This window comes from Candidatus Caldatribacterium saccharofermentans (genome assembly GCF_050267035.1).
Lineage (GTDB): Bacteria > Atribacterota > Atribacteria > Atribacterales > Caldatribacteriaceae > Caldatribacterium > Caldatribacterium saccharofermentans.
This window is the reverse complement of sequence record NZ_CP187957.1, coordinates 225,362-283,032: the sequence shown is the minus strand read 5'-3', so window position 1 is coordinate 283,032 and position 57,671 is coordinate 225,362. Positions and strand designations below refer to the sequence as shown.

Sequence of the window (57,671 nt, the reverse complement as noted above, 5' to 3'; positions counted from 1 at the left end):
TCCGTTCCATAATATCCTGGGCAAGCACCGTTGCCCAGAGCGTATAATCCACGCTTGTCCGAACCTGGAGGAAACGCGAGAACAGCGGAGCTGCTGCTATAACGAAAAACCCAACGGCCACAAAAAGAACAACAACCTCAATGAGGCTCATCCCCGCTTCGGAGTAGGCCCTTGGCAATTTTCCTCTCTTTTTACCCCAGAACCACAACAATCTTCTCCCCACCTCTGCACCCCATCCTTGCCCTCGCACTCCCCTGGTTCACTGCAATCTCAAGAAATCCAGAGCTATCGGTGTGGATGAGGAGTTCTCCTTCGGCAACATCCCCATAGGTGCGGCAATAGATGGCAACGAATTCCCCTCCACCTTTTTTTATCGTCACCGTACTGAAAAACTTTAGGTCCTTGAGGAGTATTCCCGGAATATTGGTCTCCACGTTCCCGAAGCGGTCGAAGAACGCAACCTCTCCGATAATTTCTCCGTTCTCCTTCCGGGCTTTTTCGTAAGGAAGAAAGACCAGGCCCTCAAGCCGCCTTCCAAAAACACTCAGGTCCACGCCTTTTGCAAGGTACGCGCTCACCGGGGCAAAGATATCTCTTCCGTGGAATGAGAAAGAAGGAGCGGGTTTGTAGAAATACTCAGGATTTTCGAGTTTCACAATGCGGAGAATTTTGTCTTCCTCCGCCACCAGGGTGAAGAGCCCATTGTCCGGCCCCACGAAGAAATACCCGCTTTCCGTCTCAAAGGCGATGGCCTTTCTTTCAGTTCCCACCCCGTAGTCCACAACGGCCATGAAGACCGTCCCCCGGGGGAAATCCCGGTAAGCCCGGACAAGCACGTGCATGGCTTCCCGAACGTTAAAGGGTTCGACTTCATGAGTGAGGTCGATGATCTCCACCTCGGGGGCAACCTTTTTGATAACCCCCTTCACCACCCCCTGGTAGTAGCTTTTTGTCCCCCAGTCGGTAAGAAGGACCACGAGCTTCATGTGCTCACCTCAGCGCAAAAGCAAGAAGGAGCGCAGCCAGGAGGCTCATACTTCCACCAAAGAGAAAGGGTGCCTGGGGCCCGAAGGCGCTCCACAGCGTCCCGGCAACAAAAGAGGCAGGGAAGAGCCCGATACCAAGGAGTGTAGCGTGGAGCCCAAGAACGGTTGCCCGGGTGTCTTCCGGGGCAAGATCAGCAACGAGGGCTTTCGCCACACCCTCGGTCATACCGCTATAGCACCCGTAAGGGAGCATAGCCCAGACGATGGTGTGCGGGAGAAGCCCGATGAGGTAGTAGGAGAGGGCGTACAGGAAGAACCCTCCCGCAAGCACCCACTTTCTCCCCAGGCGGTCTGAGAGTACCCCTGCAGGGTACGAGGTGAGGGTGTAGACGATGTTGTAGAGGAGGTAGAGGAGAGTCACAGAAGCAGGGGAAAAGCCGATGTCCTTTTCCGCAGCCCGGAGGAGAATGAACTGGTTTGAGGAGTTTCCCAGGGTGAAGATGAGGGTGGCCAGGAGGAAAATCTTCAACCGCAGGTCCAGGTCTCTCCAGAGGGCAAAACGCAGCGGGCGAGAAGACCAGATTCCCTTTCCCGTTTCTGTGCTCAGGAAAAGCACAAGGACCCCAAGAACAGCCGGAACAAGGCTTACGAGGATGATGAAGCGGAAGGTGGGAATGTACCGGGAAAGGTCCAGGGCTTGAGTTCCTCTCTGGAATCGGGAAAGCAAAAGATAAGTGAAGATGATGCCCAGTGTGGCTCCCAGGGTGTCAAGAGTCCGGTGGAGACCAAAAGACCTCCCCTGGGTATCCTGGGTTGCAGATTCTGCAATCATGGCATCCCGCGGAGCGGTACGGATGCCCTTGCCAAAGCGGTCCACAACGCGCCCGGCAAAAATCATCGGCCATCCCGAAGCGAGGAAAAAGAGAGCCTTCCCGAAAGTTGAGAGGGCATAGCCAGATATTGCCAGGGGTTTTCTCTTTCCTACCCGATCGGCCAAAGCCCCCGAGAAGACCCGAAGAAGAGAGGCCAGCGACTCGGCCACTCCCTCAATGGCGCCGAGGGCAAACACTCCTCCTCCCAGGGCCCGAAGGTACAGGGCGATGACGGGATAGACCATTTCGCTGCTCACATCGGTGAAGAGTGAGGCCAGCCCCGTGATGAGGATATTGCGGTGGAGTTTCCCGGCCATGTTGCCTCCCCCCTCTTTGGAAGAGAATCTCTGCAGGAAGTGTACCACAAAATTTCTCTCTCACCCCTTGCAAAAGAACAGGAAACCGAGTAAAATACCACTTGCCCTGTTGGGCAAGCACCTTGACAAGTGAATACTGTCTGGGGAAAGCATCCTGCCAGAGTGCAAGGTTTGCGGTCAAGTTAGAAAGGGCACACGGTGGATGCCTTGGCGCCAGGAGGCGATGAAGGGCGTGGCTAACTGCGATAAGCCCCGGGTAGCTGTAAGCAAGCGATGATCCGGGGATTCCCGAATGGGGCAACCCACTGGGGCAAACCCCCAGTATCCTCCGCAAGGAGGAGGCGAACCGGGGGAACTGAAACATCTCAGTACCCCGAGGAAAAGAAAGCAACAGCGATTCCCCAAGTAGCGGCGAGCGAACGGGGAAGAGCCCAAACCCAGAGAGTGCCAAAGCCCCTGGGCGTTGCTCTCTGGGGGTAGCGGGACGGAGAAGGGCCAAGCCAGGGTGCGGCCAGAGAGTTACAAAGAAGCGTCCGAGCCGAAGAGGACTGGAAAGCCTCGCCAGAGAGGGTGATAGCCCCGTAGGTGAAGGACGGCTTCCTCTCGGTTCTCCGCTCCCAAGTACCACGGTCCACGCGGAATTCCGTGGGAATCCGGGAGGACCACCTCCTAAGGCTAAATACTCCCTGGCGACCGATAGTGCACCAGTACCGTGAGGGAAAGGTGAAAAGAACCCCGGAAGGGGAGTGAAAGAGAACCTGAAACCGTGTGTCCACAATACGTGGAAGGACCATGGAGGAGACGTAGTCTCTTCCGGTTCGACTGCGTGCCTTTTGGAGAATGAGCCGGCGAGTTACGGAGGCTGGCAAGGCTAAGCACCTGAGGTGCGGAGCCGGAGGGAAACCGAGTCCGAACAGGGCGCAGAGTCAGTCTCCGTAGACCCGAAGCCAGGTGATCTACCCATGGCCAGGGTGAAGTGGGGATAACACCTCATGGAGGCCCGAACCGGTGTGGGTTGCAAACCGCTCGGATGAGCTGTGGGTAGGGGTGAAAGGCCAATCAAACCTGGAGATAGCTGGTTCTCCCCGAAATAGCTTTAGGGCTAGCCTCCGGTGGTGAGGAGAGGGGGTAGAGCACTGGATGGGCTAGGGGGCTTACCCGCCTACCAAACCCAACCAAACTCCGAATACCTCTCCTTGGAGCCGGGGAGTCAGACCGCGGGGGATAAGCTCCGTGGTCAAAAGGGGAACAGCCCAGACCGCCAGCTAAGGCCCCCAAATGCAGGCTAAGTGGGAAAGGTGGTGGCGTTGCTGAGACAGCCAGGAGGTTGGCTTAGAAGCAGCCATCCTTTAAAAAGTGCGTAATAGCTTACTGGTCTAGCGACGCTGCGCCGAAAAATTCTCGGGGCTCAAGCCTGCTGCCGAAGCTGCGGAACAGGAAGAACGCTGTTCTTCCTGTTGGTAGGGGAGCGTTGGGTAGGCCGTTGAAGCGGGACCGTGAGGACCCGTGGAGGTATCCCAAGTGAGAATGCCGGCATGAGTAGCGATAAAGAGGGTGAGAATCCCTCTCGCCGTAAGCCTAAGGTTTCCTGAGGAAGGTTCGTCCTCTCAGGGTAAGTCGGATCCTAAGCCGAGGCCGAAAGGCGTAGGTGATGGGCAGCCGGTTGATATTCCGGCACTACCTGCCACCGTTTGAGGATGGGGGGACGCAGGAGGGTAGGCGAGCAGCCTGGAGGAATAGGCTGTCTAAGCCCGTAGGCGGAGGGAGGAGGCAAATCCCCTCCCTCGCAAACGCCGAGAGGTGATGGGGAGCCCCTACGGGGGCGAACTCGCCAATCCCCCACTGCCAAGAAAAGCCTCTAACGATGGGCGGCAGGTATCCGTACCGCAAACCGACACTGGTAGGTGGGATGAGTATTCTCAGGCGCGCGAGTGATCCCCCGTTAAGGAACTCGGCAATCTGACCCCGTAACTTCGGGAGAAGGGGTGCCCCGCTAAGGTGAGAAGCCCTGCGCTTCGAGCCTGAGGGGGTCGCAGGAAATCGGCCCTGGCGACTGTTTACTAAAAACACAGGGCTCTGCTAAGCCGTAAGGCGACGTATAGGGCCTGACGCCTGCCCAGTGCTGGAAGGTTAAGGGGAGGGGTTAGCCTGATTCGATCAGGCGAAGCTCCAAACCGAAGCCCCAGTAAACGGCGGCCGTAACTATAACGGTCCTAAGGTAGCGAAATTCCTTGTCGGGTAAGTTCCGACCCGCATGAATGGCGTAACGACTGGGGCGCTGTCTCGACGGGGGGCTCGGCGAAGTTTCAATGCAAGTGCAGATGCTTGCTACCCGCGACTAGACGGAAAGACCCCGTGAACCTTTACTGCAACCTGATATTGCATCCGGGTGTGTCTTGTGCAGGATAGGTGGGAGGCGGAGAAGTGGGGGCGCCAGCTCCCATGGAGCCACCCTTGAGATACCACCCTTGACATATCCAGATGCTCACCTGCGGGAGTTATCCTCCCGAGGGACAGTGTCAGGCGGGCAGTTTGACTGGGGCGGTCGCCTCCTAAAAGGTAACGGAGGCGCCCTAAGGTTCCCTCAGCACGATTGGAAACCGTGTGGTGAGTGTAAGGGCAGAAGGGAGCCTGACTGCGAGAGGGACGCCTCAAGCAGGGACGAAAGTCGGGCCTAGTGATCCGGTGGTGCCGTGTGGAAGGGCCATCGCTCAACGGATAAAAGGTACTCCGGGGATAACAGGCTGGTCTCCCCCAAGAGTCCACATCGACGGGGAGGATCGGCACCTCGATGTCGGCTCGTCGCATCCTGGGGCTGGAGCAGGTCCCAAGGGTTGGGCTGTTCGCCCATTAAAGCGGTACGCGAGCTGGGTTTAGAACGTCGTGAGACAGTTCGGTCCCTATCTGTCGCGGGCGCAGGATACCTGAGGGGAGCTGTCCCTAGTACGAGAGGACCGGGATGGACGGACCTCCAGTGTTCCAGTTGTCCTGCCAGGGGCATCGCTGGGTAGCTGTGTCCGGATGGGATAAGCGCTGAAAGCATCTAAGCGCGAAGCCCACCCCAAGATGAGGTATCCCACTGGGTCGACCAGGTAAGACCCCGGGAAGATGACCCGGTTGATAGGCCCCAGGTGGAAGGGTGGTAACACCTTGAGCCGAGGGGTACTAATCGGTCGAGGACTTGACCGCAAAGGCTTCATCGCAGGATGCTTCCCCAGAGAGAAAGGTCTCCCGGTGGCCATAGCGGAGGGGAAACACCCGGAACCATTCCGAACCCGGAAGTTAAGCCCTCCAGCGCCGATGATACTGCCTGGGGAACTGGGCGGGAAAGTAGGACGCTGCCGGGAGTAAAAGGCCGGAGAGCAATCTCCGGCCTTTTTTGTATTCATCGTTATTTCTTAGGAGAGAGGTATGAGAGAGACAGCGCTTCTCAAGAACACCGTAGTCATCGGTCTTGGCACCTTGCTGTCAAGGATTTCAGGGCTTTTGCGGGAAATCCTCATTTCCTCATTTTTTGGAGCCACCTGGGTGACCGATGCATTCCTCATCGCCTATACCATACCGAACCTCCTGCGAAGGCTTTTCGCCGAAGGGGCGTTGAGCACTTCTGTAGTGCCGGTTTTTTCCCGGTACTTCGTTGTCCCTTCCTCTTCAGAGGAGCGGCCTCAGGACTTCATCTCCTCAGTGTTCAGTGGTTTCACCGTGATCGTCACTCTGGTGTGTGTCCTGGGCATGGTTTTCTCCCCTCTGATTGTTCGCCTTGTGGCCCTTGGTTTCCGGGGTGATCCAGCCAAACTCCTTTTCACCACCCGTTCAACGCAGATAATGTTTCCCTTTTTGCTGCTCATTTCCTGGTCCGCACTGCTTATGGGGTTTCTGAACACCCTGCACATCTTCAGCTGGTCAGCAGTGGCTCCCTTTTTCTTCAACTTGGGAACCATTGTGAGTATCCTGGCCTTCCGGCGCATTTTTGGTCCTTACGCGCTTGCCTTTGGGGTCGTTCTTGGAGGGCTCTGGCAGTTCCTTTTCCAGATTCCACCGCTCCGGCAGAAGGGCTTTACCCTCAGGATACGGTGGCGCTTCTTTCGCGATCCAGGGTTCCAAGAAGTGCTCAAGCTCATGCTTCCTGTCACCTTTGCCCTTGCCGTTTCCCAGGTGAATACCCTTGTGGACCGGATTGTGGCCTCTCTCTGCAGGGAGGGGGCAGTCTCTGCCCTGTATTTTTCAGACCGTCTCATGGAGTTTCCCCTGGGAGTGTTTGGGGTGGCCCTCTCGGTCGCCGTTTTGCCCTCCCTTTCACAGAACGTGTGGATGGAGAACATGGAGGAATGGCAGGGAACGCTCTGGCAGGGGATACGGTGGGTACTCTTTTTCATGCTCCCCGCGGTGGTTTTCCTCATGGTTTTTCCTTTACCTCTGGTGAACCTGGTATACCGGCGAGGAGTGTTTGACCATCTGGCGGCGGAGATGACGGCAGCGGCGCTTTTCTTCTACGCTCCCGGCCTGCTCTTTTTCGCCCTCAACCATCTTCTGACCCGCGCCTTCTACTCCCTTCGCGACACCAGGACCCCTGTGAAGATTGGCCTTTTGAGTGTGTTGCTCAACGTTGTTCTGGATCTGTGGCTTGTGCGATTCCTCGATTTTCAGGGAGTTGCCCTGGCCACGTCCTTTTCGGCTTTCTTTCAGTTCACACTCCTTGTATACTTTTTACGGCAGAAGACAAAAATCGGGGTGTTCTTGCGTTTCCCCCGGGGCTGGCTCTGGAAAGCGGGGGTACAGCTTGGGGTGTTCGTCCTGGGTTGCGTATGTGTTGCCAGAACCACAATGCACAGGTCTCTTTGGGAGTTTGCTCTCGGGGCGTTCTTTCTCTGGGTTCTGTACCTTGCTCTGCCCTTCCTTTTAGGGATGGACGAGCGGAAGGTGCTTCTGGCTATGTTTGGAGATGTTCGCAGGGTTTTCCGACAGCTCGGAGGGTAGGGACGGTGGACAGGAAGTACATTCGGAACTTCTGTATCATCGCTCATATTGACCACGGGAAGTCCACGCTGGCTGACCGGATTCTCGAGCTCTGTAACGCTGTGCCAAGGGAACGCATGCGGGAGCAGTTTCTTGACCGCATGGACCTCGAGCGGGAACGGGGTATCACCATCAAGGCCAAGGCAGTGCGGCTCCGGTATGTTTCCCGGAACAAGGGACAGGAGTACCTCTTCCACCTCATCGATACCCCAGGACATGCCGATTTCAGCTATGAGGTTTCAAGGAGCCTTGCGGCCTGTGAGGGGGCGATTCTCCTGGTTGATGCCTCCCAGGGGGTTGAGGCACAGACCCTGGCTCATGCCCGCCTTGCCCTGGAACAGGGACTCACCATCCTTCCGGTCATTAACAAAATCGACCTTCCCTCTGCTGACCCTGAGCGGGCCATGCGGGAAGTTGAGGCTCTCCTTGGGCCGGAACATCTCCCCTTTACCCTTGTGAGTGCCAAGCACGGGGTGGGGGTGGAAGAACTGCTGGAGCGGGTTATCGAGTTCGTTCCCCCTCCGCGGGGAAGCGAAGAAGAGCCACTCCGGGCCCTCATCTTTGACTCCATATATGACCCGTACCGGGGCGTCCTGCCCTTCGTGCGGGTTGTTGATGGTGAAATACGGAAGGGCATAAGGATTCGCATGTTCTCCACGGGGAAAGAGTTTGAGGTGACGGGTGTTGGTGTGTTCACTCCTGATATGCAGGAGGTTGAGTCCCTTGGCCCAGGGGAAGTTGGGTACATCGCCTGCAACATGAAGAACATCCAGGACAGTAGAGTTGGTGACACCATTACCTCGGCAACCCGACCGGTGCCCCAGCCAATTCCAGGGTACAAAAAAGTGAAGCCCATGGTGTTTTGCAGTTTCTACCCCGTGGAGTACGAGAGCTACGAGAGCCTCAAGGAGGCTCTGGAGAAACTCCAGCTCAACGATGCATCGCTGGTCTTTGAACCGGACTTCTCGGAGGCTCTGGGTTTCGGGTTCCGCTGCGGGTTTCTGGGGCTTTTGCACATGGAGATTGTGCAGGAGCGGATTGAACGGGAGTTCGGCATAGAAGTTGTGGCCACGGCACCCCATGTGGTGTACCAGGTGTTGACGAAAAAGGGGGAGGTGCTTGAGGTTCGTTCCCCGAGGGATTTCCCCTCCCCTGGGGAAATCGAGATGGCCGAAGAACCCTATATCGTGGCGAAGATTGTCGTGCCCTCACAGCACATCGGTGGCGTCATGGAGCTCTGTCAGTCCCGGAGAGGGGTATTCAGGGATATGCTGTTCCTCGACGAGAGAACCGTGCTCCTCACCTATGAACTTCCCATGGCCGAGGTCCTCCTTGATTTCTACGACCGCCTGAAAGCGGTAAGCCGGGGCTATGCGAGTTTTGACTACGAGTTTGCCGGGTATCGCCCGGCTGATCTTGTGCGGGTGGACATTCTGGTCAACCGGGAACGGGTTGACGGACTTTCTTTCATTTCCTGTCAGGAGAACGCGTACTACCGCGCCCGGGAGCTTGTGGGAAAGCTCAAGGAGATTATCCCGCGCCAGCTCTTTGTGGTTTCGATTCAGGCTGCCATTGGTGGGAGGGTCATCGCAAGGGAAGATATTCCGGCTCTCCGAAAGGATGTGCTCCAGAAGTGTTACGGTGGGGACGTCACACGGAAACGGAAGCTCCTTGAAAAACAGAAGGAAGGGAAAAAGCGGATGAAGGCCATTGGGAAGGTCCGCATTCCTCAGGAAGCCTTTCTTGCGGTTCTCAAGACGGGTTCATGAAGGAACTCGGTCTCTATGTCCACATCCCCTTCTGCCTTCGAAAATGTTCATACTGTGACTTCGTTTCCTATCCCTTCAGAGGAGAGGGAGAGGAGTTTTTCTCCCTTCTCTACGAGGAACTCAGGCTTAAGGTTCATGCCCTGCAGCTTGAAGGAAGAAGGGTTTGTAGCGTCTACTTTGGCGGGGGGACTCCATCGATTCTCGCCCCATCGCTTTTTGGGGATTTCCTCAGAAAACTCCAGTCGTACTTTACTCTCTCCTTCCCGCTTGAGGTCACCCTTGAGGTGAATCCTGAAACTGTCACCGAAGCACGGCTTCTTGAGTGGAGAGAAGCCGGAATCCTGCGCCTGAGCCTCGGTGTGCAATCCTTTGCCCCCCGGTATCTCTTCCTTCTCGGTCGGTCTGTGTCCCTGGAAACTCTGCACAGGACACTCCAGAAAGTTGTGGGAAGCGGATGGGAGAACTGGAATATCGACCTCATCTACGGCCTTCCTCTCCAGGACTTTGATAGTTGGGGAGAGGACCTCTCAGAGACCCTCCGGTATGCCCCACCCCATATCTCTGTGTACAACCTGACCCTGAGCCCTGCAGTTCCTCTTTTCTCCTTTTTCCGTCGCCATTTCCGCCTTTTCCCTTCCCCCGACAAGCAGGCTTACCTTTTCCGATTTGCCGAAGAACGACTTGCTGCGGCAGGGTACGTTCACTATGAAGTTTCGAATTTCGCCCGCCCGGGATATGAGTGCCAGCATAACCTCCTGTACTGGAGGAACGGGGAGTACCTGGGACTTGGGCCTTCGAGCTGGTCGCACATTGGAGGGAAAAGGCAGAAGAATGCCGAAACCCTCCGGGGATACCGGAAAGCTCTTGAGGATGGGAGATGCCCCATCGTCTTTGAAGAGGAACTCTCTCAGGAGGAAAAGATTTTTGAGGATTTTCTCCTTCTTCTTCGAACACGCCAGGGTGTTCCTCTTTCTCTTGTGCATTCCTTCAGGAATCAGGATTTGCTGAACCTCCTTTCAGCTTTTGTGGCTGAAGGACTTCTCCTTGAGGAGGATGGGCGACTGTACCCTTCGTCCTCGGGTTTTCTGCTTTTGCACCAGGTGCTTGCAGAGGTTTTCGCTCGCAGAGCAGCCTCCCCTCTACGGAATTTGCTGCACGGGGGAAAGCGCCGGCACTCCTTGGCAGAGTAACCTGAGCTTCGGGGAAGCCTGAAGCTGCTTGACTTTGTGCGGAGAGTGCACTATTTTTAAGCCATGATTCCGATTCGCGATGAGCTGCCGACCCGCCGCTTCCCGGTGGTGACGGTGGCACTTATTCTGGTGAATACGGCGGTGTTCCTCTACGAGGTGAGCCTTGGGCCTGCCCGGGAGCTGTTCTTCTTCCAGGCAGGCCTGGTACCTGCGTTCCTCTGGGGAAAGACCCAGCTCCTCCACGGGTTTTCCGTTCCTCCCCTCCTCACTCTTCTGACCTCTATCTTCCTCCACGGGAGTTTCTTCCACCTTCTCTCCAACATGTGGTATCTCTGGATTTTTGGCAACAACGTGGAGGACTTCCTCGGCCGGTGGCAATTCCTCCTCTTCTACCTTGGATGTGGCTTTGCAGCTGGTCTTTCGCATGCTCTTGCCTTCCCCTCTTCTCTTCTGCCCACGGTCGGAGCAAGTGGGGCCATCGCCGGTGTGATGGGTGGGTACTTTCTGCTTTTCCCACGAGCCCGGATTCTCACCGTGGTGTTCTGGGGTTTCTTCGTTCAGTTCCTCTATGTCCCTGCGGTGGTTTTCCTGGGATTCTGGATTCTCCTTCAGATGTTCTATGCTATAGTTTCTCTGGGGTTTCCCGGCTACGGGGGCATTGCCTGGTTTGCTCACGTCAGCGGGTTTGTAGTTGGAGCATTGTGGTGTAAAATTATAGCCTCAAGGACGTATCGGAGAATATACTGGTAGCTGAGGGGGAATGGCAGTGCTGGTAGAAGAAATCATGCTCTCTGAAGTTCCCACGGTTAGCGATTTCGACACTGTGGGTGACGTCATACAATTCATGATTCGACGAAAAGTCAGTGGTGTCCCTGTGGTGGACCTTGAACAGAGGCTCATTGGGTACTTTTCGGCTCAGATGTTCTTTCAGCAGCTCCTTGAGGAAGCCCAGAAGGAAGCTCCTCTTTTTGGGAACCTTATGAGCGCTATACGAGAAAAGCTCCGGGAGTTTGCCAAACGAGAAGTGTCCGAATTCATGACCGAGGACGTGGAGTACCTTGCTGCAGAGGATGATGTTGAGGACGCTCTGGAACTTCTGCAGACAACAGGCCTTGACCTTATCCCTGTGGTGAAGGAGGGACGGGTGGTAGGTGTAGTGAATCGAGTCCGAGTGCTTCAGGCATTCCTTGAAACCAAGTGAATGGAGGTGACAAAGGGTGAATAAAAAGACCATACGGGATATTCCGGAAGGAGAGCTGCGAGGAAAGAGGGTTCTGGTGCGGGTGGATTTCAATGTACCCCTTGATGAAAACCGCAACATTACCGATGACACGAGAATTGTGGAGAGCCTACCCACCATTAAGTACCTCATCGAGCGTGGAGCAAGGGTCATTCTCGTTTCCCACCTTGGCCGGCCAAAGGGAAAACCCAAGGATGAGCTCCGGATGGACCCCATTGCTCGGCGTCTTGAGGAGCTTCTGGGTCAAAAGGTTGTCAAGGTTAATGACTGCATTGGGGAAGAGGTAAAGCAGGCGGTGGCTCAACTCAAGGATGGAGATGTGCTGCTTCTTGAGAACATTCGATTCTATCCCGAGGAGGAAGCCAATGACGAGAACTTCGCCCGGGCCCTGGCAGAACTCGCCGATATTTACGTGAATGACGCTTTTGGGGCAGCCCACCGGGCCCATGCCTCAACAGCTGGAGTGGCGCGTTTCCTCCCAGCTTACGCTGGATTCCTTATGGAGAAAGAGCTTGAGGCCCTGGGAGAGAAGCTCAATAATCCCGTTCGTCCCTTCCTTGCCATCCTCGGAGGGGCAAAGGTCTCAAGCAAAATCGGGGTCCTGCGGAAGCTCCTTGAAAAGGTGGATGTCCTCCTCGTGGGAGGGGGTATGTCTTACACTTTCATCAAGGCTATGGGGTATGAGGTTGGGAAATCCCTTCTTGAAGAGGCGATGATTGAAGAAGCCCGGGGGATTCTTGAGGCTGCAAAGGCCCGGGGTGTGCGCTTTGAGCTTCCTGAGGATTTTGTAGTTGCTCCGGAGGGTAAAGAAGGAGTGGAGACAAAGGTTGTCGACTGGGACAAAATCCCTCCGGACATGGGTGGGTACGACATTGGTCCAAAAACCGTGGAGAAGTTTGGGCGGTACATCCAAGAGGCGAGGACCATCTTTTGGAATGGCCCCCTGGGTCTTTTTGAGGTTGACCTCTTTGCCCGGGGGACCATAGAAATTGCTAAGAAAGTCGCAAAAAGCGGAGCCGTTGTGGTTGTTGGCGGTGGTGATACTGTAGCGGCCATAAAGAAGGCCGGTGTGGAAGACAAAATCACTCACATTTCCACCGGTGGAGGAGCTTCTCTGGAGTTTGTTGAGGGTCGTCCTCTACCTGGAGTTGAGGTTCTCCTGGACAAATGAGGTAGACTCTCCCAGGAACTCCTGGCAGAGCCTGCGTATTCTCTGCCAGTGAGTTCCTGGCCAGAAGGTTCTCTGACAGGAAGGACAGCGTCTGAAAGTTGTGAAGCTCAGGGCAACAAAGAGGGGAAGGCTCTTTCTGGCTTCCTCGGGAGGGATTTCCTTAAGGGTTTCGTTGCAGAAGGGACAGCGAGGGGGGAGGGAGAAGGATAACCCGAAGGCTTGCTTGAGCTCGAGGAGCTGTTCAGGCAGGGTGTCCGCTTTCACGTAGTATGCCGACTCTTTCCCAGAAACGGCAAGGGCTCTGTCTTTCGTGAGGAGGATTCTTCCTTCCAGGCGGGCAATGGCAAGGAGCTTTCTGTCCTCCATGTTACGGAAGTAGGCGACGTCGTAGCCCAGGATTCGTAACCACCGTGTGAGTTTCCCCAGCATGCAGTCTGCAAGAAAGCGTACCGTTCCCACAAGCCCATTGTACCATAGGGAGTGGGAAGAATAAGGAGGTTTTGTCAGGTGGCCAATGCTAAACCCCCGTATTTTCTTGGTATCGATGTGGGGACTGAGGGACTCCGAAGCGGTATTTTCGACGCACGGGGAAATGTAGTGGCGCTCTCATTCTACTCCTACCCCAGTTACCACCCTCGTCCAGGGTGGGCCGAGCAGGATCCCATGGACTGGTGGAAGGGGATTCAGGATACAGTGCGGCGCTGCCTCTTTGAAGGCGAGGTGCGCCCTGAGGACGTTGCTGCGCTGAGTGTCAGCGCAAGTTCTTGCACGGTGCTGCCGGTGGACCGGTTCGGAAACCCCAAATACCGGGCTATCATGTGGATGGATGTGCGAGCCTTTGACCAGGCCGAGCGTGTCAACGCTACGAAAAACCCGCTTCTCCGGTACGCTGGTGGTCATGAGTCGCCAGAATGGATGATTCCCAAGGCTCTGTGGCTTAAAGAGAACCTCCCGGATATTTTCGTTAACGCCGACTACATCGTGGAAGCCCAGAACTGGATTATGTTCAAGCTTACTGACCGCTGGGTTACCTCCCTCAACAACGCCATCTGCAAGTGGAACTACTGTCCCACAGAGGGAGGATGGCCGGTGGCTCTTTTGCGGGATCTCCATTTCGAAGAGCTCCTGCAGAAATGGCCGAAGGAACTCATCCCGGTCGGTGAAAAGGTGGGCGAGCTGACCAAGCGGGCCGCTTACGAACTGGGTCTTGTTCCAGGGACTCCGGTCATCCAGGGTGGCATCGATGCCTATGCGGCGATGGTGGGACTTGATGTGGTGCACCCCCAGCGTCTGGCCATGGTTGTTGGCCCCTCGACGTGTCACCTGGCCGTCTCGGAACGGCCCATTTTCAGTCCGGGTATCTGGGGTCCCTACTACGGGGCGGTACTCCCGAACCTCTGGGTTCTTGAGGGAGGGCAGAGCTCTACGGGTTCGGTGATCAAGTGGTTTACGGACAACTTTGCTCAGGAGGAGTGTGCCCGGGCCTGTGAGCTGGGCGAAGACCTTTTTGCCCTTCTTGACAGGATGGTTGCTCAGATTCCTCCTGGTTCCGATGGTCTGGTGCTCCTTGACTACTTCCAGGGGAACCGCAGTCCTTATCAGGACCCCCTTGCCCGGGGAGCCCTCTGGGGATTGTCTTTGAGTCACACCAAAGCCCATGTGCTCCGGGCAATCTACGAGGGAACTGCTTACGGGACGTATCACATCCTCAAGACTCTTGCTCAGTCAGGATTCGAGGTTGAGGAAATGTACGCAAGCGGAGCAGGAGCGCGAAGCAGGCTCTGGTTGCAAATTCACGCCGATGTCACCAATATCCCCATCTACCTCACAACGGTGGAGGAGGCGAGTACTCTTGGAACCGCCATTTATGCTGCTGTGGGGGTCGGGTTCTATGATAGCATCCCCGAGGCTACCCTGAAAATGGTGCAGATTTCCGGACAGATTTACCCCAACCGGGAAAACCACGAAATGTACCTCTTCTACTACGACCGCTATGTCCGGAGCTATTTCCAGCTCAGGGACCTGATGCATGAGGTTGCCGCCCGAACAGGAGGATTCCCGGGGTGAAAGGAAAATTTCACCCTTTTCTTGACAACTCCTTCGTACTTCTCTAAAATTCAGTTTGTCTTGACTACGCTGGGGGAGAAGAACAATGCAGGAGAGAACGTACGTTCCGTCACTCAAAAGTATTGAGAAGAAATGGTACGTTGTGGATGCAGAAGGCCAGACCCTTGGTCGTCTGGCTTCTCGTATCGCCACTATCTTGATGGGAAAACACAAAAATATTTATGTTCCCTTTTTCGACGTTGGAGACTATGTGATTGTTGTCAACGCCGAGAAGGTCCGGGTAACGGGGAAGAAGCTCGACCAGAAGCTATACCGGCGGCACAGTGGGTACCCGGGGGGGCTGAAGGAGGAGACACTGAGGTCACTGCTTTCACGGAGACCCGAGGAGGTCATCCGGAGAGCGGTGTGGGGAATGATTCCCCATCATCGTCTGGGTCGCAGAATCATCCGTAAACTCAAAGTCTACCGTGGTCCTTCTCACCCCCACAGTGCGCAGAATCCGATTCCGTTGCCTATAGGGAGTGAATGATGGTGAGTGTGGCCGTAAAGTACTACGCAACGGGGAGAAGGAAGACTTCGGTGGCCAAAGTCTGGCTGACCCTGGGGGAGGGAAAAATCACCGTAAACGGGCGAAGCCTTGAGGAATACTTCCCCCGGTTGACTTGGCAGGTTCTTGTGCGGAAGCCCCTTGTGTTGACGGGGACAGAGGCCCGCTTCAACGTCGAAGCCCGGGTTTCGGGGGGAGGTTTGAGTGGTCAGGCTGGAGCTCTGGCGCATGGCATTGCTCGGGCTCTGCTCCTTGTGGACGAGAACCTGCGGAGTGTCCTCAAGAAGGCGGGGCTTCTGACCAGAGACCCCAGGATGAAAGAGCGCAAGAAGTACGGTCAGCGGGCAGCTCGTGCTCGCTTCCAGTTCTCCAAACGGTGATGCGATGGGGGTACCTGAAGTACCCCCGGTTCGTTTTTTTGAGGTGGCCACGTTTTGTACCCTCGTCTGGAAATCGACCTTGATGTTCTGAGAGAGAATGCCCGTATTCTTCGAGAAAGGTGTTCCCTCTGGAACGTCCATCCTGTCATCGTGACCAAGGGGTTTCTGGCTGATCCCGTTCTTGCCCGGATGCTGTGGGACCTTGGCTTTTCGAGTTTTGCCGACTCTAACCTCCCAAACCTCCTGCGTCTTCGCCGTCTTTTCGGATCTCAGGCGGAACTCTTCCTCATCCGCCTTCCCATGTCCTGGGAACTCGAAATCCTCAGCGAGCACAGCATTTCCCCCTTTGTCTCTCACGTTGAAGTTCTGGAGAACCTCGAGGCTGTAGCCCGAAGAACAGGAAAGCCTTCTTCAGTGGTCTTCGCGGTGGAGGGAGGGGATGGACGAGAAGGGTTCCTTTTTGAGGAACTCCCCCAAGCCCTCGAGGTGCTGCAGCATCTTTTCTGGGTTTCCCTGCGGGGAATTGCCACGACCCTTGCCTGTTTGAGCGGCGTCCTCCCCGACCGGGAGGTGGTCGAAAGGCTCCTGGAGGTGAAGAGGTTTTTTGCGGAGGAACTCCAGAAGGAGGTTGTTCTCTCCGTGGGGGGGACAACCTTTCTCTCCCTCTGGGAAGAGGGGCGACCTCCTGAGGGAGTGGATGAGGTGCGTTTTGGAGAAGCCCTGCTTTTTGGCAGTGACATCAGCAGGAAAAGGGACATTCCCTGGCTGAGGCAGGGTGCTTTTGTGATCTCGGCTGAGGTTGTGGAAGTCCGTGCCAAAGAACCCCTTCAGGGGAAGGCTCTGGGGTATGATGCTTTCGGCAGGCAGTGTGTTCTGCAGTCTTCTGGCCCCCGCAGGAGGATTCTCGTTGCGCTGGGAAAGCAGGACATCGATGAGGATCAGTTATATTTCGACGACGAACATGTTACAATAGTGGGGGCTACAAGCAATTACCTTGTGCTTGACGTTGAAGAGAGTCAACGACCGTACCGGGTTGGCGATGTGGTATCCTTTCGTGCCGGGTATGGGGCCGTTTTGCGGGCTTTTCTCTCTCCGTACGTGGAAAAGGTTTACCGGGAGAAGATGGGAGAGGGGAGAACATGACGCAGGCGTTCCGGGGACGTCATTTTCTAGATCTTGCGGATTTCTCACGGGAGGAGATTCTCTATTTCCTTGAGGTTGCTTTAGATCTGAAGAAGCGGTGGGTGCTGGGCGAGCGGCTTGGTATCCTTGGAGGGAAAATCGTTGCCCTGCTTTTTGAAAAGCCCTCCCTCCGTACCCGGGTATCCTTCGAGGTGGCGGTGCGGCAGCTCGGTGGAGAATGCTTTTACCTCGGTCCCCAGGAAGTGGGTCTTGGTAAGCGAGAAGCTGTGAAGGATGTTGCGCTGGTTCTTGGGAGGATGGTGGACGGCATTGTGATCCGCACCTTTGCTCACGAGACAGTCCTCGAAATGGCCCGATATGCTGGAGTTCCGGTGATCAATGGTCTCTCTGACCTCCACCATCCCTGCCAGGTGCTGGGGGACCTGCTCACAGTGCAGGAGAAAAAGGGAACGCTCAACGTCAAGATTGTTTTTGTGGGCGACGGGAATAACGTCTGCCACTCGTGGATTGTTGCTGCTGCGCGTCTTGGCCTTTCCCTGACCGTGTGCACTCCTGAGCGGTACCGACCTTCCTGGGAAATCTGGAACTGGGCTCAGAGAGAGGCGCAGAAGAGCAGAGCAGAGATTGTCTACGAGGTTGACCCGAGAAAGGCCGTTCTGGGGGCAGATGTGGTGTACACCGACGTGTGGGCCAGCATGGGGAAAGAACAGGAGCTTGAAGAACGGCTGTCTTTCTTCTGGCCCTACCAGGTGAACAATGAATTACTCGCCCTTGCTTCTCCTGAGGTCATCGTCATGCACTGCATGCCTGCGCACCGGGGACAGGAGATTACCGATGAAGTCATTGATGGAGCACATTCTGTGGTGATTGACGAGGCGGAGAACAGGCTCCATGCCCAGAAGGCCATTTTGAGCCTCCTGCTTTGAGGCCCGGAGGGAAACAGTCTCTTGCTCCCAGGCTTTCTGAAGTACGTGGTGGAAATAGGAGTACTTTACTATTTTTCGTATCAGCTCCTCAGGTGGGTGAAGGGAACCCCGCTTTTTCTGCCTGTTCGTTCTCTCATGGTTCTTTTCATTGCCGCGGGGGCCTCAAATTTTCTTACCCTGGGGGAACTCCGCCTTTTCTGGCGCCTGTGTCTTTTTGTCTATGTGGGAACGATGTTGCTCATTCTCCAGCCGGAGTTGCGCAGGAATTACATGAACCGCCTGTACCACCATGTCCTGCTTGAACGGAACACCAACGAGGAGGGTCGTACGAAGTTCATCGAGGACCTTGCCCTGGCGTGCCAGACGCTCTCGCGAAAGAGAATTGGTGCACTGGTTGTCCTTGAAAGGACGAACAGCCTCCGGGACTTCACCCAGACCGGTGTCCTGGTGGATGCTTTTTTTTCGCCGGAGCTTCTCTTCTCCATTTTCCTTCCCGACTCTCCCCTGCACGATGGAGCGGTGATTGTTCGGGAGAACAAGATTATCGCCGCTGGGTGCATCCTTCCTCTGGCTGAACAGGTGGAGGCGAGACGGAAAATCGGTACCCGTCATCGGGCTGGCATTGGGGTGACCGAACAGACCGACGCCTTGGCCATTGTGATTTCTGAGGAGACGGGGAAAATCTCCCTTGCGGTACACGGGAGGATGGCATGGGATATCGAGGCAGGAACGCTCAAGAGGATGCTCAAAATTCTGTATCGAAGGCATTGAGACTTCTCCGGGAACTGCTTGAGAGGCTTTTCTGGCGCGACTGGAAGACCAAACTTTTCGCCCTGCTTTTTGCCTTGAGTCTTTTTTTCTTTTTGCTGAGTGAAGGCATCGTATGATATATTCTCAAAGAAGAGCGTAGGCCATGATGCGAGAAGGGAGGAGTTGCGTTTGAAGGATTTCAAAGGTGGGGACATCCGGAACATTGGATTCTTCTCCCACGCGGGAGCAGGAAAAACCACATTTGCTGAGGCCCTCCTTTTCAATGCAGGGGTGACAACACGACGGGGCAGAGTTGAGGAAGGCAACACAGTCTCTGACTGGCAGCCTGAGGAGATTCGACGTGGACTGTCCATCGACCTTTCGGTCCTGCCTTTTGAGTGGAGGGGTTGCAAGGTCAATCTCATAGATACCCCGGGGTACATGGATTTTCTGGGGAACGTCATCGGGGCGCTTCGGGCAGTGGACAGCGGGGTGATTTTCCTCTGCGCGGTGTCTGGTGTTGAGGTTGGGACCGAGAAGGCATGGGACTACTTGAGGCGGGAAAACCTCCCGGTGTTCTTCTTAGTAAACCGTATGGACCGGGAGGGTGCCAATTTCTACGGTGTTCTGGAGAACATTCGCAAAAAGTTTACCCCCAAGGCAACCCCGGTTTTCCTCCCCATTGGTAAGGAGAGCGCTTTCCGGGGCCTTGTGGACCTTCTGACCATGAAGGCCCTGTATTTCGAGGGTGACGGGAAGACGGTTCGGGAGGGAGAAATACCTGGAGAGCTTGAGGATGAGGCCAGAACATGGCGGGAAGAGCTTCTGGAAAACGTTGCGGAGACCGATGACGAACTCCTCAATCTCTACCTCGACGGCCAGGGGATTCCGCCGGAGAAGCTCCGGGAAGCTCTCAAAAAAGCCGTGCTTGAACGAAAGATTTTCCCAGTTCTCTGTGGTTCTGGCCTGGAGAACAAGGGAGTTGCTGCTTTAGCAGACTTTCTCGTGGAATTTGCTCCAAGCCCTCTTGACCGCCCACCGGTGAAGGGGAAGAACCCCAGAACCCAGGAAGAGGAAGAACGACCCTGTCGTGAGGACGCTCCTTTCTCGGCCTTTGTCTTTAAGGTTCTGAGCGACCCATACGTGGGGAAAATTGCCTTTTTCCGGGTCTATTCGGGGAAGCTCTCAGCGGATGCCCGGCTGTACAACGCCTCCCGGGATGTGGAAGAAAAGGTGGGGCAGCTCCTCCTCGTTCGGGGAAAGGCGCAGGAACCTCTGAAGGAAGTCAGGGCGGGAGATATCGCAGCTGTAGCCAAGGTGACCGAGGTTTTCACCGGTGACACCCTTTCGGATCGGGAACACCCCATTGTTTTCCCACCCCTTGAGTACCCCGAGCCGAACTACATGGCAGCCATACGGCCTGTGGGGAAAGCAGACGAGGAGAAAATCAGTCAGGCTTTGAGTCGCATGCTCGAAGAGGACCCCACGCTCAGGGTGCAGCGAGAACCAGATACCAAGGAAGACATCGTCTACGGGTTCGGGGACATTCACCTTGATGTTCTGGCAGAAAAGATGAAGCGTAAGTTTGGTGTGGAAGTTGCCCTCTCGGTTCCCCGGGTTCCCTACAAGGAGACCATCAAGAAAACGGCCCGTGCCGAGGGGAAATACAAACGCCAGTCGGGAGGCCGGGGACAGTATGGCCATGCCTGGCTTGAACTCGAGCCGCTTCCCCGGGGACAGGGGTTTGAGTTCGTTGACAAAATCGTGGGCGGTGTGATCCCGAAAAACTACATTCCCGCAGTGGAAAAGGGTGTGCAGGAGGCCATGCAGGAAGGGGTCCTTGCAGGATACCCTGTGGTGGACGTGCGGGTAACTGTCTACGATGGGTCGTATCATCCGGTGGACTCCTCAGACATGGCCTTCAAGATCGCCGGTTCCATGGCGTTCCGGAAGGGAGCCCAGGAGGCCAATCCGGTGCTCCTTGAGCCCATCATGAGTGTTGAGGTGACGGTGCCCGAGGAGAACATGGGGGATGTTATCGGGGACCTCAACGCTCGCCGAGGGAAGATTCTGGGCATGGAACCTGAAGATGGCTACCAGAAAATTAAGGCTTTGGTCCCGCTTGCTGAACTTTTCCGGTACTCCGTTGACCTCCGTTCCATCACCCAGGGACGGGGTTCGTTCATCATGAGGTTCTCTCACTACGAGGAGGTTCCGCCCCAGATAGCGGAAGCCATTATTGAGAGGGCGCGGAAAGAGAGAGAAGCTGCTTCGTGAGTGATGGTGGGGCTTTTGTAGGCGTTGACGTGGTGGAAATTGCGCGAGTTGCCCGGGTTCTCTCCCTCTTTGGTGAACGGTTCCTCCGGCGCCTCTTTTCCCCGGAGGAACTCGCCTATTACCAGGGGAAAGGGACGAGAAGGTGGCAAGAAGGGGTTGCAGCGCTTTTTGCCAGCAAGGAAGCGGTGAAGAAGCTCTTCCTGCAGCGGGGGCGTTCTCTGGGCTTTCGGGATATCACGATTCTCCACACGTCCACGGGAGAGCCGCGAGTTTTTGTGGCTCAAGGTGACAAGGTGTTCCGGAGAATCAGTCTTTCCTTCTCGCACTCGCGAGATGTGGTCGTCGCGGTGGCGGTGGGAGTCGTCGGGGGAGGGAAAGGCAGTGATTGAGCTTGTCACGGCGAAGACCATGCAGGAGCGGGAGAAAAGTGCCTGTGAGCGCTTCGGTCTGAGGACCCTTTTACTTATGGAAAATGCCGGAAGGGCGGTAGCGTCTGAAGTACTCTCCGCCCTGCGGGAAAGACCATCGCTGCGGCGGGTAGCCATTGTTTGCGGGACAGGAAATAACGGGGGCGATGGAATGGTGGTGGCCCGCCACCTTTTCGTGGCGCATCCCGAGAGTCCCCCCAGGGTATACCTTGTAGGTTCTCCGGAGAACCTCAGAGGAGACGCCCAGTACAATTACGCTGTCATTACGGAGCTTGGCCTTCCCGTGCAGGTGGTTTCCTCTTCTGGCGATGTTCGGTTTGAAGAGGACACGCTGATTGTCGATGCCCTCTTCGGGACGGGTCTTGCCCGGGAAGTCGAGGGAATACACCGGGAGGTGATTCGGTGTATCAATGCGGCGGTAAGGAAATTCGTCGTGGCTGTTGACGTCCCTTCCGGGGTGGACGCCAGCGACGGGCGGGTTCTCGGCGAGGCGGTGCAGGCGGATCTCACGGTGACCTTTGGTTTTCTCAAGAGGGGTCTTGTCCTGTATCCGGGAAGGGCGTATGCGGGAAGGATCAAGGTGTACCCCATCGGTATACCCCTGTCCTTTGGAGAGGACGAAAAGGCTGATGGATACCTGGTGCTTCCTTCGGATGTCCGTGCCCTTCTCCCCCGGCGGTCGTGGTCAACCCACAAGATTTCTGCCGGTGTGGTGGGGGTTGTCGCCGGGTCTTCGGCCATGCTCGGTGCGGGGATTCTGGTTGCTCAGGGAGCTTATCGGGGCGGTGCGGGCATGGTGGTGTGGCCTTTGCCCGCAGAGCTTTCTCTGGCGGTACGAACCAGCCTCCCCGAGGTTGTGGGGGTGACCCTTGGGTCTTCGGCATTTCCTGACTGGAGCTATGGGGAACACGACGTTGAGGCGATTCTCCGGGGGTTTGAGGCCCGGAAGGTTTCAGGTGTTGTGGTTGGACCGGGTCTTGGAATGAAGGAGGGACTACAGCGCTTTCTGGAGCGGTTCCTTGAGCTCATTCCGGCGAAGGGTGTGCTTGATGCTGATGCGCTGAACATCATCGCCGAACATCGCGAGCGGTGGGAGGGGAAACTTGCCGGATGGGTTGTGACGCCTCATGTGGGTGAAGCAGCTCGTCTTCTGGCCAGGCCTGTGCAGGAGGTCAGCGAGTGGAAGGTGCAGGCTGCCCGGGATATCGCCGCCTTCTTTGGGTGCGTTGTGGTCCTCAAAGGGCCGGGGACTCTCGTGGTGAGCCCCGGGGGAGAGATCTTCGTAAATTCCACGGGGAATGAACTTCTGGCTACAGCAGGGAGCGGAGACGTTCTGGCAGGACTCATCGGGGGGTTGATGGCCCAGGGTCTTGATGCAGTAAGCAGTGCGCTCTGCGGGGTGTTTCTCCACGGGCTTTCAGGAGACATCCTGCGCAGGGAGGGAAGAACCTCCATTGTTGCCCATGAGATTGCCGAACGCCTTGATGCGGCACGAAAGGTGGTAGAAGATGGAACATGGGAACCTTCATTTCTGGATGGAGATTTCTCGGGAGCACCTTGCCCATAACCTCCTGGTGCTCAGGCAGCTCGCCTCTCCCCAGGGAGATATCATGGGGGTGGTGAAATCCCAGGTCTATGGCCATGGGGTGGCTACTGCTGCCTTACTCTCCTCGCTGGGTCTTCGGAAATTCGGCGTGGCTTCTTTAGAGGAAGCCCTCGATCTCAAAAAGTCCGGTGTTGAAGGCGATATTTACATCCTCGGAGGATTTTTCCCTTGGGAGGCTGAGGCCATCGTTGCCGAGGGATTTATCCCCGTTGTCTCGCAGGAAGAGGAGTTCGAGAGCCTGGTCAAGGCTGCAGAACGACAGGGGAGGACTGCTCGCTTTCACTTTAAGGTAGACACCGGAATGGGGAGGATGGGGTGCCTTCCCCGCAACTTTACCCGTTCTTTTTTTGAGAGGTTGTCTCTTTCGCCTGCCGTGGCTTTGTGCGGCGTGATGACGCATTTCTCAAGCGCCGAGAAAGATCCGGAGTACACGGAGTGGCAATTTCAGAAGTTTCTGGCTTTCTTGAAGCGCTGGGGGTTCTGGGGGAAATCCCTGGAGTACCACTGCGCGAACAGCGCAGCCTTTCTCGTGTTCCCCCACATGCGGCTTGCGCTGAACCGGATCGGTATTGCTCTTTTCGGGGTATCCCCAAACGGGGAACCAGAACTCGCAAAGTCGCTTGGTCTGAAGCCCGTCACCAGTGTCCGGGCCCGGGTGAAGCTCGTCAAGGTTCTCCCCCCTGGTTTCCGGGTGGGTTATGGAGGGACATTTGTGACCTCCCGGACGTCGAGGGTGGCGGTTGTCGCCCTGGGGTACGCCCAGGGGCTCTTCCGGGCTCTTTCCAACAATCTTGAGGTTCTGGTTCGCGGGAAGAGAGCCCCGGTCATCGGGACGATTTCCATGGACCAGGTGATGGTCGATGTGACCCACATCGAGGGAGTGGAGAAGGGAGATGTGGTCACCTTTATCGGGAGGGATGGTGAGGAGGAGATACGGGTTGAAGAGGTTGCGCGCCGGGGAAAGACAATCCCCCATGAGGTCCTCTGCAGTTTCGGAAGGATACGTCATCGCGTGTTCGTCGAATGAGGGAAGTGGCGTTCTGGCGGACTGAAAGCCCTGAGGAGACAAAGAGATTGGGGAAGGAGTTCGTCCTTGGGTTTTGCAGGCCTCCCGTCCTTGTTCTCCTTTCTGGGGAACTCGGGTCAGGAAAGACGGTTTTCGTCAAGGGCATGGCCCAGGCTCTGGGAATACCGGAAAGTGAGGTGCGCAGCCCGACATTTTCCCTGGTTCACGAGTATTCCGGAAAGCCTTACCCTCTGTACCACATGGATTTCTACCGCCTGAGCAGGTGGGAAGAGGTCGTGGACCTCGGTTTTCCCGAATACCTGGAGGGAGGGGGCATCGTGGTGGTGGAATGGGGAGAGAAGTTCCTCTCCTTTTTCCCTCCTCCATTTTTCTGGGTGCAGATTGGCATTGTCGATGAGTGCGTACGGCATATCCGGGTTACCCATTCGGGTGGTGGAGATGATTCTCGCCCTTGACAGCAGTACTCCCTGGCTTGGTGTGGCCGCTGTGGAGGGGAAAGAGGTCCTTTTCCAGGTGGTCCACTATACGAGGATGGAGCATTCTCTCCTTCTTCTGGAGTACCTCAAGGTGATACAGGACCGCTTCTCCCTGAGGGAGCGCCTGGAACGTGTTCTCGTTGGTCTTGGTCCTGGGTCGTTCACCGGGGTCAAGGTTGGCAACATGATTGCAAAGGGCCTGGCTTACGCTTTTCGGGTACCTCTTTTGGGGTTCTCGGTCCTTGAGCTTCTGGCAAGCCAGACCCGAAGGCTCCATGTGGCTTCGTCCTTTGAAGTTATCGTTCCGGTGATTTTCCACCGAAAAGGGGAGATTTTCTGGTCTGAATTCCCTCTTTCCTCGACCCGCCTTGCCGCTCCACCCTTGGTGGGTTCTCCGGAGGAATTCGTCGCTCGGTACGCGGGGGAGACAGGTGTTCTGGTCGTGACCCCCTGGGGAGGCCTCTTCGAAGAGTTTGAGAAAGCCGGTCTCTCGTGTCTCCGTCCTGATCTTGCAGTTCCCAATCCCCTTGAGCTTGTGGTGATGTCCTGGGAACGGGAGGAAAGTGGAAGTTTTGAGAATGTTTTTACCATGTTGCCCCTCTATGGGTCTAGGGTTTTCGAACGACAAGGTTCTCGTTGACAACGGCGATTTTCAGATTGTGGAGATGCAGGCGCACCACCTGCCCTATGTGGTGGCGATTGAGCGGCGGTCCTTCTCTCAACCCTGGTCGTACTCGCTCTTCCTCACCGAGCTTTCGAACAAGGTTGCCTCGTATTTCGTAGCACTCTTTGAAGGCAGGGTCATCGGGTACATCGGTCTCTGGATTCTGTGGGAAGAGGGGCACATCACAACCTTTGCTATTCACCCCCGATATCGGGGGAGAGGTTTCGGGAAAAGGCTCTTTCGATACGCTCTTGAGTACGCCCAGGCCTGTGGGTGCCGTTACGTGCTTCTGGAAGTCCGGGTGAGCAATACCAGGGCACAGAACCTCTACCGGAAGTTTGGTTTCCGGGTGGTGGGGGTACGATCACGGTACTATGCCGATGGAGAGGATGCACTCATCATGCGGAAGGATTTCGAGGAGGAAAGGGATGGGCGAGGAGTTTCTGGTTTTGGGGATTGAAACGAGCTGTGATGATAGCTGTGTGGCGGTGGTTGATGGGCATTTCAGAATCCGTTCTAACGTGGTTTCGAGTCAGGTTGAGCTTCACCAGGCGTTTGGAGGTATCGTTCCCGAAGTAGCCTCAAGGCGTCACCTTGAAGTGCTCCCCGCAATCCTCCACGCTGCTCTTAGGGAAGCCGGGGTCACCCTCCGCGATATTGGTCTTGTGGCCGTGACCCAGGGGCCGGGGCTTCTGGGGTCGCTCCTTATGGGGATGTGCCTGGCGAAAACCCTGGCTTTTGCTCTTGAGAAGCCCCTTGTGGCAGTCAATCACCTGGAGGGACACCTTTTCGCCATACGCCTCGATGACCCCTCTGTGGATCCTCCCTTTGTGGCACTCGTTGTTTCTGGAGGGCATACCGAGCTTTTTGCTGTTCGGGACTGGGGGGATTACGTCTTGCTTGGGAGGACAAGGGATGATGCTGCTGGTGAGGCGTATGACAAGGTGGCCAGGCTTCTCGGCCTTGGGTACCCCGGGGGTCCAGTGATTGACCGCCTGAGTAGAGAAGGAGATGGAAAACGCTTTTTCTTCCGGAGCGGGCTTGAGGATGAAGATACCCTGGATTTCAGCTTCAGCGGTCTGAAAACTGCTGTGGCGAGGTTTTTCTCACAACTCTCTCCTGGGGAAAAACGCGACGAGCGTCTCCTTCGGGACCTTGCGGCCTCTTTCCAGGAGAGTGTGGTTCGCAGTCTGGTTAAAAAGGCCTTCCTGGCGGTGGAGCGTACGGCATATCCAGCGCTTGTTGTTGGGGGAGGAGTGGCAGCAAATCGTCGCCTTCGAGAGGTCATGGAAGAGGAGGGAAAGAAACGGGGGATTCGGGTGTTTTTCCCATCCCGGGCGCTGTGTACAGATAACGCGGCAATGATTGCTGCCTGTGGTCTTTTTCATTTCCTCCGAGGAAGGCGAGATTCTCTGGCGATTGACCCCCTTCCCCAGCTCTCCCTGGGGTCCGGTTGAATTCTTGAGATACTCTGCGGTATTATTCTGGCATGCGTTTTGACCGGGACGAAGAGGTGAATATTGTGGCAAAGACTCTTGCTTTCGGTAGCGAGGTCCGTCAGGCCCTCTGGGAAGGGATTGAAGCGCTCTCCGGGGTAGTGCGACTCACCCTGGGACCACGGGGGAGGAACGTGCTCCTTGGGAAGGACTGGGGTCTTCCTCTCGTCACAAACGACGGGGTCACTGTGGCTCGGGATGTTGAACTCCACGATGTCTTTCAAAATGTGGGTGTCCGGATCCTCAAGGAAGTTGCGGTAAGGACGAATGACGTCGTGGGGGATGGGACCACAACGGCTATTGTTCTGGCCCAAAGAATGGTGGAAGAGGGGATGAAGGCCCTCCTTTCCCTTCACAGCCCGGTGTTTCTCAGAAGCGGAATGGAGAAAGCCGTGGACGCGGTGGTGCAGAAACTTCGGGAACGGAGTGTTCCGGTTGTGGAGAAGAAACACGTGGCCCAGGTGGCCTCTGTGGCTTCAAAAGACGAGTTCCTGGGGGAGCTTGTGGCCGAGGCGCTGGAGCGGGTGGGGAGAGACGGTGTGGTAACCATCGAGGATTCTCAAGGTGTTGAGACCACCCTTGAAGTGGTCGAGGGTTTGCAGTTTGACCGGGGTTTTGTTTCCCCATACTTTGTGACGGATCCCGAGAAGGGGGAAGTCCTCCTTGAGCATCCCTTCATCCTTGTCTCCGATTACAGGATTCGCAATGCCGCAACACTTCTCCCGCTCCTTGAACGGGTTTTCCAGACAGGTCGTCCTCTGCTCTGCATTGTGGGGGAGATTGAGGGTGAGGCCCTGGCCCTTCTTGTGGTCAACAAGCTCCGGGGGGTACTGCAGGTTGCGGCGGTCAAGGCGCCTGCTTTTGGAGAACGACAAAAGGAAATCCTGGGGGATATTGCGGTGCTCACCGGGGGACAGGTTATTCTCCAGGACCTGGGGATGAAGCTTGAGAAGGTTCCGCTTGAGCTCCTTGGTCAGGCGGAGAAGGTTCGGGTTACCCGGGATGCCACGGTAATTGTCGGAGGAAAGGGGAGAAAGCGGGATATTGAGGAGCGAGTCCGGCAGATTCGTGCCCAGATTGAGAGAGCCACCTCGGATTACGACCGGGAGAAGCTCGAAGAACGTTTGGGGCGGCTTACCCAGGGGGTTGCTGTCATCCGGGTTGGAGCGCCAACCGAGGTCGAACTCAAGGAAAAACGCCTCCGTGTTGAGGATGCTCTGGCTGCTGCTCGAGCTGCCCTTGAGGAGGGCATTGTTCCCGGGGGTGGTGCGGCCCTGCTCCATCTTGCCCAGGAGCTTGATGTGGAAGCCATTCCCGAGAGGGAACGCCCAGGAGCGGAGATTGTGCGGAAAGCCCTGGAGGAGCCCGCGCGGCAGATTGCCGAAAATGCCGGGTACCAGGGGTCCCTCATAGCGGGGAAGATGAAGGCAGAACCATGGAATGTGGGGTTTGACGTGATCCAGGGTGATTTCGTTGACATGTTCGCAGCAGGCATCGTGGACCCTGCCAAAGTGGTCCGGGTAGCCCTGCAGAACGCACTGAGCGTGGCCTCTCTTGTGTTGACCACTGAGGTTATTATTGCTGAAGAGACGGAGATAGAGAAAAGGTGAGGCCTATGGAGTACTTTCTGGGAAGGAACCGGAAGGCACGGATGACCTTTGGATTTGATGATGTGTCCCTTGTGCCGGGCAACGTCACGGTGGACCCAAAGGATGTGGATGTTTCAACGAGTATCGGGTCAGTGCGGCTTGAGGTTCCCATCCTTGGGGCAGCCATGGACGGGGTAGTGGACCCCCGTATGGCTGTGGAGCTGGGGAAGCTTGGAGCTCTGGGGGTTCTGAACCTCGAGGGGTTGTTCACTCGCTACGAGGACCCTTATGGGGTGATTGAGGAAATCATCTCTCGCCCCAAAGACGAGGTTGCTGTGCTGCTCCAGCGGGTGTACCAGGAACCCATCAAGGAGAAGCTTATCGATCGGCGGATTGAGGAAATCAAGTCTCATAACGTTCCCGCAGCGGTATCCGTTACCCCTCTTCGAGCTGAAACGCTTGGCAAGAGAGCCATCCAGGCGGGGGTTGATGTCCTGGTCATTCAGGCCACAGTGACCACTCTCCGCTACGTTTCTTCCTCACTCCAGGCTCTGGACCTTGAGAAGTTCTGTCGGGAGGCTCCCGTTCCTGTGGTTGTGGGGAACTGTGCCACCTATGAGGTGGCCCTGGAACTCATGCGTGCAGGGGTGAGCGGTGTTCTCGTCGGTATTGGCCCTGGGGCTGCCTGCACTACAAGGGCTGTTCTTGGCATTGGTGTTCCTCAGGTGACAGCAACGGTAGATGTGGCAGCGGCTCGGGAAGATTACCTGAAGAGCACTGGCCGGTACGTGGCAGTGATTACCGATGGAGGCATGCGGGTGGGTGGAGATATCGCCAAGGCGATAGCCAGCGGAGCGGATGCCGTGATGCTTGGTTCGCCTCTGGCCAGTGCCCAGGAAGCTCCCGGTCGGGGGCACCACTGGGGCATGGCCACTCCAGACCCGGCACTACCCCGTGGGACGCTCATCAGAGTTGGCATTAAAGGGAGTCTTCGGGAAATCCTCTTTGGCCCAAGTACGGTCACCGATGGCACAATGAACCTCGTTGGGGCGCTCAGAGTGGCCATGGGATCTCTGGGGGCACGGAATATTCAGGAGATGCAAAAGGTCGAAATCGTTGTGGCACCGAGTATCTGGACCGAGGGGAAACACCTGCAGAGGGAACAGGGTGTGGGCATGGGACGGTGAACGCTGAGTATGGATAAGATTGTCATTTTGGATTTTGGTTCTCAGTACACTCAGCTCATCGCTCGCCGCATTCGGGAGCTCCAGGTGTACTGTGAGATCTGGCCGTACCATATGCGGGGTTACCCCTCGCTGTCCGATGCCGAAATCCGGGGTATCATTCTTTCAGGAAGCCCTTACAGTGTCACCGATGAGAATGCCCCCCGGCTGCCACAGGGAGTCCTCGAAAGTGGAAAGCCAGTCCTCGGCATCTGCTACGGGATGCAGCTTCTCGTCAGCACGCTGGGGGGGAAGGTCATCCGGTCCCAGAGCCGGGAGTACGGAAGGGCCCTCCTTTTTGTTCTCGAACGGGGAGGGCTCTTTGAGGGTCTGGGGAGTGAGATGGTCTGCTGGATGAGCCACGGGGACAGCGTGAAGGAGATTCCCGAGGACTTTGTCTGTGTAGCCCGGACAGAGGGGTGCGAGTACGCCGCGGTCAGGGACAAAAGCGGGAGAATCTGGGGTATTCAGTTCCACCCCGAGGTTTCCCATACTCCTCTGGGGAAAGAGATCCTTGCGAACTTCGTTTTTGGTATCTGTGGATGTCGTCCTGAATGGACCCCTGAGTCCATTGTGAAGCAGCAGATCCAGTATGTTCGCAACGAGGTCCAGAAGGAGCGAGTCGTGTGCGCGCTCAGTGGTGGGGTGGACTCGGTTACCGCAGCGGTCCTTACCTACCGGGCCATCGGGGACCAGCTGAGCTGTATCTTCGTCAACAATGGTCTTTTGCGAAAGGGAGAGGCCGAACAGGTGCTCTCCAACATGCGGGCGCTTCTGGGGAAAGACCGGGTGATTTACGTCGATGCCAGGGAACGTTTTCTTCTCGCCCTTCGGGGAGTTGTGGACCCTGAGGAAAAGCGGAAGATTATCGGCCGGGTATTTGTGGAAATTTTTGAGGAGGAGGCGAGAAAACTCGGAAACGTCACCTACCTCCTCCAGGGGACAACCTATCCGGACGTCATTGAGAGTGTCTCGGTATGGGGCCCATCGGCACGGATCAAAACCCACCACAATGTTGGAGGACTTCCCGAACACATGCACCTTAAGGTCCTCGAGCCCCTGCGGTTTCTCTTCAAGGACGAAGTGCGGAAGCTGGCAGCAGAACTCGGTATCCCCGAGGACATCATCTGGCGACAGCCCTTCCCTGGTCCTGGCCTTGCCGTACGCATTATCGGCGAGGTGACCGAAGAACGGTTAGCGATTCTCCGGGACATGGATGCCATCATCGACCAGGAGCTGCGGAAATCGCCGATTTACCGGAAACTCTGGCAGTCCTTTGGTGTTCTGGTTCCGGTCCGGAGCGTCGGTGTTATGGGGGATGAGCGGACGTATAAGTACGTGGGGGTCATCCGGGCGGTCATGAGTGAAGATGGCATGACTGCCGACTGGGCAAGGATTTCCTACGACACCCTTGACGTCATCGCCCGACGCATCGTGAACGAGGTGGCAGGAATAGGGAGAGTGGTCTATGACATCACCTCCAAACCCCCTGCGACGATTGAATGGGAATGAGAATGAAGGTGGTGGGAGTGAGTATCTGCATTGTAGTGGGAACGCACTGGGGGGATGAGGGCAAGGGCAGGATTGTTGACTACCTGAGCCAGTCAGGAGATGTGGTGGTGCGGGCTCAAGGAGGGAATAATGCTGGGCACACGGTCATCGTGGGAGAGAAGAAGTACGTTTTCCACCTCATTCCCTCTGGTGTCCTTCTGCCTGGGAAGGTCTGTATCCTCGGCGATGGGATGGTCATCGATCCCACGGCTTTCTTCGAAGAGGTTCGTCTCCTCGAGCAGGAAGGGATTGTCTTCCAGGAGAGGCTTTTTGTCAGTGAAAAGGCCCACGTGGTCATGCCGTATCACCGTCTGCTTGATGGACTCTATGAGCGCCTTCGGGGGAAAGGGAGAATCGGAACCACAGGGAAGGGTATCGGGCCGGCGTATGAGGATAAGGTTGCCCGCTGGGGCATACGGGTCGTGGACCTTCTGCACCCTGAAATCCTTGCGGCAAAGCTTCAACCGGTTCTTGAGTACAAGAACTGGATCCTGGAGCGCATTTTTTCCCATCCCCCGCTCTCTTACGAGGCGATTCTTGAAGAGTACCTCGCCTACGGACAGCGTTTGCAGCCCTATGTTCGGGACACCTCGCGGCTTCTGTACGAGGCATGGCGGACCGGAAAGCGTATCGTCATTGAGGGTGCTCAGGGGACCATGCTCGATCTCGACCACGGGACGTATCCCTTTGTCACCTCCTCCTATCCGGTGGCCAGTGGTGCACTCCTTGGTGCCGGTATGGGCCCGGTCGCTGATGTCGAGGTTCTCGGGGTGTGTAAAGCCTATACCTCACGGGTGGGTGAAGGACCCTTTCCGACAGAACTCGCGGATGCCACCGGAGTGTACCTTCGGGAAAAAGGAGGGGAGTACGGTGCCACCACCGGGCGTCCCCGCCGCTGTGGGTGGCTCGACGGAGTGGTCTTGAAGTACGCGCTCCGTGTCAACCACATCACCTCGCTGGCCCTGACCAAGCTCGATGTTCTTGGGGGACTCTCCATGGTCAGGTGGTGTTATGCCTACGAGGTCCGGGGAGAGATCCTTGAAGATTTCCCCATGGATCCTTCTCTCTGGCCTCTGTGTCGACCGCTGTACCGGGAGTTCGAGGGATGGAACGAGGATATCTCAGGAGTACGGTCGTACGGTGACCTTCCCAGGGCGGTGCGGGCTTTTGTGGAGTCCCTTGAGGATTTTCTGGGGGTTCCGGTGGTGCTCATCTCTGTTGGTCCTCGCCGGGATGATACAATAGTAAGGGAGGAACTCTGGTAGGAGGGGGGCACATGGACAGGGAGCAGGCGAAGAGGGAGATTGAGCGACTTCGAGAAATCATCCGGTACCATGATTACCGCTACTACGTCCTCAATAGCCCTGAGATCAGCGATGAAGAGTACGATGCCCTCATGCGGAAGCTCGAAGAGCTCGAAGCGCTTTTCCCTGACCTTGTCACACCGGATTCTCCGACCCAGCGAGTGGGCGGGAAACCTCAGGAAAGCTTTGCTCCTTTTACCCACGCCCGACCGATGCTGAGCCTCAATAACGCCTTCACCGAGGAGGAAATACGGGACTTTGATCGACGGGTGAAGAGGATGCTGGGGACGGAAACAGTGGAGTACGTGGTTGAGCTCAAGATTGATGGTCTTGCGGTGAATCTGCGGTATGAAGGTGGGGTATTTGTCCGCGGTGCAACCCGGGGTGATGGGATCACCGGCGAGGATGTGACCCTGAATCTGCGAACCATAAGGAGTATTCCCCTGCGTCTTTTTGGGGAGAAGGTTCCCGACTTTATTGAGGTCCAGGGCGAGGTGTTCATGCACAAGGGGGATTTTGAGAAGCTCAACGAAGAGCGGAAAAAGAGGGGCGAACCCCTTTTTGCCAACACCAGAAACGCGGCTGCTGGATCTTTACGGCAGCTTGACCCGAACGTCACCGCTCAGAGAAAGCTTGACATTTTCGTCTACGGGGCATATCTCATTGAGAGCCCCTGGTACCCGACCACCCACTGGGAACTCCTGCACTTTCTGAAAGACCTTGGGTTCAAGGTCAATCCCAACGCGCGACTCGCCAGAGATATCGAGGAGGTCATCGCCATTCACAGGGAGTGGGAAGAGAAGCGGAAGACTCTCGATTACGACATTGACGGACTTGTGGTCAAGGTGAACAACCTTACCTTCCAGGAGCTCCTTGGGGCGACGAGCAAGAGTCCCCGCTGGGCCATTGCCTACAAGTTTGAACCCACGCGAGCGGTGACCAGGGTTTTAGACATTGAGGTCAACGTGGGGCGAACCGGGACGCTGACCCCTGTGGCGGTGCTCGAGCCGGTGGAGGTTGGCGGTGTGGTGGTGAGACGGGCGACGCTCCACAATGAGGATGAGGTGCGGCGAAAGGATGTCCGCATTGGGGACTGGGTCATTGTGGGACGGGCAGGGGAAGTCATCCCCGAGGTTGTCCTTGTCCTGAAGGAGCGGAGAAACGGCAGCGAAAGAGTCTTCACCATGCCCACCAGTTGTCCGGTTTGCCATTCACCAGTGGTGCGGGAAGAAGGCGAGGTTGCCGTCCGTTGCATTAATGCGAGTTGCCCTGCCCAGATTAAGGAGCGTCTTCGCCACTTCGCCTCTCGAGATGCCATGGACATTGAGGGGCTTGGGGAGAAGCTCATCGACCAGCTGGTGGACAAGGGGTATGTTCGAGCAATTCCCGACCTCTACCGTCTGACCAAGGAAAAACTCCTGCAGCTTGAGCGGATGGGTGATAAGTCCTCAGAGAACCTCCTGCGGGCCATTGAGCGGTCCAAGAAGCGACCTCTGGCGAGGTTCCTGTACGCTCTGGGTATCCGGTACGTGGGAGAATTTGTGGCTCAGCTTCTGGCTGAGCACTTTGGGTCCCTTCGCAGGATTATGGAGGCTTCGTTTGAGGACCTCCTGACCGTAGAGGGCATAGGTCCCAAAGTTGCCGAGGCAGTGTGGCAGTTCTTCAGGAATCCCGAAAACCGGGCCATGCTTGAGGAGCTTGAGGCCCTTGGGGTGGTTCCAGAAGAGGAAACGGCGGAGGTTACGGTCTCCTCGGAGGGTCCTCTGCAGGGGAAAACCTTTGTCTTCACCGGAACGCTCTCCCGCTTTTCCCGGAAGGAAGCGGAGGAACTCGTCCGTCAAAAAGGCGGCAGGGTTGCCAATGCCGTCTCCCGAAAGGTGGATTACCTCGTTGTGGGGGAAAACCCCGGGGGGAAGCTTGAAGAAGCCCGTCAGAAGAACGTCCAGATCCTCACAGAGGAAGAGTTCTACGAAATGATGGGAGTGTGATCCTCAATGCATGCCAGGGTGTCATTTGAGGAAATCCGGAAAATTGCCCATCTTGCCAAGCTGTCCTTCTCGGAGGAGGAGTTTGCCCGCTTTTTCCAGGACATTAGTGACATTATTGCCCACTTTGAAAAACTGAACGAACTCCAGCTTGAGGGGGTTTCTCCGACTTCTCATATCTCCTGGAGCGAACCCCCCATGAATACCGATGAGCCTGTAGAATGGCAGGGGAGCGACCTCGTTCTGCAACATGCTCCCCGTGTGGAAGGAAGATATTTCATCGTCCCCAAGGTTGTGGAGAAAGAGGAGAAGCCATCATGAATCTTGAGGAGTTCCGGAATTTCACCATTCAGGATTACCACGCACTCTTTGCCCGGGGAGAGCTCTCTCCCTCTGCGTTGCTTGAGGCGTTCTTCCAGCGCATTGCGGAGGTGGACCCCCTCCTCCATGCCTTTCTTTTCGTGAATAGGGAAAACGCCCTTGAGCAGGCCCGAAGGTTGGAGAAGGAGTGGAAAGACAGGGACGTTTATCCTCCGCTCTGGGGGATTCCTGTGGCCGTCAAGGACAACATCTGTACCCTTGGCATACCCACAACCTGTGGGTCGAGAATTCTTGAGGGGTTCGTTCCTCCGTACAACGCCACCGTCATCGAGCGCCTTGAGAGGGCTGGAGCCATTGTCATCGGAAAGACCAATATGGATGAGTTCGCTATGGGATCGTCGACGGAAAACAGCGCTTTTGGTCCGACGAGAAATCCCTTTGATCTCAACCGGGTTCCTGGAGGGTCCAGTGGTGGATCTGCTGCAGCTGTGGCTGCTTTTGAGACCCCCGTGGCTTTAGGGTCTGACACCGGGGGTTCAGTGCGCCAGCCGGCGGCCTTCTGCGGCATCGTGGGGCTTCGCCCGACGTATGGACGGGTTTCCCGATACGGGCTTGTGAGTTTCGCCTCGTCCCTGGATCAGATTGGTCCGATGGCGCGAACCGTGGAGGATGCCATCGCCCTTTTTGAGGTGATAAGTGGCAAAGACGAGCGAGACTCCACCTGCGCCCCCTATCCTCCCTTTTCCCGGGAGGAGATCCCCCCGCAGGAGGACATACGGACGATGAGGATTGGCCTTCCCCGGGAGTACTTCTCCGAGGGGGTAGACCCCCGGATTGTGAAGGTCATTACCGCGGTGCTTCGGGAACTTGAGAAAGAAGGCCTGGAACTCGTTGAAGTCTCTCTACCCCACACAGATTACGCCCTGGAAGCGTACTATATCGTGGCTCCCTCTGAAGCGAGCTCAAACCTTGCCCGGTACGATGGTGTGCTCTACGGGGTGAGAAGAGGAGGGGACCAGGGGCTGCAGGACATGTATTTCCAGACGAGGAGTTTCGGTTTTGGCCCGGAGGTGAAACGGAGAATTCTCCTTGGGACGTACTCTCTGAGCTCGGGATATTACGACGCCTATTACCTGAAGGGCATGAAAGTGCGAACGCTGGTACGGCGGGATTTCGAAGAGGCCTTTGCAACCTGTCACCTCCTTGTGACTCCTGTTTCTCCGGTGTTTCCCTTTTTCCTTGGGGAGCGAACCGAAAATCCCTATGAGATGTACCTTGCCGATGTGTTCACCATTCCCTCGGCCATGGCTGGTGTGCCCTCCATTGCCGTGAACTGCGGGTACGAAGATGGTCTTCCGGTGGGCATGCAAATCATTGCCGGTCCTTTTCAGGAGGGGGTTCTCTTTGCTCTGGCACGTTTTGTTGAACGAATGCTCTCGCTCCCGCTTCCTTTCCCCAAAATTGGGCCGGAGAGGAGGTCCTGAGGATGGAAAATGTCTACGTGACCATCGGGCTTGAGGTTCACTGCCAGCTCCTGACCCGGGCAAAGATGTTCTGTCGCTGCAGTACTGACTACATTGGGAAAACCCCCAATACCCTGGTGTGCCCGGTTTGCATGGGGCTTCCCGGAGCACTTCCAGTGCTTAACAGAAGAGCCTTAGAGCTTGCGATAAAAACTGCCCTGGCACTGCAATGCGAGATCCTGCCAGAAGTGGTTTTCCACCGAAAGAACTACTTCTATCCCGACCTCCCCAAAGGGTACCAGATTTCCCAGTACGATTTCCCCATCGGGGTGCGGGGAGTATTAGAGTTCGCCCTTCAGGGGACAAAGAAGCGGGTTCGTATACGGAGAGTCCACGTGGAGGAGGATGCGGGGAAACTCATCCATGAGGGGCCGGAGCTTCGAGGGACGGTCTCGGGGGTCGATTTCAATCGGGCTGGCATCCCGCTTGTCGAGATTGTTACCGAGCCAGATCTCCACTCTCCCGAAGAGGCAAAAGAGTGCCTGGTGATGCTCAGGAACATCGTGCGGTACCTTGAGGTGAGCGACGGGAACATGGAGGAGGGGTCACTGCGCTGCGACGCCAACGTTTCTGTTTCCCTTTCTCCAGAGACACCGGGTGCCAAGGTGGAGATCAAGAACATGAACTCTTTTCGATCGGTCTTCCGGGCCCTGAGCTACGAAGTTGAGCGCCAGGCGGAGCTTCTTCGAGCGGGGAAAACCCTGGTTCAGGAAACTCGCCACTGGGATGAGGTGCGTCAGGTGACTGTTCCTTCCCGGGGGAAAGAGGAAGCAGAAGATTACCGGTATTTCCCCGACCCAGACCTTCTCCCTTTCCGCATTGCCCCAGCGATGCTTCAGGAAATACAGGCGACCATTCCTGAGTTACCTTTACAGAAGAAAGAACGATTCATGCGGGAGTACGAGCTCCCTGAGCCCGAGGCGTATATTCTCGTTCAGGACCGTGACCTTGCGGAGTTCTTTGAAGCATGTGTACGGGAGTTTCCTTCTCCCCGGGCAGTCTGCAACTTCATACTCACCGAGGTCCTGAAAAACCTCAACAGTCTCAATATTGGCATTCGGGAAAGCAAGGTCACCCCGTCAATGCTGGCAGAGCTTTTGAAGATGGTAGAGCGCAAGGAAATCGGCATTTCCCTGGCCAAGGGCATCTTTGAAGAGATGTTCAGGACGGGGATGGGTGCGAGGGACGTTATGCTTAAGAAGGGGATTTCGTTCCTCACCAGTGAGCGGGATCTTGAAAAGGTTGTTCGAGAGGTTATCGAAAAGAATCCCCAGAGTGTTGCTGATTACCTCCGGGGAAAGGAGAAGGCACTGCATTTTCTCATCGGACAGGTTATGAGGGCCACAAGGGGGCAGGCTAACCCTGAAGTGGTGAAGAATTTGCTCCTCCGAGAGCTTTCAAGTGGTGAGTGACATGAAGTTTGCGCACCTCCACCTCCATACCGAGTACAGTCTCCTCGATGGCGTGATCCGCATCGATGAGCTTCTGGAACGTGTCGCTGCCTACGGGATGGAAGCTGTGGCCATCACCGACCACGGGGTCATGTATGGAGTTGTGGATTTCTATAAAAAGGCGAAGGAGAAAGGTATTCGGCCCATCATCGGTTGTGAGGTCTACGTTGCCCCCGGGAGCCGTTTTGAGAAGGTTGTGGTAAAGGGGAGCGAGCCGGCATACCACCTTGTGCTCCTTGCGGAGAATGAGGAGGGGTACCGGAACCTCATGGAACTCGTCACCCGAGCTTTCCTTGAGGGTTTCTACTACAAGCCCCGGGTGGATAAGGAGCTTTTGCGGGAGTATTCCCGTGGGCTCATTGCGCTTTCAGCCTGTCTTGCGGGAGAAATTCCCCGGCTGGTTCTTGCAGGGAACGTCGAGGAGGCCGAACGCTGTGCCCTGGAGTACCGGGACATTTTTGGCCCGGAGAATTTCTTCCTCGAGCTCCAGGAGAACAAGATTCCCGAACAGAGAATGGTCAATGAGGCTCTGATTGCCATCGCCCGGAAAACCGGCATTCCCCTTGTGGCTACCAACGACTGCCATTACCTCGACGCCAAGGATGCCTACATGCATGACGTTGTTTTGGCGATTCAGACGGCGACTTCTCTTGATGACCCCAAGAGGCTCCGCTTCCCGACCCAAGACTTCTACCTGAAATCGCCCCAGGAAATGATTGAGAGTTTTGCTTCCCTTCCCGAGGCCATCGAGAACACCTGGAATATTGCCGAACGCTGCCGTGTGGACATCGAACTCGGAAAGATTATTCTTCCTCGTTTTGACGTTCCTGAGGGTTTCGATGCCTTCTCGTACCTTGTGCATCTCTGTGAAGAAGGGCTCAGGTGGCGGTATGGAGATCCTCCTCCCGAGCGGGTCCGAAAACAACTTGAATACGAGCTCAAAGTGATTGAGAACATGGGGTATGCGACCTATTTCCTCATTGTGTGGGATTTCGTGCACTTTGCTCGGGAACGGGGCATCATGGTCGGACCGGGAAGGGGGTCGGCGGCAGGAAGCCTTGTCTCCTATGTCCTTGGCATCACCGATATCGACCCCCTGCAGTACGGCCTTCTCTTTGAGCGCTTTTTGAATCCTGAGCGGGTGAGCATGCCCGATATTGACATCGATTTTTGCTTTGAGCGAAGGGATGAGGTCATCAGGTACGTAACCGAAAAGTATGGCGCCACCAATGTTGCCCAGATCATCACCTTCGGACGGATGATGGCCCGCCAGGCTGTACGCGATGTGGGAAGGGCTCTGGGGTGGAGTTACAGTGACGTGGACAGAATCGCAAAGCTTATTCCCGGAGGACCGGGAGTCACCCTCGAGCGAGCAATGGAGTCCAATCCTCAACTGCGGAAACTCGCTGAGGAGAACAAAGAGGTCAGGACGCTTCTTGACCTTGCCCGGCGCATTGAGGGGATGTGTCGTCATGCTTCGGTCCACGCTGCCGGAGTGGTTATCGCCGATCGGCCGCTCACCTATTACGTTCCTCTGCAGAGGATGAACGAGGGAGAAATCGTCACACAGTTTGACATGGACGCCCTTCAGGAACTCGGTCTGCTCAAGATGGATTTCCTGGGTCTGAGGACGCTCACGGTTATTGAGCGAGCCCTGCGAATTATTAAAAATACCCGGGGCGAGGAGATCCGCCTTGACCGAATCCCTCTCGATGACCGCGCCACCTATGAGCTCCTTGCCCGGGGAGAAACCATTGGGGTGTTCCAGCTTGAGAGCGCAGGGATGCGGGAGCTTTTGAAGCGCCTGAAACCTGAACACATTGAGGACCTCATCGCCATTCTGGCCCTGTACCGCCCGGGCCCCTTGGGAAGTGGCATGATCGACGATTTCATCGACCGCAAGCAGGGAAGGGTCCCGGTAACGTACCCCCATCCCTCTCTGGAGCCCATTCTTCGGGAAACGTACGGTGTGATTGTGTACCAGGAACAGGTGATGAAGATTGCCAGTGAGTTCGCCGGGTTTACCCTTGGAGAGGCTGACATTCTCCGCCGGGCCATGGGGAAGAAGAAACCTGAGGTAATGAAGGAACAACGGGAAAAGTTTGTGAACGGTGCAGTACAGCGAGGTCACAGCCGGGAAAAGGCTGAAGAACTCTTCGACATTATTGAGTACTTCGCAGGGTATGGTTTCAATAAGTCCCACAGCGCAGCGTACGCTCTCGTGTCGTATCAGACAGCATACCTCAAGGCCCACTACCCCACCGAGTACCTCGCAGCCTGCCTCACGAGCGTGGCCAATGACAGCGACAAGGTGGCAAAATTCATTGCTGAATGCCGGCGCCTGGGCATTGATGTACTTCCTCCCGACATCAACGAGAGCTTAGCCAACTTCACGGTGGTGGGAGATCGGCGCATTCGCTTTGGTCTTGCGGCCATCAGGAATGTGGGTGAGAGTGCGGTGGAGGAAATTCTCCTGCGCCGGAGGGAGAGTCGATACCGGAACATTTTTGATTTCGTCGAGCGGGTCGACAGTCGCGTTGTCAACCGGCGGGTTCTTGAAAGTCTCATTAAAGCTGGAGCCTTTGGTGGGCTTCACCCGAATCGGGCACAGCTTTTGGCCTCTTTAGAGGACATCCTGTCCTATGGAGCAAGACGGCGGAAGAAAGGAGTACGACAACGCTCCCTCTTTGGAGAAGAAGTGACTTCCGAAGGAACGCCTCCTCTCCGGGAGGTTGCAGAGTTTTCTCGCCAGGAGCTCCTTCAGATGGAAAAGGAGATGCTTGGATTTTACGTGAGTGACCATCCTTTCCGGGAAGCGGTAGCGGGGTTGCAGCACCTGCCTTTCTTCCCTCTGGGGCATTTGCGGATGCTCAAGGAGGAAATGCGGGTGAAGGTTGTGGGCATGGTGGGCAACGTGCGGAAAATCATCACCAAAACAGGGGGGGACATGTACTTCGTGACCCTTGAGGACGAGACAGGGAGTATCGAGGTCATTTTCTTCCCCAACCTCTCTGAAGAGCTGAAGGGGCGGCTTGAGGGTGGAAGGGTGCTTGGGGTGGTAGGGAAACTCGATATCCTGGACAGTGGCGAGAACAAGATCGTCGCCGATGCCCTCTTTGACCCTGAGGAGTGGAATCGGAAACTGGCTAGAGCAGTCGTGATCGACCTTGAGGTGGAGAAGGATATCCTTCGAACCCTTTATGCCCTCCGGGATTGCCTCCGGAGGTTTCCCGGAAACTGTCCGGTTATGCTTCGCCTCCAGGGCGGTGAGGGTGAGTGGTGGATTGAGCTCGATAGCACCTTCTGGGTTTCCTGGAGTGACGAAGCTCGGGAGGCCATTCAGAATATTGTGGGTGAGGGTGTGGGAAGCTTGAGAACGCTTTAGGAGGGAAACCGTGAGGCAGGTTGCTGTTGTCCTTGTGTTTGTTGTAGTTGTCCTGGTTTCCTGCGGGGGTTTTGCTTTTGCCCAGACAAAAGAGGAGTACTACCGTACTGGGTACATTTACTTCTCCCAGAGAGACTATGCAAGGGCCTTGGAGGCCTACAGGAAGGCTTTAGAGATGGACCCTCAGTTTGTGGATGCCCGGTACTGGCTGGGAAAGACCCTCGAGCAGATGGGGCAGCTGCAGGAGGCGGTGAAGGAATGGCGTCTCGTGCTCCTTTCCTACCCTCGCCATTGGGATGCCTTTCAGAAGTGGCGGGCCTACGCACCGTCCTTTGTCCAGGACGGAGCGGTAGTGGAGAAGTACAGAGCGCTTTTCTTAGAGGAGGAGAGCCCGGTGCTTTCCCGGGAGGAAGGCTGGTCCACCCTTGCCCCCTTAGCTCTGGTGCTTCTTGGGCGGAAGGACTTTTCCTCCCTCTACCTTGCTGCTTGGTGTTTCCGCTGGGCGAAAGAGCACCTGAGCCCCTTCTTTGCTCCCTATGAGGAACGGGCACTTCAGGGAGCGTTGGAGAACCTCACTCAGGATGACTGGATGCAAAACCCACGTCTTGTTTATCGTTTTCTCCAGGAGGTCACCCTCCGTTTTGGAGGAGCTGAAAAGTGGCAAGAGATGCTGAGGAAAGCCCTGAATCGAGCATTCGCGTACACCCTTGGCCTGCCTGAGGAGCAAGGAGCTGAGGGAGTGGAGCTGACGCTCCATGGTGGAGAGGTGGAGAAGCGAATCATTCGCAGCGGAGAGGTACAGGAGCCAACGGGGTTTTTCCTTAGGGAGTAACATGGTGCCGAAGGCGGGAGTCGAACCCGCACGGGGTGTGAACCCCGCTAGATTTTGAGTCTAGTGCGTCTGCCAGTTCCGCCACTTCGGCACTCCGTTGTAGATTATAGTGGAGCTTCGAGCTTTGTCAAGCAAGATGAAAGATCGAGAGCTGGTCATTGCAGTTGACGGGACTTCGCTAGCGTACCGGGCGTTTTATGCACTGCCGAAGCTCACCACGTCTTTGGGGCGACCAACGGGGGCGACCCTTGGGTTCTGCAATATGCTGATGAGGCTGCTTGAAGATTACTCGCCCCTCACCATTGTGGTAGCCTTTGACCATCCGAAGAAGACATTCCGCCACGCCCTTGAGGAGAAGTACAAGGTGTCCCGGAAGCCCATGCCTGACCTCCTCCGGCCCCAGCTTGAGGATATCAAAGAAATCCTTTCGTTTTTTGGTTTTCCTATCCTTGAAGTCCCGGGATTCGAGGGAGACGACCTCATCGGAAGCCTCAAGGAGTACCTCGGAGGACAATACCTTCTCTATGTGGTGACTTCTGACCTTGACCTTCTGCAGCTCCTTGACGAGCACACGGTGCTCCTCCAGCCGGTTCAGGGAGTTACCCGCCTGCGCCCCATAGGTCCCCGGGATGTGGAACGGGAGTTTGGCGTCACCCCTGCTCAGATTGTTGACTTTCTGGCTTTAAGCGGCGATGTGTCTGATGACATTCAAGGTGTGCGGGGTATTGGGGAGAAGAGGGCGGCACAGCTCTTGCAGAGGTTCACAAGCTGGGAAGGAATTCTCGCCCATATTGAGGAACTCCCTCCGTCTCTACGAGAGAGCCTCCTCAGGGCTCGAGAACAGGTAGAAATGAACCGGGTACTCGTGACCATTCGCAGGGATGTTCCCCTTGACTGCCGTGTGGAGCCCTGGAGTCCTGAGCGGGTGAACTGGCCGCGCCTTTTGCAGAAACTCGAAGAGCTCGAACTTCGAAAATTCCGGGAACGGATTGAGAAGAAGTGGCAGCATCCGTACCTTGTACTCCGCAGGGGGGAACTCTTTGTGACCAACGGGAAAGACCTGGAGAACCTCGCCGACATTCCCCCAGGACAGCCCCGGGGGTACCTTATTTCCTGTATTCAGCCAGATGCAGGGCATCTGAGGAAAGTCCTTGAAGCGCCGGAGGTTTTCTGGGGTCAGGTTCTCCTGTGGGTTGTCTATCCCTGCCTCTTTCCACCGCCTGAGCATTTGCGGCACCTTGAGGGGTTCGGGAAGGCCGTCTCCTTTGAAGAGCTTGGTATGCTTCTTGAAGAAGCCCGGAAGTGGGTGGCCTGTGAGGCGACGCTCTTTGAGGTCTACCGGGATGTCGAGGTCCCGCTTGTGCTCAAGTTTGCCCTTGGGGAGCTCTCTTTTGCGGCGGGTTTTCTTGACCTTCCTCTCTTTGCCCCTCCCTGTGCCTTCGTGGTGGAGGAGGTTGTTCCCCCGGAGGATCTGATGCAGAGGGTCCAGAAAGTTGGCGGGTACGTTGCGCTGCCGACGCTCTATGGATGGCGGTTTGTGGGGAGATGCGGGGAGTCTTGGGAAGAGCTTCTTGTTTCCTATGAGGAGATCTGCCGGGAGGAGGTTTTCCGCCTGCTGGCCTGGGTCCTGAGCGCAAGAGGTGCCCGGCATCTGTACAGGGCGGGGAAGCGGTTCTCTGCTGATATCCCCCTTTTCTCTGGGGATTTCAGGCAGTTTCTCAGTGTGTTTTCGGAGCGGTTTCTTAAGGGAAAGTGGCGGCTTGAGGTCGTGGAGCGAGGGAAAGGGGAGTGTGAACTTCTGGTCATAGGAGAGGGAGGATGAACGTGGAGGTCGTGCTCGTTGCTTCAGAAGCATATCCTTTTGCCAAAAGCGGTGGTTTGGGGGATGTAGTGGGAGCCCTGTTCAAATACCTCCCCCGCTTTGGGTTTCGGGTCAAGCTCTTCCTCCCCGGATACGCCCGGATGTTGCAGGATTTCCCCTTTGTCAGGCAGAGGGCTCTGGAGTTCCCCTTTGGAGAGACCATGGCCCGGGCAGAATTTCTTGAGTACAGGATAGATGACAGCCAATCCCTTTTCGCCGTGGCCTGTGAACGCTTTTTTGAGCGTGAGCGGATGTACGGGTATCCTGATGACCTCGAACGGTTCATCTTCTTCTCCCGGGCGGTGTTTGAGTACCTGGTGCGCTGGCAGGAAGAGGCCTTCCTCCTGCACTGTCATGACTGGCAGAGTGCTCTCCTCTGTGCCTACCTTGAGCGGTACTGGCCTCAGTATCGGCCCAGAGCCACAAAAGTCCTTTTCACCATTCACAATCTCGCCTACCAGGGCATTGGACGGGGGGAGCTCTTCCGGCTGGTCAACCTTCCCAACCACTTCTTCACCCATGAATACCTCGAGTTCTACGGTAACCTCAACCTCATGAAGGCGGGTCTCCTTTTCTCCCACGTCATCACCACTGTGAGCCCCACCTATGCCCGTGAAATCTGCTCTCCCGAGTTCGGGGAGGGTCTTGATGGTCTCCTCCGGGCTCTGTCTCATCGCAAGAAAATCGTGGGGATTGTCAACGGCATTGACACGGAAATCTTCCATCCCGGTCTTGACCCTTTCCTTGAGGAACACTACGGGAGGGAGAACCTCGAGGGAAAAAGAAAGAACAAACTCCGTTTCCTGGAAAGACACTTTGGTCCGGAGGCGAAGGCAACTCTTCCTGTCATCGCTTTTATTTCCCGCTTTGTGGAGCAGAAGGGAGTACGGCTTTTCCTGGAGCGTCCTGAGGAGTTTTTCTCCCTCCCGGCGTACTGGTTCTTCCTGGGTATGGGTGAAGCCTTCTACGAGCGAGCACTGAAAGACCTTGAACGGCACTATCCCAGATTGCGGGTGATGGTGGTATTCGACGAAGGCCTTGCCCACCTTGCCTATGCTGCCGCAGACTTCCTGGTGCTGCCATCGCTTTTTGAGCCCTGTGGCATCAGCCAGATGATTGCCATGTGTTATGGTGCGCTCCCCATCGTCCGGGGAGTGGGTGGGCTCAGGGATACGGTTGTTGACTATCCGTTCAATCCCCGTCTCAGCACCGGATTCCAGTTTGGGGAATTCTCTGCCAACGAATTTCTCCGGACGGTCAGGAGGGCACTCCATGTGTACTTTGAGGACCAGGACCTCTTCCGCACCATGGTGGCCAATGCCATGGCGAGCGATTTCTCCTGGGAGCAAGCCATCAAGAGGTACATTGAGGTCTACAGAGAGTAAGGGACCGAGAATTCTCGGTATCGGGGGCGCGGTGGCCTCGGGGAAGAGTACGGTCGCCGCCCTTTTTGAAGAAAAGGGAATTCCTGTCATTCTCCTTGACGACCTTGCCCGGGAGCTCTCCCGGAAGGGGAAACCTCTCTGGAGGCTCATTGTTCTCGCCTTCGGACGCTTTTTTCTGGACGGGCAGGGGAACCTCGAAAGGCGGAAGCTTGCCCGGCTGGTTTTCCGGAGCTGGCCAATGCTCTTTTGCCTTAATAACCTTGCCCATCCCCTGCTTTTCTGGGAAGTGCGGAGGCGCTGCCAAAGGCTCCGGGCAGATTTCGTCGTGGTTGAGGGAGCGGTGCTTTTTGAGGCGGGTCTGTGCCCTCTCCTTTCGGACCTTCTTTTTGTGGACGCCCCCTGGCACGTTCGCCGTGAACGGTTACAGAAAAAGGGGCTTCAGGAGAAAGAGATTGTGCTTCGCTTGAGCGCCCAGAGGTTTCTTCCTGCCCTCCGTCGAAGAGCCTCGAAGGTCCTCATCAACGACTCTTCCATAGAGCTTTTGGAACACAGGGTTTTCTTCCTCTTCCCAGACTGGTTCTCCAGGAAATAGGAAAGGGGAATTCGGGTTTTCTATGGAAATGAGGGGTTATGAAGAAGGGCACTTTCCGTCTTGTGGCACCATACAGTCCCTGTGGTGATCAGCCTCAGGCCATTGAGCGGCTGGTTGAAGGGTTATTCCGGGGGTACCGGTACCAGACCCTTATTGGAGTGACCGGGTCGGGAAAAACCTTCACCATGGCCAACGTCATTGCCCGGTACAACCGGCCAACCCTGATTATCTCCCACAACAAGACCCTGGCTGCTCAGCTATATAGCGAGATGCGGGCGTTTTTCCCCGAGAACGCCGTAGAGTATTTCGTGAGCTACTACGATTACTACCAGCCTGAGGCCTACGTTCCTGAGTACGACCTCTACATCGAAAAGGACGCCTCGATTAACGAGTACATCGACCGGTTGCGTCTTCGGGCAACAAGCGCTCTGATGGAACGCAACGACGTCATCATTGTGGCCTCCGTTTCGTGCATCTATGGCATTGGTTCCCCAAAGGAGTACGCCCGCCGGGTTTTCCGCGTCCGGGTGGGGGACGTCTGCAAGAGGAAGGACTTTGCCCACCGTCTTGTGGACCTTCTCTACGAGCGGAATGAAGTGGAATTTGCGCCGGGGGTATTTCGCATGAAGGGTGATACCGTTGAGGTCTACCCGGCTTATAGCGAAGAGGTCTTTCGTTTCGAGTTCTTTGGAGATATGGTGGAGAGCATTAAGGTCCTCCACCCTGTGAGCGGCAAGGTTCTCAAAAAGCTTGACGAGGTCTTCATCTATCCCGCCCGGCATTACCTTGCGGACCAGGAGATTTTTGAGCGGGCGCTTCTTGGGATTGAGGAGGAACTTCAGGAGCGAGTGACCTATTTCCTCTCCCAGGGAAGACTCGTTGAAGCGGAACGCCTGGAGCGGCGGACACGGTACGACCTCGAGCTGCTCCGGGAGACAGGATACTGTCCAGGAATTGAAAATTACTCCCGGTATCTTGATGGTCGCCAGCCTGGGGAGCCGCCTTATACCCTGCTTGATTACTTTCCGGAGGATTTCCTCCTTTTCATTGACGAATCCCATGTGACGGTTCCCCAGCTTCGAGGAATGCACGAGGGGGATCGTTCGAGGAAAGAGAGCCTTGTGGAATTCGGCTTTCGTCTCCCTTCCTGTTTCGATAACCGGCCTTTGAGGTTTGAAGAGTTCGAGAAGAAGATTTCCCGGTGCATTTTCGTCTCGGCGACACCGGGGGAATTCGAATTGAACGTGAGCTCCCAGGTGGTGGAGCAACTTATCCGGCCCACCGGCCTTCTGGATCCGGAAGTTGAGGTGCGTCCCGCCAGGGGTCAGGTCGAGGACCTCGTGGGGGAGATTCGAAAGGTGGTGCAGAAGAACCAGAGGGTTCTCGTCACCACGCTTACCAAAAAGAGCGCCGAAGACCTCTGCGAGTTCCTGTACAGCCTGGGTATTCGGGTGAGATACCTGCACTCAGAGATTGATACCCTGGAACGGGCCCGGATTATCCGGGATCTTCGAGCGGGGAAATTCGACGTCCTTGTGGGGGTCAACCTCCTCAGGGAGGGCCTAGACCTCCCGGAAGTAGCCCTTGTGGCGATTCTTGATGCCGACAAAGAGGGGTTTTTGCGGTCTGAGGTGGCGCTCATCCAGACAATTGGGAGGGCGGCGCGCAACGCTGAAGGACGGGCTATCCTTTACGCTGACACTATGACCCGTTCCCTGGAACGGGCTCTGGCAGAGACAAAACGGCGGAGGGCTATTCAGGAGGCGTATAATAGAGAACACGGGATTGTGCCGCAGACCATCACAAAGGAAGTCCGGACCCTTATTCCCGAAGAGGCCGGCCTCTCTAAGGAGGCAGAGGAAGCCTGTCTCCTTGTGGAGGAGCTCGAGGAGAGCGAGGAGAACCTTGAGCGACTCATTGATCGGCTGACCCGGGAGATGAAGGAAGCAGCCAGACGCCTGGAGTTTGAGAAGGCTGCCCTTCTGCGGGATGAGATTTTCCGCTTGCGTTCCTTGCAAGAGAAGCAAGCACTGCACCGGGGCGAGAACGATGCAGGACGGTAAGATTGTCATTCGCGGGGCACGAGAACACAACCTGAAAAACGTGGACCTTGAGATTCCCCGGAACCGGTTCGTGGTCATTACTGGTCTCAGCGGTTCAGGGAAATCCTCTCTTGCTTTTGACACCATTTACGCCGAGGGACAGAGGAGGTATCTTGAATCCCTTTCTTCTTACGCCAGGCAGTTCCTGGAGCGAATGGAGAAGCCCGATGTAGACTCCATCGAAGGGCTCTCCCCGGCAATTGCCATCAATCAGAAGGTTTCATCCCATAACCCCCGTTCTACTGTGGGGACGGTCACGGAAATTTACGACTACATGAGGGTGCTTTTCGCCCGGTGCGGCAGGGTTTTCTGTCCCCAGTGTGGGAAGCCCATTGCTCGCCAGACAGTGCAGCAGATTACCGACGAAATCCTCTCCCTTCCCCAGGGGTCCAGGGTCCTCATCATGGCTCCTCTGGTACGGGGAAGGAAGGGAGAATACCGCAAGCTCCTTGCCGACCTTTTCAAAAACGGATTCGCCCGGGTTCGCATCAATGGGGAAATCTTTGACCTGGAGGAGTGGGAGAGCATAGAGCTTGACCGGAACAAAAAACACGACATCGACCTCATCGTTGACCGGATCATCATTGAAGAGGATATTGAACGCCGGGTGAGCGATTCCGTGGAAATTGCCCTTCGCTACGGGAAGGGTGTGCTCAAGGTTGGGATATGGGAGGAAGGGGCGGTAAAGGAGCTCCTTTTCAGCGAACGTTTCGCCTGCGTGGACTGTGGAGTGAATTTCCCGGAGATTACTCCCCGGATGTTCTCCTTCAACAACCCCTACGGCGCCTGTCCTCGCTGCAGTGGTCTGGGGTTTCTTGCCTTTGTGGATCCGGACCTTGTGGTGCCCGATTATTCGAAAAGCATCGACGAGGGAGCCATTGTTCCCTGGGACCATCTGGATCCCGAGAGCTACTGGGGAGCGCGGATTCGTCGGGCTTTCGCTGCACGGGGCATCCCGACCAACCGGCCATTCCGGGATCTCACCGAAGAGGAGCGGAATTTCATCCTCTACGGTGATGGCGTTTTCGAGGGCATCATCCCCATTCTTGAGCGAAAGCTTGCCAGCGCCCAGGACTGGTGGGAGCAGGAAGAGATTGCCCCGTTCCTCTCAACCAGGGTGTGTCCTGAGTGTCAGGGAGACCGCCTCCGAAAAGAAAGCCTTTCGGTGAAGATTCAGGGGTTCTCCATTGGGGACCTTTCCCGCCTGACCATTGGGGAACTTCTTGAGTTTTTCGAGAACCTTAGCTTCTCCGGGAATGAGGCGGTCATCGCAGAACCGGTGCTGCGGGAAATCCGTTCTCGCCTGGGTTTTCTGAAGGAAGTTGGTCTTGAGTACCTGACCCTTAACCGCTCTGCTGCCACCCTTTCCGGTGGAGAGGCGCAGAGAATACGCCTGGCGACGCAGATTGGTTCCGGTCTTGTGGGGGTTCTCTACGTCCTCGATGAGCCCACTATCGGTCTCCATCCCCGGGATAATCAGAAGCTCATCGCTATTTTGAAGAAGCTTCGGGACCTTGGGAACACAGTAATCGTGGTGGAACACGATGCCGAAACCATCAGGAACGCAGACTTTGTGGTGGATATTGGTCCTGGAGCGGGGGAAAAAGGTGGAAGAGTTGTGGCCTCGGGTTCACCCCAGGAAATCATGGAAAATCCTGAGAGTCTTACTGGACTCTATCTCAGCGGTCGAAGGTGCATCCCCGTGCCTGCCAGAAGAAAGCCTCCAGGAGATGAATGGCTTGTGGTGCGAGGTGCCCGGGCAAACAACCTCAAGAACATCACGGTAAGAATTCCCCTCGGGCTTCTTGTGGGCATCACAGGGGTTTCCGGTTCGGGGAAGAGCACGCTCCTTTACGACATCCTGTACCGGGGACTTTCTCGAATCCTCCACGGGTCCAGAGAGGTTGCTGGAGACCACGATGCCATTGAAGGTGTGGAGTACATCGATAAGGTCATCGTGATCGACCAGTCCTCGATTGGGCGAACCCCTCGCTCAAATCCTGCTACCTATACCGGAGTTTTCACCGATATCCGGGCGCTTTTTGCCCAGCTTCCGGAATCCAGAGCCCGGGGGTACAAACCGGGACGGTTCAGCTTTAACCTCAAGGGTGGGCGATGTGAAGCCTGTCAGGGGAATGGTGTCATCAAAATCGAGATGCATTTTCTCCCGGATGTCTTTGTGACCTGCGAGCAGTGCCAGGGGAAACGTTACGGCAGGGAGACGCTCGACATCAAGTACAAAGGGAAGAACATCGCCGACGTTCTGGACATGAGTGTTGACGAGGCTATAGGGTTCTTTGAACACATCCCCACCATCCGGCGCAAACTCGAGGTGCTCCAGCGGGTTGGTCTGGGATACATCAAACTCGGGCAGCCAGCCACAACCCTCTCCGGTGGGGAGGCACAGCGGGTAAAGCTCGCACGGGAACTCGGGAAGGTGGCAACGGGAAGAACCCTGTATCTTCTTGATGAACCGACCACGGGGCTACACTTTGCCGATGTTGAGAAGCTCCTCTCGGTGCTGCTTGAACTTCGGGACCGAGGGAATACCGTGCTCATCATTGAGCATAACCTCGATGTCATCAAATCGTGTGACTACCTGATTGACCTGGGTCCTGAGGGGGGAGAAAAGGGTGGCTACATCGTTGCTCAGGGAACTCCAGAAGAAGTCGCCCAGGTTCCCTCCTCCTATACAGGCCAGTTCCTGAGAGAGGTGCTGCAGGCTGACCGAAAGAAAGAACTATGTCCCCTTTGAGGTGAAACGGGAGGACCTTGACTGCCTCCCTGCGGAATGCGGGGTATACGTCCTGAAGGACAATAGAGGTCAGGTCCTTTATGTCGGGAAGGCCGTGAACATCCTCAAGAGGGTGAAGTCCCATTTCTACCGGGCTTCTTCTCCTCTCAAAGAGGGAATGCTTGAAGCTGTTGCGTCGGTGCAGTACTTTGTGACGGGGAACGAACACGAAGCGCTCCTCCTTGAGGAAGACCTGATCAAACGTTTCCGTCCTCCCTACAACCTCCGTTTACGGGATGACAAGAGTTACCCTTATATCCTTTTCGAGACAAAAGGGGATTTCCCTGCGGTTCGTTTTGCCCGGAGAAAAACCGGGGGTGAGGGGGTGTACTTTGGACCCTTCACGGATTCCCGAAAAACCCGGGAGGGCCTGAAGCTCCTCCGATCGATTTTTCGTCTGCGGGGATGTACCATTCCTGAGTCTTCTTTCCCTCTCCGTCGGCCCTGTATCGATTTTGAGCTTGGCCTCTGTGGAGCTCCCTGTATGGGTCGCATGAGCCGGGCAGAGTACCAGGAGAACTTCAGGAAGGCCATGGATTTCCTCAATGGAAAATACGAGGAGATTGCCCGGTGGATCGAGGACGAGATGTGGAAAGCCGCAGATGCTCTGGATTTTGAGCGGGCCATCTACTACCGGGAAAAGCTTGAGGCCCTCCAGAAGGTTGCAACGCGATACCGCCTGGTCCTCTCGCAGCCTGAAGACATTGACTTTGTGGAGGTTGTCTGTGACGAAGGGGTCGCGCTTTTTGTGGTGCTTCGTGTTCGCCAGGGAAGGCTCATCGGGAGCGAGAGCTTTGTTGCCTCGTCTTCGGGATGGCAAAGTAAGGAAGCGCTCCTTCGGGAGTTCCTGGAACAGATATATCTCCACGCTTTCCACTTTCCCAGGAGGGTATGCGTAACGGTGGAACACCCAGAGGTTCTCCAGGAACTCAGCGAGTTCTTCCCCTTTACGGTTACCCCTCCCTGCAGTGGTGAGGAAGAGGAAATGATGCTTCTGGCTCTGGAGAACGCCCAAAGGAGCCTTGAGGCGGAGGTGCTCAGACGCAAGAAACGTGAGCGAGCGTCAACCGAGCTCCTTCGGGGTCTTCAGGACCTCCTTGGACTTCCCTCTTTCCCCCGCCTTGTGGAAGGTGTGGATATCTCCACCTTTCAGGGTGAAGAGGCTGTAGGAGTAGTGGTGGCCTTCCTTGATGGGGTTCCATACCCCAAAAGGTACCGAAAGTTCATCGTGAGGAGTGAGGGCCATCCCGACGACTTCGGCATGATGCGGGAGGTCCTTGTCCGGCATTTTCGGAGCTTGCAGTCAGGAGGAAGGGACTTTCCGGACCTTTTGCTTCTTGATGGGGGACGGGGGCAGCTCAACGTGGCGCTTGGGGTATTCCGGGAACTTGGCGTTTCCTGTCCGGTGCTTGCTTTGGCCAAGGAGTTTGAGGAGATTTACCTTCCCGAGAGAACTCCACCCCTTGTGCTTCCTCCTCACTCCGAGGTTCTGCAGTTCCTGCAACGGGTGAGAAACGAAGCACACCGTTTTGCCGTGACCTTCCACCGGGTGCGGAGGAACAGGAAGTCCTTTGGTTCACTCCTTGAGGAGGTGGAAGGTATTGGGCCAAAGCGGCGGGAGAAGATTCTTGCCGCCTTTGAGGATTTGCGATCACTCTGTGAAGCGGACCCTGAGGAGGTGGGCAGGCGCCTGAGGATCCCCCGGGAGGTTATTGCCCGTCTCAAAGAGCGGCTTCAAGAGGTCTACCAGCATGGACTTTCGGGCTCTTCTTCAGGATGAGCTCTGTGCCCTTTTCCCTTCCGAGAGAGAACGGCGAAGGGCGGAATTTGCCGGTCTTTTGCGGAGCGGTGTGATCCGCAAGGGAGAAGAAGGGCTTTTCCTTCGCCTCTCACACCCCTCTCTTGCTCCCCTGAAGAAGTGTCTGGTCCTCAAGAGGGAATTCTCCCCTCTTGCACCTTATGAGCTTGGACGTTCCAAGGAACGGGGTATTCACTCAGGACTTTTCTACCACCTGGAAATCGGCGTTTCCGAAGCAGTCCTTGCGGATTTCGGGTTCTACGATGTCTCCGTCCTTGCTGATTTCCTCAAGGAAGAGGTTGCCGCAGATTTTATCCGGGGGGTTTTTGAGCTCCGGGGATACGTGGGAGACCCTCTGCGGAGCTACCAGCTCGAGGTTCGATTCTCCTCAAAGGCGTGGGCGCTCCTTGTCCAGGAAACCCTCAAAGCTCAGGGGATACCCTTTCGTTGCCGCCAGGTCAAGAGCGAATGGCACCTCTACACCAAAAACGCGGAGGTTATTGGTCTTTTCCTGGGGTACCTTGGGGCCTTCCGGAGTCGCCTGGAACTCGAACGCTTTCGTGTGGAGAAAGAGACAGTCAATGACCTCACCCGCTGGGTGAATTACACTACCTCAAACCTTGAGCGGACCATCCAGTCTTCACTGCGTCAGCGGGAGAAAATTCGGAACCTCCCTCTGGAATTGCTTTCGCCGAAGCTCAGAGAGATTGCGCTTTTGCGAATCCGTTACCCCTATGCCTCACTTCGGGAGCTTGGGAGTTACTGTTCGCCTCCCATTTCCAAGAGCGAGGTGTACCGTCGGCTGAAAGCTCTGGAGAAAGAAGCAGAAAGGTTCCAGGAGAAATCCACATGACCTGAAGAGTGGATAGGTTCACAGAGACCTGCGGCGGGGAGACAAAAAGGGAGAGAGACCTGTATCCTGACTCAGTGTCGAAAACCCAAGAGAAGAAAGGCCTGCACCTGTATAAGGGGAGCACAAAGGGAACAAGGATGCTTCAGGCATATTCTGGAGATTCTGCACCTTTTGAGTTTCCCAGAAGGAATGCCATTACCAAGCTTGCTCAAGTCCATGGACTCTCGAAGAAGGAAGAATCCTTGAAGTCCTCGACTTTGCTCAGCCCCTCCTCTTAGCCGTCACCTGCGAAAGATTGAATAGCCCGAAGCCTCCTTTCGGTGGAAGAAAAAGCAGAACCCCAGAAACCTCCAGAACCCGGAAGGATAGGTCCAGAAGACCCAAAAAGGTTCGGAAGCCCCAGTGGACCTCAGAGCTTGTGGAGGGGATTCAAAGACTCCGGGAGGAATTCCCCTTCCTGGGGAAAGGGAAGCTCACCGTCCTCCTCAGGAGAGAGGGTTTCACTGCTTCTTCCTCCACCGTGGGGAGGATCCTCAGGTATCTCAAAACCCGGGGTCTTTTGAGAGAGGAAGAGAAACCGAGGAGGGTTTCTGCCACAAAAAGCCCACGGGGGAATCGAAGACCCCATGCTCAGAGAAAGCCCCAAGACTCCGAGGTGGTATCCCCCGGGATCTTGCCGCCATCGACACTCTGGACATCCGTCCCCTTCCTGGAAAGGTGTATAGGGAATTCCTGCCGGAGATCTCGTCTTGCGGTGGGCCTATTCCTCCCTCCATGCTCAAGCCACGAGAATCTTTCCAGGGTGTTCCTCGAGGAACTCCGAAAGGTACCCCTTTCCCGCTCAAACCAGGAGGTACTGGAGGGAGTGCATGCTACGGGGAATTTGAGGATCCTTGCAGGAGCACGGCATCAGATTCTTCACCTTCCCCAGGGTCTTTCGCATCCCTGGATAGTGGAACGGTGCAACCGGACCTTCCGGGAGGGTTCTCTCCGCACTATGAGGATGAGGTAGATCTTGCAACCATGAATTTCCACCTCAAAAGGTGGACTGAAAAGGTGTACAATCGGAAAAGACCACACTGGAGCTTGGGGAGAGGAGCCCTGGGAGGAGCTGAGAGATACTGGACTTTCCGAGTGTCCCACATGATGTGGACCTATACAAAGGGTTTACAGAATGTAAACAATCTTTTAAAATGTCTTTTAGGGAGTTTCCCTGTGCGCAGTTTCATTCTGGTGAAAAAGGGGGAACATAAATGGCGAGTGTGACTCTGAAGAACGTGGTGAAGCGGTTCGGAGACGTCATCGCGGTGAACAACGTGAGCCTTGAGATCAAAGACCAGGAGTTCGTCGTTCTCGTTGGTCCTTCAGGGTGCGGGAAAACCACAACGCTTCGGATGATTGCGGGATTAGAGGAAGTGGATGAGGGTGAAATCTACATCGACGACGTTCTGGTAAATGACGTCCCCCCCAAAGACCGGGACATTGCCATGGTCTTCCAGAACTACGCGCTTTACCCCCATATGAACGTCTACGACAACATGGCCTTTGGTCTTCGGCTTCGCAAGTTCCCCAAGGATGAGATCGATCGCCGGGTAAAGGAGGCCGCGGAGATTCTGGGGATTCAGGAGCTCCTCTACCGGAAGCCAAAGCAGCTCTCTGGTGGTCAGAGGCAGCGTGTGGCTGTTGGTCGAGCCATTGTCCGTCACCCCAAGGTTTTCCTCTTCGATGAGCCCCTCTCCAACCTCGACGCTAAGCTCCGGGTGCAGATGAGGGCAGAGCTTGCCAAGCTCCACGACCGCCTCAAGACCACCATGATTTACGTCACCCACGACCAGGTGGAGGCCATGACCCTGGGGGACCGGATTGTGGTCATGCGGGACGGAGTGGTCCAGCAGGTAGGAACTCCTCTTGAGCTCTACAACAAACCCATCAACAAGTTCGTTGCTGGTTTCATTGGGACTCCTTCCATGAACTTCCTCGATGTGGTGCTCAAGAAGGAGAACGATACCCTTATCCTTGACGGAGGATCCTTCAAGATCAAAGTACCGGCAGAGTACAAAGCGCCTCTTGAACCCTACGTGAACAAGGAAGTCACTTTTGGTATTCGTCCTCAGGATGTGTACGACCTTGCAGTCTCGAGGGAAATGCTGCGGGACGATGGCAATGTCATCGACGCCGTGGTGGATGTCATTGAGCCTCTGGGTTCCGAGCAAATCATCTATCTCACCTCTGGTCCGCACACCATTGTTGCCGTTCTTGACATGCAGACCCATACGGAAGTTGGGGCTAGCATGAAGATTGTGGTGGATACGAGCAAGATGCACGTTTTCGATGTCAACACCGAACGGGCCATCATATGAGGTGCAAAGCAAGAAAAAAGGGCACCGTACGGTGCCCTTTTTTCTTGCTTTATTTCAGGAATTCGGGTATGATAAAGTGCTTTAGTTCATTCCGGGAACAAAGGGGGTAGAAGCAATGAAAGTTGCGATCAATGGATTCGGAAGAATCGGACGACTGGTGTTTCGCAGAATTCTTGAGGTTGGTGGCGACATAGACGTTTTAGCCGTGAACGACCTGACGAGTGCCAAAACCCTCGCGCACCTTTTGAAATACGACTCCGTCCACGGGACCCTTCCCAACAAAGTCGAGGCCACCGATGATGCGCTGATTGTTGACGGGAAGGTCATCAAAGTTTTTGCCCAGAAGGACCCGGCTCAATTGCCCTGGAAGGACCTTGGTGTGGAGCTTGTGATTGAGTCCACGGGGAAGTTCACCGATCGTCAGGGTGCTTCGCTGCACCTGCAGGCAGGAGCAAGGAAGGTTCTTATCACTGCGCCGGCAAAGAATCCTGATGTGACCATTGTGATGGGTGTGAACCACACGATGTACGACAAGGCGAACCACCACATCGTCTCCAATGCCTCGTGCACCACGAACTGTCTCGCACCAGTGGTGAAGGTGCTCCACGAGAACTTCAAGATCCAGCGAGGGTTCATGACCACTGTCCACGCGTACACCAATGACCAGGTTATCCTTGACTTCCCCCACAAGGACCTTCGGAGAGCCCGGGCTGCGGCTATGTCCATGATTCCCACCACAACCGGTGCAGCGGTGGCCATGGGAGAGGTTATCCCTGACCTCAAAGGAAAACTCGACGGTATGGCCATTCGTGTTCCGGTACCCGATGTCTCCATCGTAGACTTTGTGGCAGTGGTGGAGAAGGAACCTACAAAAGACGAAGTGAACGAAGCCCTCAAGAAAGCGGCAGAGGGTGAGCTCAAGGGTATTCTGGCGTACTGCGAGGAGCCTCTGGTATCGATGGATTTCCTCCACACCACTGAGTCCTCCATCGTTGACGCCCTTTCCACCAAGGTCATCGGCAACATGGTGAAGGTGCTCGCCTGGTACGACAACGAGTGGGGGTACTCCTGCCGGGTTGTGGACCTTGCCCAGTACATGATGCGGTGAGAGGGAAGCTTCATGAATCGCACGCTAATTGCTGCCGGGAACTGGAAGATGCACAAGACCATCGAGGAAGCCTCGGCGTACGCCGAGGCTTTCCTTGCCAGAATGCGGGAATTTCAGGGCCTTGAGGTCGTTATCTGCCCGCCTTTCACGGCTTTGCCAGTGCTGCGGGACCGCTTTTCCCAGACTCCGGTGCAGCTTGGGGCACAGAATGTCCACTGGGAAGTCCAGGGAGCCTTCACTGGGGAGATTTCTGCCCGCATGTTACAGGAAATTGGGTGCCGGTATGTGATCGTGGGGCATTCGGAACGACGGCATATTTTTCGCGAGACCTCTGAAGAGGTGGGTCGGAAGGTGAAGACGCTCTGCAGCTTTCACCTTTCCCCCATTCTCTGCGTGGGTGAGACCCTGAGCGAACGGGAGGCAGGAAAAACCCGGGAGGTTGTGCAGGAGCAGCTCCTTCAGGGTATTGTCCATCTTGCTCCTGAGGAGGCACGATCTCTGGTGATTGCCTATGAGCCGGTATGGGCCATTGGCACCGGCAGGGCTTCAACCCCTCAGGATGCTGAGGAAGTTATCCGGTTTATCCGTGAGGAACTTGCCAGTCGATTCGGTCAGGGGGTGGCATCGGGTATCCGTATACTTTATGGGGGAAGCGTCACACCAGAGAACGTCTTTGACTTTGTGGTTCAGGAGAACATCGATGGGACACTTGTTGGGGGTGCCAGTCTCGACCCGGAGAAGTTTCTGAAAATCGTGGAAGAGACGGAGCGGGCGTTTCTGAGAAAGCGTGGAGGAGCTTGAGGTATGGAAGGGTGGATGGTTGTCCAGATTGTGATATCTGTGGCGCTCATTCTTGTTGTCGTCCTCCAGCCCCGGAAATCTGGCGTTGGTGGAGGAATCTTTGGGGGCATGACCCGGGCGGATCGGAGTGCAAAGTTTCGAGCTCTCCCGATTCTGAGTAAACTCACCGTTGTTTTTGGTGTCGCCCTGATGGTGCTTTCGCTGGTATTCTCACTGCTCCTTGTCCGGTGAGGGAAGGGGAATGTCCAGGCGGCCATGGCTTTCGTCGCTTGAAGAGGTTGAGGCCCTTCAAGTAGAGAAGGGAAGGCTTTTCTATTCCGCAACTCACGAGGAAATCCAGAAAGGGTACACCACAGACGTCTATTTTGTGACGGCTCAGGAAATCCTCCGCCACCTGAAGCTTGCCGACACTGTGGTGACTGCTGAGGTTTTTCCCCGCCGTCCCGGCGTCCTCTGTGGGGTTTCAGAGGTACTGAATCTGCTTTCGGGAAGCAATGTCGAAATC

The 57,671-nt window shown here is 55.9% G+C and carries 47 protein-coding genes, 1 tRNA gene and 2 rRNA genes (2 of these 50 running past the window's edge); 45 read left to right on the top strand and 5 right to left on the bottom strand.

All coding sequences use genetic code 11. From position 1 onward, the window contains the following. The 3 genes in view from ACPT9Q_RS01460 to ACPT9Q_RS01450 are tightly spaced (at most 13 nt apart) and all read right to left on the bottom strand, a layout consistent with a single transcriptional unit that may run on beyond the window. Positions 1–178 carry the 5' end (the start) of a type IV pilus modification PilV family protein gene (locus ACPT9Q_RS01460; protein WP_427366046.1) on the bottom strand. It extends 317 nt beyond the left edge of the window, so 178 of the gene's 495 nt are visible here — the first part of the coding sequence; the start codon lies at positions 176–178; its stop codon lies beyond the left edge, outside the window. Between the two features lie 13 nt (positions 179–191). After that, the gene (locus tag ACPT9Q_RS01455; protein WP_427366045.1) at positions 192–986 is read right to left on the bottom strand and encodes an SAM hydrolase/SAM-dependent halogenase family protein; all 795 of its coding nucleotides are present in this window, start codon (positions 984–986) and stop codon (positions 192–194) included. Between the two features lie 4 nt (positions 987–990). Beyond that, positions 991–2,175 carry an MFS transporter gene (locus ACPT9Q_RS01450; protein WP_427366044.1) on the bottom strand — a complete coding sequence of 395 codons (1,185 nt, stop codon included), beginning with the start codon at positions 2,173–2,175 and terminating at the stop codon, positions 991–993. A 175-nt stretch (positions 2,176–2,350) separates the two neighbouring features. On the opposite strand from ACPT9Q_RS01450, the gene ACPT9Q_RS01445 reads away from it, so the two are divergent. From ACPT9Q_RS01445 to ACPT9Q_RS01410, 8 genes are all read left to right on the top strand, one after another. Then, positions 2,351–5,364: ribosomal RNA gene (locus tag ACPT9Q_RS01445) — 23S ribosomal RNA — on the top strand. Between the two features lie 41 nt (positions 5,365–5,405). Then, a 5S ribosomal RNA gene (gene rrf, locus ACPT9Q_RS01440) occupies positions 5,406–5,522 on the top strand. 64 nt (positions 5,523–5,586) lie between these two features. Continuing rightward, complete coding sequence (gene murJ / locus ACPT9Q_RS01435) at positions 5,587–7,152, top strand: murein biosynthesis integral membrane protein MurJ (protein WP_427366043.1); 1,566 nt, start codon at positions 5,587–5,589, stop codon at positions 7,150–7,152. A gap of 5 nt (positions 7,153–7,157) precedes the next feature. After that, positions 7,158–8,960 (top strand): translation elongation factor 4, encoded by a 1,803-nt coding sequence (gene lepA, locus ACPT9Q_RS01430; RefSeq protein WP_427366042.1) that lies wholly within the window; start codon positions 7,158–7,160, stop codon positions 8,958–8,960. Continuing rightward, entirely contained in the window at positions 8,957–10,150 is a 1,194-nt protein-coding gene (gene hemW / locus ACPT9Q_RS01425) for a radical SAM family heme chaperone HemW (RefSeq protein WP_017872271.1), read from the top strand. The genes lepA and hemW overlap by 4 nt, the downstream gene beginning before the upstream one ends. A 63-nt stretch (positions 10,151–10,213) precedes the next feature. Further along, positions 10,214–10,900 (top strand): rhomboid family intramembrane serine protease, encoded by a 687-nt coding sequence (locus tag ACPT9Q_RS01420; RefSeq protein WP_017872270.1) that lies wholly within the window; start codon positions 10,214–10,216, stop codon positions 10,898–10,900. Between the two features lie 16 nt (positions 10,901–10,916). Next, positions 10,917–11,351 carry a CBS domain-containing protein gene (locus ACPT9Q_RS01415; protein ID WP_017872269.1) on the top strand — a complete coding sequence of 145 codons (435 nt, stop codon included), beginning with the start codon at positions 10,917–10,919 and terminating at the stop codon, positions 11,349–11,351. Between the two features lie 16 nt (positions 11,352–11,367). Continuing rightward, positions 11,368–12,561, top strand: a complete 1,194-nt coding sequence (locus ACPT9Q_RS01410) for a phosphoglycerate kinase (protein WP_427366041.1) — start codon at positions 11,368–11,370, stop codon at positions 12,559–12,561. Here ACPT9Q_RS01410 and ACPT9Q_RS01405 read toward each other — a convergent pair. Beyond that, entirely contained in the window at positions 12,529–12,990 is a 462-nt protein-coding gene (locus tag ACPT9Q_RS01405) for a Mut7-C RNAse domain-containing protein (protein ID WP_427366040.1), read from the bottom strand. The two genes, ACPT9Q_RS01410 and ACPT9Q_RS01405, sit on opposite strands and share 33 nt — an antisense overlap. A 78-nt stretch (positions 12,991–13,068) precedes the next feature. On the opposite strand from ACPT9Q_RS01405, the gene ACPT9Q_RS01400 reads away from it, so the two are divergent. The 24 genes from ACPT9Q_RS01400 (at position 13,069) to ACPT9Q_RS01285 (ending at position 41,512) form a co-directional block, all read left to right on the top strand. After that, the gene (locus ACPT9Q_RS01400; RefSeq protein WP_017872266.1) at positions 13,069–14,628 is read left to right on the top strand and encodes an FGGY-family carbohydrate kinase; all 1,560 of its coding nucleotides are present in this window, start codon (positions 13,069–13,071) and stop codon (positions 14,626–14,628) included. 85 nt (positions 14,629–14,713) lie between these two features. Next, the gene (rplM, locus tag ACPT9Q_RS01395) at positions 14,714–15,157 is read left to right on the top strand and encodes a 50S ribosomal protein L13 (RefSeq protein ID WP_017872265.1); all 444 of its coding nucleotides are present in this window, start codon (positions 14,714–14,716) and stop codon (positions 15,155–15,157) included. After that, positions 15,157–15,555, top strand: coding sequence for a 30S ribosomal protein S9 (rpsI, locus tag ACPT9Q_RS01390; protein WP_017872264.1), 399 nt, complete (start codon positions 15,157–15,159; stop codon positions 15,553–15,555). The genes rplM and rpsI overlap by 1 nt, the downstream gene beginning before the upstream one ends. Positions 15,556–15,609: 54 nt before the next feature. Beyond that, positions 15,610–16,698 carry an alanine racemase gene (locus ACPT9Q_RS01385; RefSeq protein WP_017872263.1) on the top strand — a complete coding sequence of 363 codons (1,089 nt, stop codon included), beginning with the start codon at positions 15,610–15,612 and terminating at the stop codon, positions 16,696–16,698. Then, complete coding sequence (gene argF / locus ACPT9Q_RS01380; RefSeq protein WP_017872262.1) at positions 16,695–17,624, top strand: ornithine carbamoyltransferase; 930 nt, start codon at positions 16,695–16,697, stop codon at positions 17,622–17,624. The genes ACPT9Q_RS01385 and argF overlap by 4 nt, the downstream gene beginning before the upstream one ends. A gap of 21 nt (positions 17,625–17,645) precedes the next feature. Beyond that, the gene (gene cdaA, locus ACPT9Q_RS01375; protein WP_017872261.1) at positions 17,646–18,395 is read left to right on the top strand and encodes a diadenylate cyclase CdaA; all 750 of its coding nucleotides are present in this window, start codon (positions 17,646–17,648) and stop codon (positions 18,393–18,395) included. A 168-nt stretch (positions 18,396–18,563) separates the two neighbouring features. Continuing rightward, the gene (fusA, locus tag ACPT9Q_RS01370) at positions 18,564–20,651 is read left to right on the top strand and encodes an elongation factor G (RefSeq protein ID WP_017872259.1); all 2,088 of its coding nucleotides are present in this window, start codon (positions 18,564–18,566) and stop codon (positions 20,649–20,651) included. Next, positions 20,648–21,040, top strand: a complete 393-nt coding sequence (gene acpS / locus ACPT9Q_RS01365) for a holo-ACP synthase (protein WP_017872258.1) — start codon at positions 20,648–20,650, stop codon at positions 21,038–21,040. The genes fusA and acpS overlap by 4 nt, the downstream gene beginning before the upstream one ends. Continuing rightward, positions 21,033–22,646 (top strand): bifunctional ADP-dependent NAD(P)H-hydrate dehydratase/NAD(P)H-hydrate epimerase, encoded by a 1,614-nt coding sequence (locus ACPT9Q_RS01360; protein WP_017872257.1) that lies wholly within the window; start codon positions 21,033–21,035, stop codon positions 22,644–22,646. Before acpS ends, ACPT9Q_RS01360 begins: the two co-directional genes overlap by 8 nt. Beyond that, positions 22,588–23,712: an alanine racemase gene (alr, locus tag ACPT9Q_RS01355; protein ID WP_017872256.1), complete on the top strand. Its 1,125-nt coding sequence runs from the start codon at positions 22,588–22,590 to the stop codon at positions 23,710–23,712. The genes ACPT9Q_RS01360 and alr overlap by 59 nt, the downstream gene beginning before the upstream one ends. Continuing rightward, on the top strand, positions 23,709–24,167 hold the full coding sequence (gene tsaE, locus ACPT9Q_RS01350; protein ID WP_427366038.1) for a tRNA (adenosine(37)-N6)-threonylcarbamoyltransferase complex ATPase subunit type 1 TsaE: 459 nt from the start codon (positions 23,709–23,711) through the stop codon (positions 24,165–24,167). The genes alr and tsaE overlap by 4 nt, the downstream gene beginning before the upstream one ends. After that, entirely contained in the window at positions 24,106–24,828 is a 723-nt protein-coding gene (gene tsaB, locus ACPT9Q_RS01345) for a tRNA (adenosine(37)-N6)-threonylcarbamoyltransferase complex dimerization subunit type 1 TsaB (protein WP_427366698.1), read from the top strand. The genes tsaE and tsaB overlap by 62 nt, the downstream gene beginning before the upstream one ends. Beyond that, a complete protein-coding gene (rimI, locus tag ACPT9Q_RS01340; RefSeq protein WP_017872253.1) occupies positions 24,791–25,312 on the top strand; it encodes a ribosomal protein S18-alanine N-acetyltransferase in 522 nt (173 codons plus the stop codon). The genes tsaB and rimI overlap by 38 nt, the downstream gene beginning before the upstream one ends. Beyond that, positions 25,281–26,309: a tRNA (adenosine(37)-N6)-threonylcarbamoyltransferase complex transferase subunit TsaD gene (gene tsaD, locus ACPT9Q_RS01335; protein ID WP_017872252.1), complete on the top strand. Its 1,029-nt coding sequence runs from the start codon at positions 25,281–25,283 to the stop codon at positions 26,307–26,309. Before rimI ends, tsaD begins: the two co-directional genes overlap by 32 nt. A 62-nt stretch (positions 26,310–26,371) precedes the next feature. Then, on the top strand, positions 26,372–27,958 hold the full coding sequence (groL, locus tag ACPT9Q_RS01330) for a chaperonin GroEL (RefSeq protein WP_427366696.1): 1,587 nt from the start codon (positions 26,372–26,374) through the stop codon (positions 27,956–27,958). A 5-nt stretch (positions 27,959–27,963) separates the two neighbouring features. Further along, positions 27,964–29,124, top strand: coding sequence for a GuaB3 family IMP dehydrogenase-related protein (locus ACPT9Q_RS01325; protein ID WP_017872250.1), 1,161 nt, complete (start codon positions 27,964–27,966; stop codon positions 29,122–29,124). A gap of 9 nt (positions 29,125–29,133) precedes the next feature. After that, positions 29,134–30,672, top strand: a complete 1,539-nt coding sequence (gene guaA, locus ACPT9Q_RS01320) for a glutamine-hydrolyzing GMP synthase (protein ID WP_017872249.1) — start codon at positions 29,134–29,136, stop codon at positions 30,670–30,672. Positions 30,673–30,689: 17 nt separating this feature from the next. Continuing rightward, positions 30,690–31,976, top strand: a complete 1,287-nt coding sequence (locus ACPT9Q_RS01315) for an adenylosuccinate synthase (RefSeq protein WP_026137183.1) — start codon at positions 30,690–30,692, stop codon at positions 31,974–31,976. Positions 31,977–31,987: 11 nt separating this feature from the next. Then, positions 31,988–34,003, top strand: coding sequence for an NAD-dependent DNA ligase LigA (gene ligA / locus ACPT9Q_RS01310; RefSeq protein ID WP_427366036.1), 2,016 nt, complete (start codon positions 31,988–31,990; stop codon positions 34,001–34,003). A gap of 6 nt (positions 34,004–34,009) precedes the next feature. Beyond that, positions 34,010–34,321 (top strand): Asp-tRNA(Asn)/Glu-tRNA(Gln) amidotransferase subunit GatC, encoded by a 312-nt coding sequence (gene gatC / locus ACPT9Q_RS01305; protein ID WP_017872246.1) that lies wholly within the window; start codon positions 34,010–34,012, stop codon positions 34,319–34,321. Continuing rightward, complete coding sequence (gene gatA / locus ACPT9Q_RS01300; protein WP_017872245.1) at positions 34,318–35,805, top strand: Asp-tRNA(Asn)/Glu-tRNA(Gln) amidotransferase subunit GatA; 1,488 nt, start codon at positions 34,318–34,320, stop codon at positions 35,803–35,805. The genes gatC and gatA overlap by 4 nt, the downstream gene beginning before the upstream one ends. A 2-nt stretch (positions 35,806–35,807) precedes the next feature. Beyond that, on the top strand, positions 35,808–37,256 hold the full coding sequence (gene gatB, locus ACPT9Q_RS01295; RefSeq protein WP_017872244.1) for an Asp-tRNA(Asn)/Glu-tRNA(Gln) amidotransferase subunit GatB: 1,449 nt from the start codon (positions 35,808–35,810) through the stop codon (positions 37,254–37,256). Between the two features lies 1 nt (position 37,257). Next, positions 37,258–40,680, top strand: a complete 3,423-nt coding sequence (locus ACPT9Q_RS01290) for a DNA polymerase III subunit alpha (RefSeq protein WP_017872243.1) — start codon at positions 37,258–37,260, stop codon at positions 40,678–40,680. Positions 40,681–40,690: 10 nt separating this feature from the next. After that, on the top strand, positions 40,691–41,512 hold the full coding sequence (locus ACPT9Q_RS01285; protein ID WP_427366035.1) for a tetratricopeptide repeat protein: 822 nt from the start codon (positions 40,691–40,693) through the stop codon (positions 41,510–41,512). A 2-nt stretch (positions 41,513–41,514) separates the two neighbouring features. Here the strand turns inward: ACPT9Q_RS01285 and ACPT9Q_RS01280 are convergent. Beyond that, a tRNA-Leu gene (locus ACPT9Q_RS01280) sits at positions 41,515–41,603 on the bottom strand. Positions 41,604–41,648: 45 nt separating this feature from the next. Here ACPT9Q_RS01280 and ACPT9Q_RS01275 point away from each other — a divergent pair. The 13 genes from ACPT9Q_RS01275 to ACPT9Q_RS01215 form a co-directional block, all read left to right on the top strand. Continuing rightward, entirely contained in the window at positions 41,649–43,334 is a 1,686-nt protein-coding gene (locus ACPT9Q_RS01275; RefSeq protein WP_427366034.1) for a 5'-3' exonuclease, read from the top strand. Continuing rightward, positions 43,331–44,758 (top strand): glycogen synthase, encoded by a 1,428-nt coding sequence (locus tag ACPT9Q_RS01270; protein WP_427366033.1) that lies wholly within the window; start codon positions 43,331–43,333, stop codon positions 44,756–44,758. Before ACPT9Q_RS01275 ends, ACPT9Q_RS01270 begins: the two co-directional genes overlap by 4 nt. Then, complete coding sequence (coaE, locus tag ACPT9Q_RS01265) at positions 44,739–45,350, top strand: dephospho-CoA kinase (protein WP_427366031.1); 612 nt, start codon at positions 44,739–44,741, stop codon at positions 45,348–45,350. Before ACPT9Q_RS01270 ends, coaE begins: the two co-directional genes overlap by 20 nt. 38 nt (positions 45,351–45,388) lie before the next feature. Further along, entirely contained in the window at positions 45,389–47,413 is a 2,025-nt protein-coding gene (uvrB, locus tag ACPT9Q_RS01260; protein WP_427366029.1) for an excinuclease ABC subunit UvrB, read from the top strand. Further along, complete coding sequence (uvrA, locus tag ACPT9Q_RS01255; protein WP_427366028.1) at positions 47,400–50,207, top strand: excinuclease ABC subunit UvrA; 2,808 nt, start codon at positions 47,400–47,402, stop codon at positions 50,205–50,207. The genes uvrB and uvrA overlap by 14 nt, the downstream gene beginning before the upstream one ends. A 1-nt stretch (position 50,208) precedes the next feature. Then, a complete protein-coding gene (uvrC, locus tag ACPT9Q_RS01250) occupies positions 50,209–52,026 on the top strand; it encodes an excinuclease ABC subunit UvrC (protein WP_017872236.1) in 1,818 nt (605 codons plus the stop codon). Then, positions 51,998–52,897 (top strand): DNA-binding protein WhiA, encoded by a 900-nt coding sequence (gene whiA / locus ACPT9Q_RS01245; protein ID WP_427366027.1) that lies wholly within the window; start codon positions 51,998–52,000, stop codon positions 52,895–52,897. The genes uvrC and whiA overlap by 29 nt, the downstream gene beginning before the upstream one ends. A 418-nt stretch (positions 52,898–53,315) precedes the next feature. Continuing rightward, positions 53,316–53,909 (top strand): hypothetical protein, encoded by a 594-nt coding sequence (locus tag ACPT9Q_RS01240; protein WP_427366025.1) that lies wholly within the window; start codon positions 53,316–53,318, stop codon positions 53,907–53,909. Between the two features lie 241 nt (positions 53,910–54,150). Beyond that, entirely contained in the window at positions 54,151–55,257 is a 1,107-nt protein-coding gene (locus ACPT9Q_RS01235; protein WP_017872233.1) for a sn-glycerol-3-phosphate ABC transporter ATP-binding protein UgpC, read from the top strand. Between the two features lie 115 nt (positions 55,258–55,372). Further along, the gene (gap, locus tag ACPT9Q_RS01230) at positions 55,373–56,365 is read left to right on the top strand and encodes a type I glyceraldehyde-3-phosphate dehydrogenase (RefSeq protein WP_427366024.1); all 993 of its coding nucleotides are present in this window, start codon (positions 55,373–55,375) and stop codon (positions 56,363–56,365) included. A 12-nt stretch (positions 56,366–56,377) separates the two neighbouring features. Continuing rightward, positions 56,378–57,166, top strand: coding sequence for a triose-phosphate isomerase (tpiA, locus tag ACPT9Q_RS01225; protein ID WP_427366023.1), 789 nt, complete (start codon positions 56,378–56,380; stop codon positions 57,164–57,166). Positions 57,167–57,169: 3 nt separating this feature from the next. Next, entirely contained in the window at positions 57,170–57,397 is a 228-nt protein-coding gene (gene secG, locus ACPT9Q_RS01220; protein ID WP_017872230.1) for a preprotein translocase subunit SecG, read from the top strand. Between the two features lie 10 nt (positions 57,398–57,407). Continuing rightward, on the top strand, positions 57,408–57,671 hold the start of the coding sequence (locus ACPT9Q_RS01215; RefSeq protein ID WP_017872229.1) for a nicotinate phosphoribosyltransferase. The gene runs 777 nt beyond the window's last position; the window shows 264 of its 1,041 coding nt (coding positions 1–264); it begins with the start codon at positions 57,408–57,410; its stop codon lies off the right edge, out of view.

What these genes read in the sequence shown, in the direction of transcription:
- ACPT9Q_RS01455 (WP_427366045.1), bottom strand. Translation starts at nt 986, where the DNA reads ATGAAGCTCGTGGTCCTTCTTACCGACTGGGGGACAAAAAGCTACTAC.
- ACPT9Q_RS01450 (WP_427366044.1), bottom strand. Translation starts at nt 2,175, where the DNA reads ATGGCCGGGAAACTCCACCGCAATATCCTCATCACGGGGCTGGCCTCA.
- murJ (WP_427366043.1), top strand. Translation starts at nt 5,587, where the DNA reads ATGAGAGAGACAGCGCTTCTCAAGAACACCGTAGTCATCGGTCTTGGC.
- hemW (WP_017872271.1), top strand. Translation starts at nt 8,957, where the DNA reads ATGAAGGAACTCGGTCTCTATGTCCACATCCCCTTCTGCCTTCGAAAA.
- ACPT9Q_RS01420 (WP_017872270.1), top strand. Translation starts at nt 10,214, where the DNA reads ATGATTCCGATTCGCGATGAGCTGCCGACCCGCCGCTTCCCGGTGGTG.
- ACPT9Q_RS01405 (WP_427366040.1), bottom strand. Translation starts at nt 12,990, where the DNA reads ATGCTGGGGAAACTCACACGGTGGTTACGAATCCTGGGCTACGACGTC.
- rplM (WP_017872265.1), top strand. Translation starts at nt 14,714, where the DNA reads ATGCAGGAGAGAACGTACGTTCCGTCACTCAAAAGTATTGAGAAGAAA.
- rpsI (WP_017872264.1), top strand. Translation starts at nt 15,157, where the DNA reads ATGGTGAGTGTGGCCGTAAAGTACTACGCAACGGGGAGAAGGAAGACT.
- argF (WP_017872262.1), top strand. Translation starts at nt 16,695, where the DNA reads ATGACGCAGGCGTTCCGGGGACGTCATTTTCTAGATCTTGCGGATTTC.
- alr (WP_017872256.1), top strand. Translation starts at nt 22,588, where the DNA reads ATGGAACATGGGAACCTTCATTTCTGGATGGAGATTTCTCGGGAGCAC.
- tsaE (WP_427366038.1), top strand. Translation starts at nt 23,709, where the DNA reads ATGAGGGAAGTGGCGTTCTGGCGGACTGAAAGCCCTGAGGAGACAAAG.
- tsaB (WP_427366698.1), top strand. Translation starts at nt 24,106, where the DNA reads ATGAGTGCGTACGGCATATCCGGGTTACCCATTCGGGTGGTGGAGATG.
- rimI (WP_017872253.1), top strand. Translation starts at nt 24,791, where the DNA reads ATGGGTCTAGGGTTTTCGAACGACAAGGTTCTCGTTGACAACGGCGAT.
- tsaD (WP_017872252.1), top strand. Translation starts at nt 25,281, where the DNA reads ATGGGCGAGGAGTTTCTGGTTTTGGGGATTGAAACGAGCTGTGATGAT.
- ACPT9Q_RS01325 (WP_017872250.1), top strand. Translation starts at nt 27,964, where the DNA reads ATGGAGTACTTTCTGGGAAGGAACCGGAAGGCACGGATGACCTTTGGA.
- guaA (WP_017872249.1), top strand. Translation starts at nt 29,134, where the DNA reads ATGGATAAGATTGTCATTTTGGATTTTGGTTCTCAGTACACTCAGCTC.
- ligA (WP_427366036.1), top strand. Translation starts at nt 31,988, where the DNA reads ATGGACAGGGAGCAGGCGAAGAGGGAGATTGAGCGACTTCGAGAAATC.
- gatC (WP_017872246.1), top strand. Translation starts at nt 34,010, where the DNA reads ATGCATGCCAGGGTGTCATTTGAGGAAATCCGGAAAATTGCCCATCTT.
- gatA (WP_017872245.1), top strand. Translation starts at nt 34,318, where the DNA reads ATGAATCTTGAGGAGTTCCGGAATTTCACCATTCAGGATTACCACGCA.
- gatB (WP_017872244.1), top strand. Translation starts at nt 35,808, where the DNA reads ATGGAAAATGTCTACGTGACCATCGGGCTTGAGGTTCACTGCCAGCTC.
- ACPT9Q_RS01290 (WP_017872243.1), top strand. Translation starts at nt 37,258, where the DNA reads ATGAAGTTTGCGCACCTCCACCTCCATACCGAGTACAGTCTCCTCGAT.
- ACPT9Q_RS01275 (WP_427366034.1), top strand. Translation starts at nt 41,649, where the DNA reads ATGAAAGATCGAGAGCTGGTCATTGCAGTTGACGGGACTTCGCTAGCG.
- ACPT9Q_RS01270 (WP_427366033.1), top strand. Translation starts at nt 43,331, where the DNA reads ATGAACGTGGAGGTCGTGCTCGTTGCTTCAGAAGCATATCCTTTTGCC.
- uvrB (WP_427366029.1), top strand. Translation starts at nt 45,389, where the DNA reads ATGAAGAAGGGCACTTTCCGTCTTGTGGCACCATACAGTCCCTGTGGT.
- uvrA (WP_427366028.1), top strand. Translation starts at nt 47,400, where the DNA reads ATGCAGGACGGTAAGATTGTCATTCGCGGGGCACGAGAACACAACCTG.
- whiA (WP_427366027.1), top strand. Translation starts at nt 51,998, where the DNA reads ATGGACTTTCGGGCTCTTCTTCAGGATGAGCTCTGTGCCCTTTTCCCT.
- ACPT9Q_RS01235 (WP_017872233.1), top strand. Translation starts at nt 54,151, where the DNA reads ATGGCGAGTGTGACTCTGAAGAACGTGGTGAAGCGGTTCGGAGACGTC.
- gap (WP_427366024.1), top strand. Translation starts at nt 55,373, where the DNA reads ATGAAAGTTGCGATCAATGGATTCGGAAGAATCGGACGACTGGTGTTT.
- tpiA (WP_427366023.1), top strand. Translation starts at nt 56,378, where the DNA reads ATGAATCGCACGCTAATTGCTGCCGGGAACTGGAAGATGCACAAGACC.
- secG (WP_017872230.1), top strand. Translation starts at nt 57,170, where the DNA reads ATGGAAGGGTGGATGGTTGTCCAGATTGTGATATCTGTGGCGCTCATT.